53 protein-coding genes, 1 tRNA gene and 2 pseudogenes are annotated in these 57,375 nt (G+C 44.4%); 14 read left to right on the plus strand and 42 right to left on the minus strand.

The genetic code is table 11. The annotated features are described in order from the left end of the window. From VGB26_12510 to VGB26_12520, 3 genes and pseudogenes are all read right to left on the minus strand, one after another. The coding region (locus tag VGB26_12510) for a transposase (protein HEX9758598.1) at positions 1-443 on the minus strand (443 nt) is incomplete at its 3' end. A 227-nt stretch (positions 444-670) separates the two neighbouring features. Then, positions 671-1,075 (minus strand): annotated as a pseudogene (locus VGB26_12515) (transposase). Between the two features lie 525 nt (positions 1,076-1,600). Continuing rightward, positions 1,601-1,688 (minus strand) — tRNA-Leu (locus tag VGB26_12520). A gap of 363 nt (positions 1,689-2,051) precedes the next feature. On the opposite strand from VGB26_12520, the gene VGB26_12525 reads away from it, so the two are divergent. Next, positions 2,052-3,608 (plus strand): hypothetical protein, encoded by a 1,557-nt coding sequence (locus VGB26_12525; protein HEX9758599.1) that lies wholly within the window; start codon positions 2,052-2,054, stop codon positions 3,606-3,608. 19 nt (positions 3,609-3,627) lie between these two features. Here VGB26_12525 and argB read toward each other — a convergent pair whose 3' ends face one another. The 14 genes from argB to VGB26_12595 form a co-directional block, all read right to left on the minus strand. Continuing rightward, positions 3,628-4,488, minus strand: a complete 861-nt coding sequence (gene argB / locus VGB26_12530; GenBank protein HEX9758600.1) for an acetylglutamate kinase — start codon at positions 4,486-4,488, stop codon at positions 3,628-3,630. Between the two features lie 18 nt (positions 4,489-4,506). Continuing rightward, the gene (gene hslU, locus VGB26_12535; GenBank protein ID HEX9758601.1) at positions 4,507-5,874 is read right to left on the minus strand and encodes an ATP-dependent protease ATPase subunit HslU; all 1,368 of its coding nucleotides are present in this window, start codon (positions 5,872-5,874) and stop codon (positions 4,507-4,509) included. Further along, positions 5,874-6,416: an ATP-dependent protease subunit HslV gene (gene hslV / locus VGB26_12540; GenBank protein ID HEX9758602.1), complete on the minus strand. Its 543-nt coding sequence runs from the start codon at positions 6,414-6,416 to the stop codon at positions 5,874-5,876. The genes hslU and hslV overlap by 1 nt, the downstream gene beginning before the upstream one ends. Next, positions 6,413-7,351 carry a tyrosine recombinase XerC gene (xerC, locus tag VGB26_12545; protein ID HEX9758603.1) on the minus strand — a complete coding sequence of 313 codons (939 nt, stop codon included), beginning with the start codon at positions 7,349-7,351 and terminating at the stop codon, positions 6,413-6,415. The genes hslV and xerC overlap by 4 nt, the downstream gene beginning before the upstream one ends. Next, positions 7,324-8,652 (minus strand): methylenetetrahydrofolate--tRNA-(uracil(54)-C(5))-methyltransferase (FADH(2)-oxidizing) TrmFO, encoded by a 1,329-nt coding sequence (gene trmFO / locus VGB26_12550; GenBank protein HEX9758604.1) that lies wholly within the window; start codon positions 8,650-8,652, stop codon positions 7,324-7,326. The genes xerC and trmFO overlap by 28 nt, the downstream gene beginning before the upstream one ends. A gap of 79 nt (positions 8,653-8,731) precedes the next feature. Continuing rightward, positions 8,732-10,996 (minus strand): type I DNA topoisomerase, encoded by a 2,265-nt coding sequence (gene topA, locus VGB26_12555; GenBank protein ID HEX9758605.1) that lies wholly within the window; start codon positions 10,994-10,996, stop codon positions 8,732-8,734. Between the two features lie 73 nt (positions 10,997-11,069). After that, complete coding sequence (gene dprA, locus VGB26_12560) at positions 11,070-12,194, minus strand: DNA-processing protein DprA (GenBank protein HEX9758606.1); 1,125 nt, start codon at positions 12,192-12,194, stop codon at positions 11,070-11,072. 357 nt (positions 12,195-12,551) lie between these two features. Then, positions 12,552-14,084, minus strand: coding sequence for an Rne/Rng family ribonuclease (locus VGB26_12565; GenBank protein HEX9758607.1), 1,533 nt, complete (start codon positions 14,082-14,084; stop codon positions 12,552-12,554). Between the two features lie 128 nt (positions 14,085-14,212). After that, the gene (gene rodA, locus VGB26_12570; GenBank protein HEX9758608.1) at positions 14,213-15,328 is read right to left on the minus strand and encodes a rod shape-determining protein RodA; all 1,116 of its coding nucleotides are present in this window, start codon (positions 15,326-15,328) and stop codon (positions 14,213-14,215) included. Then, complete coding sequence (gene mrdA, locus VGB26_12575; protein ID HEX9758609.1) at positions 15,297-17,138, minus strand: penicillin-binding protein 2; 1,842 nt, start codon at positions 17,136-17,138, stop codon at positions 15,297-15,299. Before mrdA ends, rodA begins: the two co-directional genes overlap by 32 nt. Further along, entirely contained in the window at positions 17,135-17,641 is a 507-nt protein-coding gene (gene mreD, locus VGB26_12580; GenBank protein ID HEX9758610.1) for a rod shape-determining protein MreD, read from the minus strand. The genes mrdA and mreD overlap by 4 nt, the downstream gene beginning before the upstream one ends. Continuing rightward, the gene (gene mreC / locus VGB26_12585; GenBank protein HEX9758611.1) at positions 17,638-18,492 is read right to left on the minus strand and encodes a rod shape-determining protein MreC; all 855 of its coding nucleotides are present in this window, start codon (positions 18,490-18,492) and stop codon (positions 17,638-17,640) included. Before mreC ends, mreD begins: the two co-directional genes overlap by 4 nt. A 165-nt stretch (positions 18,493-18,657) precedes the next feature. After that, the gene (locus VGB26_12590; protein ID HEX9758612.1) at positions 18,658-19,692 is read right to left on the minus strand and encodes a rod shape-determining protein; all 1,035 of its coding nucleotides are present in this window, start codon (positions 19,690-19,692) and stop codon (positions 18,658-18,660) included. 129 nt (positions 19,693-19,821) lie between these two features. Next, a complete protein-coding gene (locus tag VGB26_12595) occupies positions 19,822-20,151 on the minus strand; it encodes a hypothetical protein (GenBank protein ID HEX9758613.1) in 330 nt (109 codons plus the stop codon). A gap of 283 nt (positions 20,152-20,434) precedes the next feature. Here VGB26_12595 and VGB26_12600 point away from each other — a divergent pair, with 283 nt between their 5' ends. Then, the gene (locus VGB26_12600) at positions 20,435-21,247 is read left to right on the plus strand and encodes a SurA N-terminal domain-containing protein (GenBank protein HEX9758614.1); all 813 of its coding nucleotides are present in this window, start codon (positions 20,435-20,437) and stop codon (positions 21,245-21,247) included. 22 nt (positions 21,248-21,269) lie between these two features. On the opposite strand, the gene VGB26_12605 is transcribed toward VGB26_12600, so the two are convergent. Beyond that, on the minus strand, positions 21,270-23,237 hold the full coding sequence (locus VGB26_12605) for an ATP-dependent DNA helicase (protein HEX9758615.1): 1,968 nt from the start codon (positions 23,235-23,237) through the stop codon (positions 21,270-21,272). A 72-nt stretch (positions 23,238-23,309) separates the two neighbouring features. Here VGB26_12605 and VGB26_12610 point away from each other — a divergent pair, with 72 nt between their 5' ends. After that, positions 23,310-23,594: a hypothetical protein gene (locus VGB26_12610; protein ID HEX9758616.1), complete on the plus strand. Its 285-nt coding sequence runs from the start codon at positions 23,310-23,312 to the stop codon at positions 23,592-23,594. Here the strand turns inward: VGB26_12610 and VGB26_12615 are convergent. The 7 genes from VGB26_12615 to VGB26_12645 all read right to left on the minus strand — a co-directional run bounded on the left by VGB26_12615 (position 23,591) and on the right by VGB26_12645 (position 28,615). Further along, positions 23,591-24,334 carry an SPOR domain-containing protein gene (locus tag VGB26_12615; protein HEX9758617.1) on the minus strand — a complete coding sequence of 248 codons (744 nt, stop codon included), beginning with the start codon at positions 24,332-24,334 and terminating at the stop codon, positions 23,591-23,593. The genes VGB26_12610 and VGB26_12615 overlap by 4 nt on opposite strands. Before the next feature lie 92 nt (positions 24,335-24,426). After that, positions 24,427-25,446 carry a tRNA preQ1(34) S-adenosylmethionine ribosyltransferase-isomerase QueA gene (gene queA, locus VGB26_12620; protein HEX9758618.1) on the minus strand — a complete coding sequence of 340 codons (1,020 nt, stop codon included), beginning with the start codon at positions 25,444-25,446 and terminating at the stop codon, positions 24,427-24,429. Then, a complete protein-coding gene (locus tag VGB26_12625) occupies positions 25,443-25,667 on the minus strand; it encodes a DUF2905 domain-containing protein (protein HEX9758619.1) in 225 nt (74 codons plus the stop codon). Before VGB26_12625 ends, queA begins: the two co-directional genes overlap by 4 nt. Before the next feature lie 35 nt (positions 25,668-25,702). Continuing rightward, on the minus strand, positions 25,703-26,728 hold the full coding sequence (locus VGB26_12630) for an aspartate-semialdehyde dehydrogenase (protein HEX9758620.1): 1,026 nt from the start codon (positions 26,726-26,728) through the stop codon (positions 25,703-25,705). Between the two features lie 33 nt (positions 26,729-26,761). Continuing rightward, positions 26,762-27,184: an Ig-like domain-containing protein gene (locus tag VGB26_12635; GenBank protein HEX9758621.1), complete on the minus strand. Its 423-nt coding sequence runs from the start codon at positions 27,182-27,184 to the stop codon at positions 26,762-26,764. Positions 27,185-27,186: 2 nt separating this feature from the next. Continuing rightward, positions 27,187-28,302, minus strand: a complete 1,116-nt coding sequence (gene leuB / locus VGB26_12640; protein HEX9758622.1) for a 3-isopropylmalate dehydrogenase — start codon at positions 28,300-28,302, stop codon at positions 27,187-27,189. A gap of 19 nt (positions 28,303-28,321) precedes the next feature. After that, the gene (locus VGB26_12645) at positions 28,322-28,615 is read right to left on the minus strand and encodes a hypothetical protein (GenBank protein ID HEX9758623.1); all 294 of its coding nucleotides are present in this window, start codon (positions 28,613-28,615) and stop codon (positions 28,322-28,324) included. A gap of 227 nt (positions 28,616-28,842) precedes the next feature. Here VGB26_12645 and VGB26_12650 point away from each other — a divergent pair, with 227 nt between their 5' ends. Both VGB26_12650 and VGB26_12655 read left to right on the plus strand, forming a co-directional pair. Further along, positions 28,843-31,416 (plus strand): M1 family metallopeptidase, encoded by a 2,574-nt coding sequence (locus tag VGB26_12650; protein ID HEX9758624.1) that lies wholly within the window; start codon positions 28,843-28,845, stop codon positions 31,414-31,416. Between the two features lie 389 nt (positions 31,417-31,805). After that, positions 31,806-32,588: a threonine aldolase family protein gene (locus VGB26_12655; GenBank protein HEX9758625.1), complete on the plus strand. Its 783-nt coding sequence runs from the start codon at positions 31,806-31,808 to the stop codon at positions 32,586-32,588. A gap of 417 nt (positions 32,589-33,005) precedes the next feature. Here VGB26_12655 and VGB26_12660 read toward each other — a convergent pair whose 3' ends face one another. From VGB26_12660 to VGB26_12705, 10 genes are all read right to left on the minus strand, one after another. Further along, positions 33,006-33,332: a septum formation initiator family protein gene (locus tag VGB26_12660; GenBank protein ID HEX9758626.1), complete on the minus strand. Its 327-nt coding sequence runs from the start codon at positions 33,330-33,332 to the stop codon at positions 33,006-33,008. A 331-nt stretch (positions 33,333-33,663) separates the two neighbouring features. Further along, complete coding sequence (gene eno / locus VGB26_12665) at positions 33,664-34,947, minus strand: phosphopyruvate hydratase (GenBank protein ID HEX9758627.1); 1,284 nt, start codon at positions 34,945-34,947, stop codon at positions 33,664-33,666. 74 nt (positions 34,948-35,021) lie between these two features. After that, positions 35,022-36,512: an Asp-tRNA(Asn)/Glu-tRNA(Gln) amidotransferase subunit GatB gene (gatB, locus tag VGB26_12670; protein HEX9758628.1), complete on the minus strand. Its 1,491-nt coding sequence runs from the start codon at positions 36,510-36,512 to the stop codon at positions 35,022-35,024. Next, the gene (gene gatA, locus VGB26_12675) at positions 36,509-37,981 is read right to left on the minus strand and encodes an Asp-tRNA(Asn)/Glu-tRNA(Gln) amidotransferase subunit GatA (protein HEX9758629.1); all 1,473 of its coding nucleotides are present in this window, start codon (positions 37,979-37,981) and stop codon (positions 36,509-36,511) included. The genes gatB and gatA overlap by 4 nt, the downstream gene beginning before the upstream one ends. A gap of 2 nt (positions 37,982-37,983) precedes the next feature. Continuing rightward, on the minus strand, positions 37,984-38,334 hold the full coding sequence (gene panD, locus VGB26_12680; protein ID HEX9758630.1) for an aspartate 1-decarboxylase: 351 nt from the start codon (positions 38,332-38,334) through the stop codon (positions 37,984-37,986). 193 nt (positions 38,335-38,527) lie between these two features. Then, positions 38,528-38,818, minus strand: coding sequence for an Asp-tRNA(Asn)/Glu-tRNA(Gln) amidotransferase subunit GatC (gatC, locus tag VGB26_12685; GenBank protein HEX9758631.1), 291 nt, complete (start codon positions 38,816-38,818; stop codon positions 38,528-38,530). Continuing rightward, positions 38,815-41,037: a UvrD-helicase domain-containing protein gene (locus VGB26_12690; protein ID HEX9758632.1), complete on the minus strand. Its 2,223-nt coding sequence runs from the start codon at positions 41,035-41,037 to the stop codon at positions 38,815-38,817. The genes gatC and VGB26_12690 overlap by 4 nt, the downstream gene beginning before the upstream one ends. Positions 41,038-41,056: 19 nt before the next feature. After that, entirely contained in the window at positions 41,057-42,886 is a 1,830-nt protein-coding gene (glmS, locus tag VGB26_12695; protein ID HEX9758633.1) for a glutamine--fructose-6-phosphate transaminase (isomerizing), read from the minus strand. Between the two features lie 106 nt (positions 42,887-42,992). After that, positions 42,993-44,399, minus strand: coding sequence for a bifunctional UDP-N-acetylglucosamine diphosphorylase/glucosamine-1-phosphate N-acetyltransferase GlmU (gene glmU, locus VGB26_12700; GenBank protein HEX9758634.1), 1,407 nt, complete (start codon positions 44,397-44,399; stop codon positions 42,993-42,995). Further along, positions 44,396-45,031: a DUF502 domain-containing protein gene (locus tag VGB26_12705; GenBank protein HEX9758635.1), complete on the minus strand. Its 636-nt coding sequence runs from the start codon at positions 45,029-45,031 to the stop codon at positions 44,396-44,398. Before VGB26_12705 ends, glmU begins: the two co-directional genes overlap by 4 nt. Before the next feature lie 230 nt (positions 45,032-45,261). On the opposite strand from VGB26_12705, the gene VGB26_12710 reads away from it, so the two are divergent. The 4 genes from VGB26_12710 (at position 45,262) to metG (ending at position 50,924) form a co-directional block, all read left to right on the plus strand. Next, on the plus strand, positions 45,262-47,196 hold the full coding sequence (locus tag VGB26_12710; protein HEX9758636.1) for an AAA family ATPase: 1,935 nt from the start codon (positions 45,262-45,264) through the stop codon (positions 47,194-47,196). Positions 47,197-47,285: 89 nt separating this feature from the next. Continuing rightward, positions 47,286-47,945: a dTMP kinase gene (tmk, locus tag VGB26_12715; protein ID HEX9758637.1), complete on the plus strand. Its 660-nt coding sequence runs from the start codon at positions 47,286-47,288 to the stop codon at positions 47,943-47,945. After that, complete coding sequence (locus VGB26_12720) at positions 47,942-48,994, plus strand: DNA polymerase III subunit delta' (protein ID HEX9758638.1); 1,053 nt, start codon at positions 47,942-47,944, stop codon at positions 48,992-48,994. Before tmk ends, VGB26_12720 begins: the two co-directional genes overlap by 4 nt. A 10-nt stretch (positions 48,995-49,004) precedes the next feature. Continuing rightward, entirely contained in the window at positions 49,005-50,924 is a 1,920-nt protein-coding gene (gene metG / locus VGB26_12725; protein HEX9758639.1) for a methionine--tRNA ligase, read from the plus strand. Between the two features lie 6 nt (positions 50,925-50,930). On the opposite strand, the gene VGB26_12730 is transcribed toward metG, so the two are convergent. Further along, the gene (locus VGB26_12730; protein HEX9758640.1) at positions 50,931-51,311 is read right to left on the minus strand and encodes a YbgC/FadM family acyl-CoA thioesterase; all 381 of its coding nucleotides are present in this window, start codon (positions 51,309-51,311) and stop codon (positions 50,931-50,933) included. A 136-nt stretch (positions 51,312-51,447) separates the two neighbouring features. After that, complete coding sequence (locus VGB26_12735) at positions 51,448-51,666, minus strand: DUF1653 domain-containing protein (protein ID HEX9758641.1); 219 nt, start codon at positions 51,664-51,666, stop codon at positions 51,448-51,450. A 235-nt stretch (positions 51,667-51,901) separates the two neighbouring features. Here VGB26_12735 and VGB26_12740 point away from each other — a divergent pair, with 235 nt between their 5' ends. The 4 genes from VGB26_12740 (at position 51,902) to VGB26_12755 (ending at position 53,939) form a co-directional block, all read left to right on the plus strand. Further along, the gene (locus VGB26_12740; GenBank protein HEX9758642.1) at positions 51,902-52,387 is read left to right on the plus strand and encodes a surface-adhesin E family protein; all 486 of its coding nucleotides are present in this window, start codon (positions 51,902-51,904) and stop codon (positions 52,385-52,387) included. 272 nt (positions 52,388-52,659) lie between these two features. Further along, entirely contained in the window at positions 52,660-53,064 is a 405-nt protein-coding gene (locus VGB26_12745; GenBank protein ID HEX9758643.1) for a hypothetical protein, read from the plus strand. A gap of 30 nt (positions 53,065-53,094) precedes the next feature. Then, a complete protein-coding gene (locus VGB26_12750) occupies positions 53,095-53,469 on the plus strand; it encodes a VOC family protein (protein HEX9758644.1) in 375 nt (124 codons plus the stop codon). Positions 53,470-53,495: 26 nt separating this feature from the next. Next, entirely contained in the window at positions 53,496-53,939 is a 444-nt protein-coding gene (locus VGB26_12755) for a VOC family protein (protein ID HEX9758645.1), read from the plus strand. 103 nt (positions 53,940-54,042) lie between these two features. On the opposite strand, the gene VGB26_12760 is transcribed toward VGB26_12755, so the two are convergent. The 4 genes and pseudogenes from VGB26_12760 to VGB26_12775 all read right to left on the minus strand — a co-directional run bounded on the left by VGB26_12760 (position 54,043) and on the right by VGB26_12775 (position 55,877). Then, positions 54,043-54,474: a PIN domain-containing protein gene (locus VGB26_12760; protein ID HEX9758646.1), complete on the minus strand. Its 432-nt coding sequence runs from the start codon at positions 54,472-54,474 to the stop codon at positions 54,043-54,045. A 123-nt stretch (positions 54,475-54,597) separates the two neighbouring features. Further along, positions 54,598-54,912 carry a hypothetical protein gene (locus tag VGB26_12765; protein HEX9758647.1) on the minus strand — a complete coding sequence of 105 codons (315 nt, stop codon included), beginning with the start codon at positions 54,910-54,912 and terminating at the stop codon, positions 54,598-54,600. Between the two features lie 104 nt (positions 54,913-55,016). Beyond that, complete coding sequence (locus VGB26_12770; protein HEX9758648.1) at positions 55,017-55,427, minus strand: hypothetical protein; 411 nt, start codon at positions 55,425-55,427, stop codon at positions 55,017-55,019. Positions 55,428-55,651: 224 nt separating this feature from the next. Continuing rightward, positions 55,652-55,877 (minus strand): annotated as a pseudogene (locus tag VGB26_12775) (CopG family transcriptional regulator). 250 nt (positions 55,878-56,127) lie between these two features. Here VGB26_12775 and VGB26_12780 point away from each other — a divergent pair. Next, positions 56,128-56,661 (plus strand): YIP1 family protein, encoded by a 534-nt coding sequence (locus VGB26_12780; GenBank protein ID HEX9758649.1) that lies wholly within the window; start codon positions 56,128-56,130, stop codon positions 56,659-56,661. A 74-nt stretch (positions 56,662-56,735) separates the two neighbouring features. Here the strand turns inward: VGB26_12780 and VGB26_12785 are convergent. Beyond that, the coding region (locus VGB26_12785; GenBank protein HEX9758650.1) for a TonB-dependent receptor at positions 56,736-57,375 on the minus strand (640 nt) is incomplete at its 5' end.

The raw sequence follows: 57,375 nt of genomic DNA on the forward strand, positions 1-57,375 counted from the left end.
CGCATCTTTGTGCCGTCCAGAGCAACCCTTGAGAGCAGGGCAAATCCCATCTCTTTGGCCAATTTCACCGTCTGCACAAATAAATCTGCCATCTCCTCCCGGTGCCGCGCTCTAAACTCAATGAAGGTCTTAAAGGCAGGCCCGCCGCGGCGGGCAGGCGTCTGCATCCCCGCTAAATATTTAAAGGCCAGGTTCTCTCCACAAGCACGTGAAAGCTTCCGCGAACTGAAAACCCCGACCGTCATGCCGTATAAGATCACCTTCAGCATCATCCGCGGCGAATAGGCCGGCTGCCCCATCTCTCCGTACCGATGCATAAAGACCTTGATGTCCAACTTCTCCACCATATCGTTAATCAGATGGGCAGGATGTCTCTCATCAATGAATTCTTTTACGCTCGGTGGCAATAGAAACATTTGGTCCTGATCATATGGGCGAAACATGGGGCTCCTCCAAATTGAGTCTCTAATCCTCACACTTTATCATATATCCCTAAAAAAATTAATCCAAAAAAGACTATTGCTCAGGCTCCTAGTGTAGTGAGTCCAACGCTTCTTTACAAATCCCGTTCACCCTGAGCCTGTCGAAGGGTGCAATATTTCAATGGGTTCCGTTCATGGTTCGACAAGCTCACCACGAACGGTGTGTAAAGGAATTTATGACTCAGTACACTAGGATGCTTTCCTGCTCCGGCTCTTACCATATTCAGACCGATATACACCAAACACTGAATAAAATGTTCACCGGTCTCAATTGCGGTTGCGTGATAACGGTCCTCCCAATATCCACCGCTTCTTCCTTTCCTTTGGTTGTAGGCCTGCCCAGTTCTCCCTGCAATCAATTGCAGACTTTTAGAAATTACCTTTTCACCGCTATTGATCACCAATAAATGGATGTGGTTTGAGGTCACCATATAATTCAGCACGCGAAGGTGAAAGAGCTTTTTGGCCTCATACAACCAATCCATCCAGCAGTCCCGGTCCTTTGAAAATTTCAGTAGAAAATCCCTATGATGACATCGATGGGTAATATGCCACACTGTGTTAGGAACATAATGTCGATTGGCTCTTGCCATTTTTTTCTTAATACCTAGGTTTTTATCACCAAAAACATCTCTTTAAGCCTTAAAAACCTACCTCAAATTATTACAACCTTGTTTTATTTCAATTATTTAATTTGCTCCGACTCCGGATTAGCCGGACTACTTCCTTGATGGATACGCCTTTAACGATAATTTTCCTCATTCTCCCCTATCGCACACCGAAGAAATTTTTCTCTAACTAAAATTATTTTTCCAGACACTTTTTTTGATGAATCTGCCCCATCTCTCCGGATAAGCCTTTTGATGAGGACCAAATGGGAATTTTAATGTTTTGGGCTCACAAGGTTCAAGAGTCTAGTGAATAAAATAACAAGGGTATTATAAGATGGAAGAAAAATAAAATGAAAAATCAACCAACGGCTTATAGATCCAAGGGTCAATTATCCATTTTTTTCTTTAAAAAAAGGTAGGCCGATCTGAGGTCGGAGTATTTTTGACAATTGGGATATTATTCCCGTTTGTATATTCACCAGGTGGGTTTAGCTCATTGAAAAATATTGGTGCCGGAGGGGGGAATCGAACCCCCATGGAGTCAAACCCCGCGGGATTTTGAGTCCCGTGCGTCTACCAATTTCACCACTCCGGCAACTTATTTTTTTTTACCTATAAAATGGCCATACTTTAAAGCCCTTTGGGTTATCTGTCAAGGGTTTTGGTCGCTTGGCAAAAAAGAGGTTTAGTTCTTTAATAATTCATCAAAATCAATTTTCATATTATGTTTTTCCCATTTAAATTATTTTTCAGTTCCCTTTTTCCTTCTGTTTTTTAAAAAATAGTCAATTTCAGTCAACTCCTAAGTAATCAAAAATAAAGACTAAATTAGAACTTTTGGTGAATAAAATTCCCTTTTACACTTTTGTGGATCAAAATCATTTTTCTTAAAAAATTGATTTATTAATGGGTTAGGTGAGTTATCCACAACAATTACCTTAGGGAATAAAAATTGCATATGTATTATAAAAATGTCCTTTTAATTTTTTTAAAAAGTCTTACCTCTATATCGGACCTGGCAAAAATGAGGCAAAAACCCCACATCCCTCTTTTAGTTTATTTTGCATTTTCTCTATTTTTTGTGGGGACCCAAAATCCCATTGTCCCAAAAATATCCTATTCTGCGGATACAGCAACTCTTAACTTAACCAATGCACTTGGGGTTGGGGGAACTTTATTGGCGAGTCCTCCCGCAAGCTGTACCGGAGTTCCCAATGGTTTCAATGGAGATTGCGGGACCAGAGGATCTGCAGCAGTTAATGCTTGGGTTAATGGAAACTTTGCCAGTGGAACCAACTGGAATGAAATTGAAAATGCTTCTGTCTCGGCTACCATTGACCGAACCACCCTTCTGGCTATTCCACCTCCCAGTTTAAAAGCCCCAACAGATATTGGAACCAGTTGGATTCCAGAATATTGTAATCAACCCTCCTGTGGGCATCTACTTAAAGGAGATGTTATTTTTGTGGATGAAAATGGGGACGGTGTTTTTGATGATACCTGGTATGATGATGATAATGACAATGTCCGGGAAGCGGGTGAGGTGGACCGACTCCGGGCAGACCAATTTGGCTGGGGGGCAACCAGTACAATTTTAGATTTTACCAAAATCGGCGGTCCCACCAAGCTTCAAATTGTCCAAGGAAGCGGAGTCACCCCGCCGGGGCTTTCAAGAGCAAGGGTCCGTGTCGCTCTGGGACCTGATTGGGATTGTGTTATGGTTACCAACCAGAATTGTGTTCTGGATGGTATTGTTGAAGCCCAGGGAAGTGACCCTACCACCACAATTGATGATAACGAGTTTTATGGGACTTGTGACCCCGATCAATGGTTTAATTTAGGGGATGATCTGATCACCATCCAGAGAAAGTTGGACAACTGTCTTTGGGAGACGGGTTCCTTTCCGACAACCGCTCCACTCAACGCAGAGGTTACCGGCGTAGGGAATGCCATCCGAACCAACTGGATAGACCAAAGGATAGTAAAATATACAGCAAGCACCACACCCGACCGGCAAGCGTTCACCCAAAGCTGGTTAGCCCATTACGGGTTTGATCACTCCGATCCAATCGAAGAAGCTTTATACCTCAATGGAATGGTACTGGACCAAACCGATGTTGATCCCAACCCTTTAAACAATTTGACCGGAACCATGGATACCTATGATTCGACCTTCCGCTTGTTCCACACAAGCATCGGCAGGAAAAATTCAGCGGGACTCACCAATCCAACGGTTGATCCTTTTTGGAATGTTGATTCAACGGAGGGTTACGGTGTGGACATGAACACCCACGCGGATTCAGGGGTAGGTAAAGCAAACGGTTTTAAATTCCTTTATGTTCAAAATGTGGAAGGGTCTTCCGTCACATCCTGCTTGGGGTGCGGCCCGGGACATGATGTCAGCATTCCTGGGGAGGTCAATTTCGACCAAATCTTTCCTCTTATCCCTGCCATTCAAATCGGGAGCCATCCTCCTGCTTTTTCCGAGCAGTTTAATATTATTCCCGCGCCCTAAACAGAACACACACTATTTTTTAATCCACTACCTCGGTCCCCACCCCTTTATCGGTAAAAATTTCCAAAAGAAGGGCATGGGTCAAGCGCCCATCAATGATATGGGCTTTTTTCACCCCACCCTCAAGAGCAGTCAGGCAAGCCTCCACCTTGGGAAGCATTCCCTCCGAGATTACTCCTTTTTTAATAAATTGTCCGACCTCTTTTCTGGATAATGTGGAACGCAATTTTTTGCGCTCGTCCTGAATTCCTTTTACATCGGTCAGTACCAAAAATTTCTCGGCTTGGATGGCAGAAGCAATCGCCCCGGCAACCAAATCCGCATTAATATTATAACTTTCCCCCTTTTCACCAAAAGCAATTGGAGCAATCACTGGGATAAAACCGCTTTTGTGAAGGTCTTCTAACACTTTTGGATCCACGGCCTTAATCTGTCCCACCATTCCCATGGCGGGGTCCTTTGCCGATGCCTTTGCCAAGGGCTGAGCGGTAAATAATTTCCCATCTTTACCCGTTAACCCTACCGCTTTCCCCCCATGCCGGTTAACCAGAGAAACAATCTCTTTATTAATCACCCCCCCAAGAACCATCTCTACGATTTCCATGGTTTCTGAATCAGTGACCCGTACACCTTTTATAAAGCGAGGCTCTTTTCCTAACCGTTTCATCATTTGGTTAATTTGCGGCCCGCCTCCATGAACGATGACCGGATGAATTCCAACATATTTCATTAAAACCACATCTTCGGCGAACCGCTCTTTTAAGGTCACCTCTGTCATGGCCTTACCACCATATTTGATCACAAAGGTCTTCCCTGAAAAGGACCTTATATAGGGAAGGGCCTCAATTAAAACTTTTGCCTTTTCAATTAAATGTTCCAATGTTAAAGTGCATCCTGTTTAGAGTATGTATTTCCTTAAATCCTGGTCTTGGACGATATCGTTTAATTTTTCCTGAACGTATTTTGCATCCACCCTCCATTGTTTCTCTTCCAAATAGGGCGCTTCGAAGGAGAGCTCGTCCAGAATTTTTTCCATGATTGTAAATAGTCTTCGGGCACCAATATCTTCCATCCGCTCATTCACCAAGACCGCAATTTTGGCAATTTCTTCAATGGCATCTTCAGTAATTTCCAAGTGAATCCCTTCGGTTTCCATTAATCCAATATACTGTTTGATTAAGGCATTTTTCGGCTCCGTCAGTATTCGGATAAACTCCCCTTTTCCCAAAGATTTCAATTCTACTCTCAAAGGGAAACGTCCCTGAAGTTCTGGAATTAAATCTGAGGGTTTAGACACATGAAAGGCCCCTGCCGCAATAAAAAGGATATGGTCCGTTTTTACCAACCCATATTTGGTATTCACAGTTGACCCTTCCACGATGGGAAGGAGATCCCGTTGAACCCCCTCGCGGGAAATATCCGGTCCGGCCATTTTTTCCTTTCCCGCAATTTTATCGATTTCGTCAAGAAATATGATCCCATTCTGTTCTACCCGCCGTACGGCCTCTTTCACAACTTCATCCATATCAATTAATTTTTGGGCTTCCTCCTGAGTTAAAATTTTAATGGCTTCAGGAACTTTCACCCGTTGTTTTTTCTTTTTCCCTTGAAACAATCCGCCGAACATCTCCCGGAGGTTCATTTCGAGGTCTTCCATTCCGATATTGGAAATCACCCCAATGGGAAGGCTTTTCTCTTTGGTCTCCAGTTCGACTGCCCGGTCATTGAGTTTTCCTTCCCGCAATTGTTTGCGAAGCTTTTCTCGACTGTTTTCATTGGATTCGGATGGAGGAGGAGAAACAGATTCAGCACGTGATTCATCATAAATTCCAGGGGGATGACGCTGCGGGGGAGGGGGGAGGAGTAAATCCAAAACCTTTTCCTCCGCCAATTGTTTGGCTCGATCTGAAACCCGCTCCGCTTGTTCACCTTTCACCATATTTACTGCCAATTCGGTGACTTCTCGGATCATCGATTCCACATCCCGACCAACATAACCCACCTCGGTAAATTTTGATGCTTCCACCTTTAAAAATGGGGACTGAGCCAGTTTTGCAAGCCTTCGGGAAATTTCCGTTTTCCCCACTCCTGTGGGTCCAATCATAATAATATTTCTGGGCATCACCTCATCCCGAAGCTCTTCATTCAACTGTCTTCGGCGCCACCGGGTCCGCAAGGCAATGGCAACCATCCGTTTGGCCTGGGCTTGCCCGATGATATATTTATCAAGTTCAGCAACTATTTCCCGTGGGGTTAAAGTATTCATTACAATTCCTCTATGACAATTTCCCGATTGGTATAAATGCAAATATCACCGGCGATTCCCAGTGCTTCCTTCACAATTTCCCGGACGTCCAGGGAAGAATGTTGGATGAGGGCTTTGGCTGCCGCCAAAGCATAGGGGCCCCCCGATCCAATACTGACCAAACCTCCTTCAGGTTCCACCACGTCCCCCGTTCCGGACAAAATAAAAGCATGCTCCAAATTGGCAACGGCCAATAAAGCTTCAAGTCTTCTGAGAACCCGATCGGTCCTCCAATCCTTCGCCAATTCAACCGCGGCACGGGTCAGATTTCCCCGAAACTCCTCTAGCTTGGATTCGAACCGCTCAAACAGTGTAAAAGCGTCGGCGGTTCCTCCGGCAAAACCCGCCAAAACCTGGCCATTATACATCCTTCGCACTTTTCGCGCATTGTGCTTCATCACCGTGGTTCCCAAAGTTACTTGCCCATCTCCACCAATGGCTACTCGGCCGTTGCGGGTCACAATCAGAACAGTTGTTCCTCGAATGGTAAGGCCTTCTTTCATGATGATTTCGTCCCTCGGATCCGAGCTCGGCCCCTGGGATGGGTTTTATTATAAATCTCCATCAGTCGATCCATACTCACATGGGTATAACGCTGCGTGGTTCCAAGAGATTGATGCCCCAGCAATTCTTGAATCGACCGAAGATCCACACCGGCATCCAAGAGATGAGTGGCAAAAGAGTGGCGAAGCGTGTGAGGGGTTGCCCCACGGAATTCCTCGCCACTTCGAAAATAAATGGACATTCTATACCAAACCCCGCGGGCTGTCATCCTTTTTCCCCATTGGTTCAAAAATAAAGGCACTTTTTCCTTTTCGCCTGAAGGGTGTTTTTTCTTTTTTGGATGATGCAAATAATCTTCAATGGCTTTCAGTGCTTTGGAGCCGATAGGAACAATCCGTTCCTTGGACCCTTTTCCTCTGACCCTCACTAACCCTTCTTCCGGATCCAAATCCTGAATATTTAACCCGACCAATTCGCTGATTCGAATTCCCGTAGAATAAAAAGTCTCAAGAATGGCCCGATCCCGCATGGAGAGAACGTTTTGATTGGGGGGGGATTCCACCAAGGTTTTTGCTTGATTCATGGATAAAACCTTAGGGACCCTACTTTCTTGGCGTGGACTGGATACCACACGAGATGGATTGTGGGAGATTTTCCCTCTTCGAAAGAGAAACCCAAAAAAGGACCGGATGGAGGAGAGTTTTCTGGCAATTGAAGATCTCTTGATCCCTTGGGCGTAAAGAAAAGCTAAATATCCCCGAATAACCCATTGGTCCAGAGACCCAAGGAGAGGCCCTTTCTCACCGGAAGGAAATTGCTCCAAAACAAATCCCCGAAACTGGGATAGGTCCCCTTTATAGTTTCGAATGGTATGATCGGAGACGCGCCGCTCAAACCTCAAATAGTTCATAAAATCTTGTATTGCTCCGTCCATTCTGCTAGGTCCTCCAAGCTCCTTTCTACCATTTTTTTCCGACGCATTTCCCGATTGGGAATGGATTTTTTTAAGGGAGGAAAAAGACCAAAATGAGCGTTGGCGGGTTGAAAAGTCTCTGGAGCACTTTTGGTTACATACTGGATCAAGCTCCCCAAAGCAGTGGTTTCGGGTGGAACAACCAATCCCTGGTTTTGAATTTTTCGTCCCGCATTAATCCCTGCTAAAAGCCCCATCCCCGTCGATTCGATATAACCCTCCACCCCGATGATCTGTCCTGCAAAGAAAAGGTTTTCTGAACCCCGAAGCTGAAGGGTTTCTTTTAAAAACAAAGGTGAATTTAAAAAGGTATTTCGATGAAGGCTACCGAATCGAAAAAACTCCGCTTTTTCCAAACCTGGAATCAAGCGAAAAACTCTTTTCTGCTCTCCCCATTTTAACTTGGTCTGAAACCCCACCAGATTATAACACGTTCCTTGGTGGTTCTCCCGCCTCAGTTGAACCACAGCAAAAGGCCTTTTTCCAGAACGGGGATCCAACAAACCAACGGGTTTCATAGGTCCAAAAAGAAGGGTTTTTGACCCTCTTTCTGCTAGAACCTCAATAGGCATGCACCCTTCAAAATAAGGGATTTTTTCAAATTCTTTCTCGGGAACCTTCTCCGCTTCCATTAAAGCTTTATAAAAGCAATCATATTCTTCCTGAGTCATAGGACAATTGACGTAATCCGCGCTTCCCTTTCCATACCGGGAGGCCTGAAAAGTCACCTGACCATCAATGCTTTCCCCATCAACAATAGGAGAAATGGCATCGTAGAAATATAATCGATGAGACCCTATGGTTTTTTGAATCCACCGGGCTAAACCCTCACCGGTCAAAGGCCCGGTAGCAAGAACCGCCATTTTATCCTCCGGGGGGGTGCTCACCTCTTCCCGAAAAACTTTAATTCGGGGGTGTGAAAGAATTTTTTGGTTAATCCATTGAGAAAAAGCGGTACGGTCAACGGCAAGGGCTGAACCTGCGGGAATACGGGTTTCATCCGCTGCCCTCATAATCAGTGATCCCATCCTCCGGAGCTCTTCTTTGAGTAAACCGACCGCATGAAAGGGATCCGCGGAACGAAAGGAATTACTGCAAACCAATTCTGCCAAATCACCGGTTTTGTGTGCAGGTGTAGTCTGGACCGGCCGCATTTCATAAAGGTGCACAGAAATCCCACGTTCGGCTGCTTGAAAAGCGGCCTCGCACCCTGCCAGTCCTCCTCCAATGATGACCAACACTTGAGGTTCCATCACCGTCATAATTACCCTATTTACCCACAAAAAGGCAAGGGGCTAACCTATTTCCGGAGCCGTTATCGGTGTTTAAGAGAAAAGAACATTATTCTTGGAAGTGACAATCCTTATTGGGACAGGCGAGAGTTACATCCCCTCCTCTTTTTTTCTTCTCAATCAGAAAAGAACCACCGCATTGAGGACAGGGTTTGGGAATGGGTTTATACCAGCTGGCAAAATTACATTTTGGGTACTGGCTGCATCCAAAAAACATTCTTCCTTTTTTTGATCGCTTTTCAACCAGCTCACCCTTGCACCCCTCTTGAGGACAAGGGACTCCCAAACTCACCGATTTTGTAAAGCTACATTTTGGGTAGGTTGAGCAGGCTAAAAACCGGCCAAACCGTCCAATTTTTACTACCAGAGGACTTTGACATGTCTCACAAAACTCTCCGGTTTCCGGTTTCTCGACAACACGAATTTCACCGGAAGTTTCTTCCACAAATTCTTTGGTATTTTTGCAATCCGGGTACCCCGGACACGCTAAAAACCTCCCATTTCTTCCCCACTTGATCACCATTTTCCGATTGCATTTATCACAAACAACCTCTGTGGGAATTTCCTCGCGTTTCACATCCCGCATTTCTACTTCCGCTTTCAGGAGGCTTTTTCCAAAGGGGGCATAAAAATCTCGGACGGCACCCACCCAATCCTTCTCCCCTTCTTCAATCTCATCCAGTTCCTCCTCCATTTTCGCTGTAAATTCTACATTCAGGACCTCCGGAAAATGTTCAACCAAAAGTCCGTTTACCACAGTTCCTAATTCAGTGGGTTTCAGTCTCCCTTCCAACTTTTCAACATATTTCCTATCCTGGATGGTTGAAATGATGGCTGCATAGGTACTGGGACGGCCAATTCCTTTCTCTTCCAATTCACGGATCAGCATGGCTTCGGAAAAACGGGCAGGGGGTTGAGTAAAATGTTGTTTGGGAACCAATTCCAACAACTGAAGCGTTTCCCCTTCGGTTAAAGAAGGAAGGTTCAGCTCCTCTTCATCCTCTCCGTCTTCCCGTCTTTTATCCTCAGACATATCCCCTTCTTCCCGTCCCTCCATATAGGCCGAGGTAAAACCAGGAAAACGGGTCACAGAACCGGTAGCCCGGAAAATGGATGGGCCTGCGGAAATATCAACCCGGGTCATTTCCAATATGGCCGGAGCCATTTGACTGGCAACGAATCGGCTCCAAATTAACTTATATAGATTATATTGATCTTTGGCCAAAAAACCCTTAACGGTTTCAGGATCACGGGTTACGGTGGTTGGCCGAATGGCTTCGTGGGCTTCCTGGGCGGACTTCCTACTCTTATAAATGTTAGGATGTGGGGGCAAAAATTCGGAACCAAACCGTTCTTGAATAAAACTCCTTAAAGAGGATAACGCTTCATCCGAAACACGGGTAGAATCGGTCCTCATATAGGTAATCAAACCCACCGGGCCTTCGGCCCCCATTTCCACTCCCTCATAAAGCTGTTGAGCCATCATCATGGTTTTTTTGGGGGAAAAGCGAAGTTTCCGTGAGGCTTCCTGTTGAAGACTACTGGTAATAAACGGGGGAACGGGGTTACGCTTTTTTTCCTTCTTTTCAATTTTTTTAACAACAAAGGGTTGGCCGCGAAGTTGGGTAATATGTTGTTCTGCGGTTTCACCATTAGAGATTTCAATAGGATTACCATTGATCCTAAAAAGCTTGGCTTCAAAACGAGGGGGCGAGAGACCCTCCAGCTTCGCTGTAATTGACCAGTATTCTTCAGAAACAAAAGCCTGAATCGCACATTCTCGCTCACACACCAAACGAACAGCCACGGATTGAACCCGGCCAGCGCTTAAACCCCGGCGGACTTTTTCCCATAAAATGGGACTGATTTTATAACCCACGATGCGGTCCAACACCCGCCGGGCTTGTTGGGCATTGACTTTATTGAGGTTTACCTTCACAGGTGATTCTAAAGCTTTTTTAATTCCCCGTTCGGTAATTTCATTAAACAGAATTCGAAATACCTTTTCCTCCTGCCCATTAAGTTCTTCTGCAATATGCCAGGCAATGGCTTCTCCCTCGCGATCTGGATCGGGGGCCAGAAAAATCTTGTCTGCTTTACCCGCGGCTTCTTTGATTTCATTTAAAAACTTTCCTTTTCCACGGATGATGACATATTCAGGAAGGAAATCCCTTTCTAAATCCACCCCTAATTTTTTGACGGGAAGATCCTTCACATGTCCCATGGACGCTTTGATCACAAACTTCTTACCTAAATATTTATTGAGGGTTTTTGCTTTCGTTGGTGATTCAACAATAATTAAAGATTTACCCATTGCCCCCCCATTTTAATAAAAACCTTTGCCATATGAAAACGACTATGATTGATTCTACCACAAAATATTTTTTTTAAATGGATCGGGTATAAAACTGCCCGGCCATTTGTTGAATGGCACCTTTTAATTCCATACTCAGAAGAAGGCTGGAAACCTTTTGAGATGGAAAATGACTTTTTGAAGACAACTCATCTATATGTACAGGATCTACTCCCACCAAATCAAATAAAATACTCTCATCCACCGGTAAATCCTCCTGTTTAAAGTGGGATTTGATTGACTTTAGGGTGGATTTTCCAAAATGTTGTTTGGCCACTTTCCGGAACTGAGGAACAATTTCTTCCAAAATATCATCCATTCCCTGTACCAGCTTTGCACCACTTTTGATAAGATGATTGGTCCCTTCACTGGTTTTTACCCCAAGGTTCCCCGGAATGGCAAAAACCTCTCGTCCTTGCTCCAAGGACAATCGGGCGGTAATTAATGACCCGCTTTCAGCGGTCGCCTCAATCACCAGGGTCCCTAAAGAAACGCCACTGATAATACGATTTCGCTGCGGGAAGTTTTTAGCATCCGGTTCGGTTTCCAGGGAATATTCGGATAAAACCCCTCCTTGGTCCATGATTTTGGTCATCAGGTCCCGGTGTTCCGGAGGATAAACCCGGTTAACTCCACATCCTAAGACCGCCAAGGTCTCTCCCCCGGCGTGGAGAGCGGCCCGGTGTGCAAAACCGTCGATCCCTCTTGCCATCCCGCTGACCACTAAAAAACCTTCTTCTGTTAAGCACCGGCTAAAACGGTCGGTTGTGGAACGTCCATAGGCAGTGGCCCTTCGAGAACCCACAATGGCAATGGCCGGTTTTTCGGAATGAAGTTTTCCCCGTACATATAATAGGGAAGGGGGATCATGAATTTCCCGAAGTAACGACGGATATTCTGAATCTGTAAGACTTACCAACCCTATTCCTAACCGGTTGACTTCATCAACCTCCCGCTTAACGGTGTCCGTTACCCCACAGGAAAGAATGGCTCCAGCCAGCGATTCTCCAATCCCCTCCAAATCCATTAAATTTCTTATATCTGCACCCAATACTCCTTTAGGGGACCCAAAAACTTCTATTAATCTTTTGATTAATACCGGGCCAAGTCCTTGAACTGATTTTAGGGAAAGCCACATTTCCGTTTCATTTTGATTCATAATGGATTTGAATTTAACCCAACAAAAAATATCTTGGAGCGTCTTAAATTAAAATGACATTATACAACAGTACTCCGGCCAGTCAAGGAATCCTCAAAAATCTTTTTCTGGATGGGATCTTTTTGAATATAAAAAGAATAAAGAAAAGAGGGACTGATGAAATCGTACCACCGGGATTACCCAAAGAGAACGGAGGGAGAAGTAAGAGGTTTATCAAATTTTTTTTTACCGGGTATCGTTTTAAATTAAACCTTTTTAAAAAAGAGGTGAACTTTTTTAAAAAGGTTACCCGTCATGGAACCACGAGAAGGAAGGAGCCCTGGCTCTCTCTGGGATCCTTTCATTTGTTCCTTCCAACTAATGGGTACTCAGGTCATACTGTTCCAAATGAAGGTTGGAGTCGGCCTTAATAAAAATTTTTCGATTAAATTCCCTTTCCAAGTCTTCAATTCCCTCTCGTTCTTCCTCGTACAATAGATTGGCCACTGTTGGATGGACCCCAAGAATAATTTTCTTATCATGTTGAGACGGCCCAATTCTCCGTATTTCTCTAAAAATTTCATAACAAACAGTCATCGGAGATTTGGTATATCCTTTCCCGTCACAGTAAGGGCAAGGCCCACACAGAATCCTCAGCAGGTTCTCCCGAATCCGTTCACGAGACATCTGGATTAGGCCCAAATCCGAAATCCTTAAAATATTGGTGCGGGCTTTGTCTCGAGAGACCGCCTCTTGGAAGGCATGAAATACCTTATCCCGATTCCGTTCTTTTTCCATATCAATGAAATCGATAATTATAATCCCTCCTATGTTTCGAAGACGAAGCTGATAGGCAATTTCTTTTACCGAGTCTAAATTCGTTTTTAGGATGGTCTCTTCCAGATCCCTTTTTCCCACATACCGCCCAGTATTCACATCAATCACGGTCAAGGCCTCGGTATGATCAATTATTATGTACCCACCTGACTTTAACCAAACCTTTCTTCCCAACCCCCGAGATATCTCAATTTCAACTTCAAAGGCATCAAAAATTTGTTCTTCTTTTTCATAAAGCTCAACCCGCTCACTTAAACTGGGAATATACATATTCACAAAATCTTTTATTCTCTCGTACTCCACTTTTGAGTCAATTACCAGCCGGTCCACATCTCGGGTAAAAAGGTCTCGAACCGTCCGGAAAACCAAATCTAAATCGGTGTGGAGAAGTACCGGGGCACCTAACCTTTCTCTTTTTTTGTTTATATTGTGCCATAAAACATCCAGAAACTCTTTATCGGAAACAAATTCTTCCTCACTGACGCCATCACTCACCGTCCGAATGATATAACCGGTTCCCCCTTTCCGCATTTTCATAATCATGTCCCTTAAACGGGAGCGCTCTTCCTCTTTATTAATGCGCCTGGAAATTCCGACATGATTGACGGTTGGCATAAAAACCAGGTATCGCCCGGGTAAGGATACATACATCGTAACCCGTGGTCCTTTGGTTCCCATGGGTTCTTTGGTCACCTGAACCAATATTTCCTGTCCTTCTTTCAGGAGTTCCTCAATGGGTTTCCCTCCGGATTTTTTGACTTTGGTCACAATCCCATTAAATTCAACATTGTCATCTTCTCTGTATTCCTCACCTTCCCCTTCTGTGACCCGTAAGGTTTCTTCTTTTTGAAAAACCACATCCGCCACATATAAAAAAGCGGATTTTTCAGTGCCAATATCCACAAACGCCGCCTGCATGCCGGGCAGCACTTTCATAATCTTCCCTTTATATACATTTCCTACAATGCCGCGTTCTTTTTTTCGATCAATATAAAGTTCTGTAACCACACGGTTTTCCAAAAAGGCAACGCGGGTTTCCTCTTGCATTGCATTAATAATAATTTCTTTAGCCATTTTCTATACTCCTCTGAACAAAGCGGATTTTGGACCAACATTTTTTTAAAAAATGTGAACAAAATTTCTCTATCCTTTTTTGGTCAAAATACCGGCTTGTTCCTATTGAGATTGACACATTGAGATTTTTAATAAAAAAGTTGAAAACGTCTAATTTTTACACTTTGTAAAATTCCGAGGGCAGCCAACATGGTCACCATAGACGTCCCACCGTAGCTCATTAAGGGGAGGGGAACACCCACAACGGGCATCACTCCCAAGGTCATACCGATGTTGATCATAAAATAAAAGGACAACATCCCGACGACTCCATAAGACAGTAAAACTCCCAAACTATCTTTTGCTTTAGCTGCGATTTCTATTCCCATCACAATTAAAACAAAATAAAGACTAAACAATAAAAAAACACCAATAAAACCCCATTCCTCTGCAAAAACAGAAAAAATAAAATCCGTATGGCCTTCCGGAAGAAATTTAAGTTGGCTCTGGGTGCCTGATAAATAGCCCTTTCCCAAAATACCACCGGACCCAATGGCAATCTTAGATTGAATAATATGATACCCCGCCCCCATGGGGTCCGCCGAGGGATCAATAAACGTTAGGAGGCGTTCTCTTTGGTATTCTTTTAGGAAAGACCAAAAGAAGTGCCATAAAAAAGGAAGTGACATAAAAAACAAAATGGAACCAAAAACCAAGTTTTTAGACCGAAATCCCACTAAGCCCACCAATAATAAAAAAATAAAGGTTACCGTTAAGGCCGTCCCAAGATCAGGCTGCCTTAAAATGAGGACTGTCGGAATAGCCAAAAGAACACCCGGAAAAAATAATTGTGAAAATCTCAACCCTCCGGTTTGTTTGTTTTCAGAAAAATATTTGGCCATCACCAAAAGCATGGTTAATTTTGCAAACTCGGAGGGTTGAAAAGAAAAAGGACCCAGGGAAAGCCAACGTTGAGCCCCTTGACCTACCCGGCCAACAAATAAGACCATTATCAATAATAAAAGCGTAATCCCATAAAACCCAAAGGCATACCGAACCAGCATATGGTAGTCTAAAAATGAAACACTGAAATAAATCCCTAATCCTAAAATGACCCAATAGATTTGCTTCACAAAAACGGTGCTGCGGGAAACATCGGAGTGCCGGGTTACACTATATAAGGTCAGCAGACCAATTCCCAGAATTCCGAGAATCACCCCTAAAAGTCGCCAATCAAAGTTGGTGATTAACCGTCGATCGATCATAAGCTAAATAAGTCTCAATAATTTCTTTTGCAATGGGCGCAGCAACCGAGCCCCCATGGCCCGAATTTTCAACCAAAACCACCACCGCTATCTTAGGGTCAGAAGCCGGGGCAAAAGCCCCAAACCAGGCATGGTCCAAAAACTCCTTTGGTATCGGTTCCGTTGGTGCTCTTGGGCGTGTTCCGATGACTTGTGCTGTCCCAGTTTTCCCGGCAATTTCAACAATAGAGGATCTGGAGGAACGGGCCGTCCCTTCAGGATCGGACACCACCCCTTTTAGGGCCTCCCTCAAAACAGCAAAGGTTCTGGGATTTAAATCAACACGCCGTGAAGGCATAGGCAAAGGCTCTTCCACCTGGCGGGTCTGCTTTTCCAATACACCTTTAAAAATTTTGGGTTGAAAAAGGGTCCCACCGTTTGCCACCACACTGATCATATTCACCAACTGTAAGGGAGTTACGGACACATAACCCTGACCGATGGCAACGGATAACGTTTCTCCGGGATACCAGGGTTCCCCGCGAACTCTTTTTTTCCACTCAATCGTGGGAATTAACCCTTTTTTCTCCGATTCCAATTCAATGCCCGTGGGTTCCCCCAACCCAAAAAGTCGCGAATATTTTGCAATCATATCGACCCCAAGCTGATATCCCACATTATAAAAAAACACATCGCAGGATTGGACAATGGCTTGATGTAAATTCATGGGTCCATGGCCCCCCCTTTTCCAGTCCCTGAACACCCTTCCCCCAAATGGCATATACCCTTTGCAATCCACCTGAAAACCGGAATCAAACTGTTTGCTTTCCAACATGGCACTGGAAACCACGATTTTAAAGACCGAACCTGGGGGATATTGGCCTTGAATCACCCGGTTATTAAGAGGCCGTTGTGGATCGGTTGAAATGATCTCCCAAACCTCTGGTCGGATTCCCGCTGAAAGAAGGTTGGGATCAAAAGGGGGATGACTCACCATTGAAAGAATTTCCCCATTTCTTGGGTCCATCGCCACAATCGCACCAGATCTTCCCCCAAGAATTTTCTCCGCTTTTTGCTGCAATTCTAAATCCACCGTAAGGTATATATCTTGCCCGGAATGAGGAGCACTCACACGAACCACTTGTTGCTCGTGTCCAAGGGCATTAACTTCGATCACCTTTTTCCCTCTTTTTCCCCGAATGAGGGAATCAAAGGTTTTCTCAACACCGTATTGTCCAACCACCGTACCTGGCAATAAACCTTTAAAGGTTTCCTCTCCCAACTGGTTACTGGAAACCTCACTAACATAACCCAGCAGATGGGCCGCCAGGGTTCCATAAAGGTAATGGCGCCTGGGCTCAACATGGATCTCCACTCCGGGAAGACCCAACTGATGCCCTTCAATAATGGACACTTCTCTTAAACTAAGTCCTTTCCTCAGGGTCACTGGCATATAGGGTAAATGCCCGGAAGGTTCTAAAGCTTTTTCATTGAATTCCTCTATACTAAGCCCAATGAGTTGATTTAACCGTTTTCCAATGGCATGGGTGTCTTCTACGTCCTCCAAAACTAAATTCAAATTAAAGCTAGCCACATTGTTCGCCAGGAGGTTTCCATTGCGGTCAAAAATAAGGCCACGAGGAGGTTTCAGAACCACCACACGCATACGATTGTTTTCTGATAATTCAGAAAAATGTTCTCCTTGAATAACCTGCAGGTACCAACTCCGCAACAGCAAGGCTAATAAAAGAATCGTGATGAGAAAAAGGTAGGGAGGCCCTTTTCGCTGAAATTCTCGTACCTCATCTTGAACAGACTGAGGGCCTTTCATATTCCTTTTTCCCGCAGAGAATAGGCTTGAATTTGAGGGATGGCAAAAATTAAATTGATCATCAATCCACCTAAAACACAGTCATAAAGAGCCTGTGGAAGAATAATCTGAAAAAAAACTTCACGAAAGATCACAGATTCTCCACCTATAAGGAGAAACCAGTATATCAAAATCCCCTGGATTATGGAAAAAAAGAACAACATCCCAAAATGAAACAAGGCTTTCGTTTCTAAAAGCGCACGGCCTAAAAAACCTGCGGTAAATCCTAATAAACCTTTAATAAAAATATTCATTCCAAATTTCCCTGGAGAAAACGAATCAAAAATGATCCCACATAAAACCCCCATCAAACCGCCTTTCCATTCACCATGTAAAAAACCAATCAAATAAACGAACCAAAGGGAAAGATCGGGTTTAATGCCATAGATGGAAACCCATTCCAGAAGGATCGACTGGACAGGAATCAACAATAATAAAACCCCACCATAAAAAACAAATCTCAAAAGAGTTTATCCTTAATGAGTTCTTTTGGATCAGGGGAGGGAAGAGAGGTAATGATTAAAACCTCTTCTAGCTTGGAAAAATCCACAGCGGGTCTGATTTGAAGTTTCTTAAAAAGGTCTGTTTCCTCTTTCACAACATTCACTACGGTTCCAATCAAAAGACCTTTTGGGAAAAAACCCGCCAACCCAGATGTCATAATTCGGGCTCCAACCCCCACCTCTGCGGTCAACGGTAAATATTTCATGAAAATTTTGTCCCGATCATTTCCTTGGACCATTCCTTCATCGCGGGTCCGTTCCACAAGGGCAGCAATGGCACTGTTTCGGTCCACCATTAATAAAACCTGGGCCATTTTGGGTTTTACCTTGATCACTCTTCCCACTACACCCAGGGGGGTCATCACCCCCATATCCTCATGAACCCCATCCGCCGAACCTTTGTTAATGATCAGGGTTTGATACCAATTGCCTGGATCCCTTCCAATCACACGCGCTGCGGACAAGCCCAAGGGACTTTCCTGGATAAAACCCAGGAGTTCGTTTACTCGCTGGTTAGTGAATTGAATATCTTGGAGTCGTCCCGTCTCTGCTTTTAAGCGCTCAATTTCCATTCGAAGACGTTGGTTTTCCTCTTTAACCCCAGTTAAATCAACATAGCCTTCCCAAAACGATCCCACCCCATGGATCAAGGATGAAAACACAATTTCAATTCCAGATATGACCGCCACCAAAGGTTTTTCCACAAAAGATAAAGAAACATCTCGCAGCTTGGTGGAAAGTAATAATATAGATAGGAGAAAAAACAGAAAAAGAAGAAGGAAACGCCTATTCCCTAAAAGGAAACGAAACATCCGGAAATTATCTCATTGAACCCCAGACTCAAAAGAACGGGGTCTAAAAAGGTTGTCCCATGGAAAAATTTTCAAAACCGGTTTCAAAGAAAGCAAGCTGAGGGAAAATTTGGAAAACCTGAAGGAAAAGGTCTTAGACCCATCTCTCTCTGCCTAGAAGTTGAATTATTGAGCCATAATGGAAACTTTTCGGAGCAATTCTAATTCGTCTAAGGCTTTACCTGTTCCCATCACAACCGTGGTCAGTGGATCATCTACCGTAATAATCGGAAGGTTGGTTTCTTCACGAATCCGAATATCCATTCCCCGAAGCAGGGACCCTCCCCCTGTCAATACGATTCCTCGATCAATGATATCTCCGGCCAGTTCAGGAGGGGTATTTTCAAGGGCCACTTTAATTGCATTCACAATGGAACTAATAGGTTCAGCCAAGGCCTCACGGATCTCTGCATCATCAATTACCAGGGTCTTTGGAATACCGGAAATTAGATCCCTTCCCTTAATCATAAAGGTTTTCTTTTCCTCCATGGGATAAGCAGATCCAATTTCAAGCTTAATTTGTTCCGCCATATGATCTCCAATCAACAAATTATACTTTCTCTTAATGTAGTTCATAATGGCGTCATCCATTTTATCCCCAGCCAGTTTAACCGATTCACTATAAACAATTCCAGCAAGAGAGATCACGGCCACATCGGTGGTTCCTCCCCCAATATCCACCACCATATTCCCCGAGGGTTCCTCAATTGGCAACCCAGCCCCGATCGCGGCCGCCACGGGTTCTTCAATCAGATATACCTCCCTTGCTCCTGCTAACTCAGCGGAATCTCGAACCGCCCGTTGTTCCACCTGAGTAATTCGGGATGGAACACAAATAATAATCCGTGGACGAACAAAGGTACTCCTGTTGTGCGTTTTTTTAATAAAATGGCTCAACATCTTCTCAGCTATTTCAAAATCCGCAATTACCCCATCTTTCATCGGACGAATCGCCACGATATTTCCCGGGGTACGCCCCAACATTTTTTTGGCCTCTGCCCCTACGGAAAGAACCTTTCCTGATTTTTTCTCAATGGCAACCACAGAGGGCTCATTAATGACAATTCCTCTTCCCTTCACATAGACCAGGGTATTGGCAGTTCCCAAATCAATAGCAAGGTCCTTGGAAAAGAACCCCAAGCAATCATCTACTATTCCCACCGTTTTTCCCCCTTTAGCGGGTCACCCCATCTCGAGCAGTTTGGTCCACGACCTGGGTTTTTGCCAATTCATCCCCCACTCGCCAACCTTTTTCGTTACCCAAAACCAGGAAACCCTCCACCCCTAAAATTAGGCAAAAAAAAACCATCCCACATAAGGAACACAAAAAAGAACAAATCCAAACACAATGGGAAGGTTCCTTAAAATAGACAAACGAAAAGGATTGATTTCCGATAATTCACGGGAAAGAACGGTTATCCCCAATAGATATTTCCCCAAACTTTGTCCCCCCGCAAATCCATCGGCAATCAATAAGTACAACACCCCGGCATAAAAACCCACCGGCTGTAAAATTTGAGACAGAGCCATAGCAATTAATAAATCAATGGATTTTGCAATGGCCCGATTCAGGTTATTTGCTTTTGGAAAGGCGTTATCTACTTCTTCATCTGCTTCCATGACTCCCAGCTTTCATCCCTTCATAAAAAATGCTAATATTCTCAATTAGTTTAATTATAGCAGATCCCTTCCCCTTTTCAAGATTTAATGTTGCCTTTTTATTTGTTCTCGGCTATATTTCAAAGTTACTATTGGGTATGAAGAGAGAATCCTTCCAAAGAAGGATTTTTAAGATGAATAAAAGAAAAAGGTTTTTGGTCACCAATAGAGGAAATTCCCCCAGAATGGAATGAACCCAGAAATGGTGAAGGGGTTCTCTCCAATACATTTAAAGGTTTAAACCGTGTTAAAAATATTAAGAAAAGGAGCAATCGAAAACCCTTGGTTATTTAGGATCATTATGCTGGTGATTGCAATAACCTTTATCGGAACCATGGGATGGATGGGACTCACTGCTCCTACCTCAAATGTGATTGCTGAGGTCAATGGGGATAAAATATCCATGGATGAATTCCGACTAAGTGAGAAAAATGCCCGGGATTATTACCGTAATTTGTTTCAAGATAACTATTCCGAAGATTTGATGAGGCAATTCAACCTGAAAAAAAGAGTATTGGATGAACTCATTGAAAAACGCCTCTGGTTAGATTTTGCCCGTCAAATGGATCTGGATGTTAGTAATGAAGAAGTCCGGGAGAACATTGTACACCTACCTGCTTTTCAAAAAAAGGGGCGTTTTGACAGGGACACGTATAACCGTTATCTCGCCTTTATCCGTGCTAAACCCGAGACCTTTGAAAAAGAACAAAGGGAACTCCTTTTGATCCAAAAAGCCAAGGAATTGGTCAGGGAGTCTGTTATGGTGACTGGTCAAGAAATCCAACCAGAATTAGAGGAAACCGGAACCCAACCGGATGCCCTGGAGCAAAAGAGAAAGGAACTCATCCAGAGGAAACAGGACCGGGCTGTGTTCGCTTTTACTGAATCCCTTAAAGCAAAAGCCAATATTTTTAAATCGGACTTTATTCAAGAACAAATTGCTCCCGTTCCCGTCTCCCTTCCCCCACCTGCCACGCCCCAAATCAAAACAGATAATCCAAGCCCTGCCATAGAAACCCAAGAGGAACAGGCAACCGAAACAGGACAAGAACAATAGTTAAAAGGTAGATTTTTAAATTTCACATATTTTTACCCAAAAACCTTTCAATTTCTTCCCGATCTCGGGTAAAGGGTGCTTCCGGAAGGCTCTTTAAAAATTTGGCGCCATAAGGTTGTTCCAGGATTCGCTTGTCCAACATCGCAATAATTCCCCTGTCCGTTTTAGTTCGAATCAGCCGTCCAATTCCCTGTTTGAGCTGAACAATTGCTTTAGGAAGCTGATACCCGTAAAAAGGATCCTTTCCCTGCTTTCTGAAATATTCTATTTTTCCTGCAGTCAAAGGGTCTTCAGGAGAGGCAAAAGGAAGCTTGACAATAATCACACAGGAAAGAGACTTCCCTTGCACATCCACCCCTTGCCAAAAACTGGTCGTCGCAAAAATAACAGAAGGAACCTCATCCTGAAACTCCTGAAGCAATTGGTGTTTTGGTTTATCTCCCTGTTTCAGCAAGGGAAGATCGGTCTGCATGCGACAGGTCCTAAAAATTTCATTCAAGTGGCGGTAACTGGTTACCAGCACAAAAGCCCTTCCCTGGGATCGCTTTAAAATGCTCAAAATTTCCCCGGAAGCCCAATCCAAAAAGCCTTCATTTTGAGGATGAATCATTTGGGGAGGGAAATAATAAAGCAACTGGTTTTTAAATTGAAAGGGAGAATCTAAAAAAACTTCATCCGGATGTTTTAAACCCAATCCTTTTTTTAGATATTCAAAAGAATTTTCAATGGAAAGCGTGGCGGAAGTTAAAACCATAGGCATTTCCTGCTCAAAAAGGTTCTTCTGGAGTGTTTTTGAAATATCCACTGGGGTGGTTTGAAGAAATACCCCCCGTCCCTTGACTTCTACCCAGGTGACACAATCAGACGTATTTCCATGAAAAAAAGAGTTCAGATTGCTTTGAAACGCCCGTGTCCTCTCTATCAGACACCAAACCCCCTCCGATCGCTCCCCTAAGGAGGTTAAATCTTCCTGCACCTGTCCCAAAATGTCATGTAAGCCATTACCCCCCTCCTGAAAAACATCAGAATATGTTTCCGGGTTTAACCGCCACCGCCCATCTTCATGGAAATCATTCCCGTCCTTTTTTCCCTCCCAAGTTTTGAGGGGCGTTCTAAATAATCCAAAAAAAGACTCCCGCCTTTCTCCAAGGTGTTTGAGGCCATGCCCTATTTGATGTGGGTCAACCCTAATCACTTTTAGCTCCCGGTAACAATCCCGTTCCAACTCTTCGAGCCCATAATTGCTCAGGTGATGCCCAAAAAAAGGGCTGGCCACTTCTTCCAATAAATGGGCTTCATCAAAAATCACGGCATCAAAAGGTGGCAAAACCTCTCCATTTTTATTTCCTCGCAGGGCGAGATCAGCAAAAAAGAGATGATGGTTCACCACCAACAGATCAGCCTTCATGGCTTCTTGACGCAAACGGGTAATAAAACATTCGTGAAAACTTTCACAACCGCTTCCCAGACACTGCTCCCCTGTCACCGATAGTTCTCTCCACATAGGCGAGTGGTCCGGGAGATTGGGTAATTCCGCACGATCCCCAAACTCGGTTTTTTGCACCCAGTCTTCGATTTCCCCAAATGGGGGGTCATTCTTTTGGAACCCCAAAAAAGAAGGGTCCAGATGGTGATAGCGATAAAGACACAGGTAATTATTCCGGCCTTTTAAAAAGGAAACATTAAATGAAAAGGGTAAAATCCTTTTTAAAAAAGGGATTTCCTTATTGGCAATCTGCTCTTGGAGCGTTTTGGTTCCTGTGGATACCAACACCCGTTTGTGACTCAGAAGTGCCGGAATAAGATAAGCCAGTGTTTTTCCCACCCCGGTTCCGGCTTCAACCAAAAGAACCCCCTTCTGTTGGAGTGCCCGTTCCACTTTCCGGGCCATTGAAAGTTGTTGAGGTCTAAATTCAAAAGAGGGGAGGGAGCGGGAAAGAAGGCCCTTTTTCCCTATAACCTGCTCTACATCCAGTTGAGGTGGGACCACAAAGTGTTTCCTTTCTTTGACAGGGAACCCAGAGAGGGATAAACTTAAAAAGGTATATTGGAAGGGATAAAAATGGGAGAAGGGCGGTTCAAAGGAAAAGGTATCAACGCTACCGCGAAAGATGTGGCGGACGGATTCCTTTTTCTAAATCCCATTGTTTTAAAAAAACTCGAACCGGAAGGATTTAAAGCCCTACATCATGAGCTTAAAAAAATCGAAACCGGAGTTCGAGGGGAAAATTTTCCCTCCCATGATACCGAGGCCATTCGTAGACGAAATATGAAATTACAGCGACTCCACAATTCCCTTGTTATTCTCAAACACTGCGCCAGAGAAAAAAAAGTTGTTTTGGTTTAATTGGAATACAGCGTGACAAAGGGGGGAAAACCCCCTCCACCCTGGAGATGTTTCGCTTTTTGGCTGGCTTCTTCCTTCCCCGGAAACTCCCCAACCCTTACCCGATACCAATCGGGGCCTCTTTCCCCATCTTTGATCTGAAGGTAGGCAGGAAAACCTTTTTCCTTTAATTGTTGAATCAGGGCGTCAGCATGAATTTTATCCCGAAACGCGGCCACCTGAATGGTATAAATTTTAACGGACTCTTTTTGAGGTTGGATCTCTATAGATTTTTTTGGCTTCGGGTCTGGTTTTTGAGCCTTTGGATTGAGACCATTGATGTGAATTTTTGATGGGTCCCCTAGCCCCACCAAATTTTCTCCGAGGGATTTGTAAAAGGTGAATTCACCCTGACTTTTTTCCTCTGGAGAATCCCTTGTAACTTTTTGCGTCGGGACGTCCTGATCAAAAGAGGTTCCCAGGACCGATTCTGTTTTTTCCTTGACACCCTTCCGGGCAGAAGGCCCAACCGGAGTTTCTTCCTGAACGGAAGAGGTTTTCGCCTTTGGGGAGTCCGAAATTACCATTCGGCCCGCTAATTCTGGTCCAACGCCCCCCCCCTTATCGGCTTTCTCAAAATCCAAATAAGCCAACAATAGAATTGATAGAAAAAGAACCACCAGACCTCCTAACACAACGGGGTGAATATTCCCCTTTTTGCGGTCTCTCCTTTTGTTTCTCATTTCGCGTAGTTCCCTCATTTAATTTTACACCCCCTTTTTGATAACCCATTTTTTAAAAAAAGTGAATGCATAAAATCTTTTAGCCGGTCTTCCAATCACCTCACATTAAATTACAAAACCATCATGGCGTCTCCATAGCTATAGAAACGATATCCCTTTTCCATGGCTTCCTGATACATTTTTTTTAACAAAGGAAGACCCACCAATGCAGAGGTCAAAAGATACGGAGTGCTCTTGGGTAGATGAAAATTGGTCACAAACCCCCCTAACCACCGGAACCGGTAACCTGGAAAAATAAATAGATGGGTTTTCCCCATCAGGTGATGTTGGGGAACCGGATCGGGAAGACTTTCGATCACACGTGCGGAAGAAGTCCCAACCCCCACTATTCTGCCCCCCGTCTCCCGTGTTTTAATAATCTCCTGAACCACCTCTTGCCCTACAAAATAGGATTCCCCCTCCATTTGATGCTCTTCAATGAGATCGGTCCGAACCGGCTGAAAGGTCCCCGGACCAATATGCAAGGTGACATGAGCAATGCGAACTCCTTTTAACCGAATTTCATCCAGTAACGGACGGGAAAAATGAAGGCCCGCGGTGGGAGCCGCCACGGATCCCTCATGGCGCGCATAAACCGTTTGGTAACAATCCTTGTCCTCAGGACTTGGGGGCCGGCGGATATAAGGAGGCAACGGCATAGCCCCTTTCTTTCGAATGAGATCTGGAACATCTTTATTCCCCAAAAACCGGATTTCCCTTTTTCCCTCTCCGCTTTTTCCGATCACAAAACCCACAAACCCCAACCCAAAATCAATTTCCTCTCCAACGGAAATCTTTCCCCGGGTTAAAGCGGCCCAACACCCCGGTTCAGTCTCCTCAAGCAGGAGACATTCAATCTCCTTTCCATTGGAACTTTTTCTTCCAAAAAGACGTGCCTGATTAACCTTTGTATCGTTGAGGATAAGGAGGTCATTGGGTTGAAGAAATTCTACAATATCCAAAAAAATGCCATGGGTAATCTCCCCTGTCTCCCTTCGAAAAACCAAAAGCCTAGAGCGATCACGGTGAGGAAGAGGGGTTTGCGCAATGGTACTCTCCTTTAAGGAGTAATCAAAGTCCGATAACTTCATTTTCGACTCATGATCCAAAGGATTAAACTCAGCAAGAGGCTGAACAGAATCCCCGTGGTGATAGGAAAATAAAAAGTAAAATTCTTTTTTTCAATTACAATATCCCCGGGAAGTTTTCCAATCCATGGAACCTTACCGAAAAACAAAAATCCAAGCCCCAATAACAGGAAAAAGGCCCCTAAAAAAATCAGGATCTTTCCAATTTGATTCAATTCTTGCACGTTAAATCGTTCAGGGGGAAAATTAGAAAAGAATCTTAACAGGGAGAGGGTGGATGAATCAAGTGCTCAGCAATTTGTATAGCATTCAAGGCCGCTCCTTTTCTCAAATTGTCAGAAACCACCCATAGGTTGATTCCATTGGGAACAGAAGGGTCCTCTCGAACGCGCCCCACAAACACCTCGTCTTTTCCACTGGCCTGAACCGGGAACGGATAAACATTTTTCTTGATATCATCCCAGACTATAATTCCGGGAAAAGAAGACAACAGGGCTCGGACCTCATTGGCGGAAAGGGGATGATCCAACTCTAAGTTGATCGACTCTGAATGGCCCCGAAATACGGGGACCCTGACTGTGGTCGCCGATATGCCAATGGAAGAATCGCTTAAAATTTTATGGGTCTCATTTACCATTTTCAATTCCTCTTTCGTGTATCCTCCTTCAATAAACTCATCAATATGGGGAAGACAATTAAAGGCAATTTGATAGGGATACACGGTTGAGGTCATCTCCGAAAACCCCAACAGGGCACGGGTTTGGTTCAAAAGTTCATCCATCGCCTCCTTGCCGGTTCCGGAGACCGATTGAAAAGTGGTGACCACAATTCGTTTAATACGGGCCGCATCATGAATCGGTTTTAGTGCCATCACCATCTGGATGGTAGAACAATTTGGATTGGCAATGATTCCCTGATGCCCTTTTAGAGCATCGGGGTTGACCTCAGGAACCACCAGGGGAACATTGGGGTCCATTCGAAATGCGCTACTGTTATCAATAACCACTGCCCCGGCTTTTACCGCCACCGGGGCATACTGCTGGCTTAACTTTGCCCCGGCGGAAAACAGGGCAATATCAATTCCGTTGAATGAATCGGAACTCACGGTTTGGACAGTGGCTTTTTTATTTTGGAATATAAGGGAATTTCCTTCAGATCGCTCCGAGGCAAATACAAGAAGCTGTTCAACGGGAAAGGATCTCTCCTCCAATATTTCCACCATTTCGTTCCCCACCGCCCCGGTAGCACCCAAAATACCTACCACATATTTATCTTTTTTCTTCATTCCCTTTAAATAACCTCTTTATTGAATAACACCCTACCTGGACCCGGTCGTGAAAACAGAGCGGAAGGGAACATCGTCTAATTCATCCCCATTTGCATCTATGATCGCAAAAAGGCTAATTTGATAAACCGCGTTGGGTTTTAAACGATTGGAAGGTTTAAACTGAAGTGTTTTAGGGTTGGGCCAGGAAAACACACCCGATATATGGACCGGATTTCCATCGGCATCAGTGGCTCCCCTCTGATCCAAAAGAAAATCCTCCGAAATTTCGGGATCCATCTCCCGATTAAACTGAATGCTAATCACCAAATTGTCGAGTTCCTTTACTTCTTCGGCATACCCAGGAACTGTTTTCAAAATTTTGATTTCGGAAGCGCTCACGGGAGAAACCCCCAACACACCCCCAAAAACAGACACCATTACAACTACACACCCCATTAAAAACCCTTTTCTCATTTTTACCCTCCCTTAATCGCTCCGCAGATTAGGTCCCCCATCTCGCGAGTCCCGACCATTTTAAAGCCCGGGGTAAAAATATCCTGAGTTCGAAATCCTTCCTCTAACACACGGGAAACTGCCCCTTCCATGAGGGCTGCGGCATCCTCGTTTTGAAAAGAATAGCGAAACATCATGGCCCCGGATAAAATAGTGGCAATGGGATTAGCTTTATCCTGTCCGGCAAGATCAGGGGCACTTCCATGAATCGGCTCATACATTCCCCGCCTCATGCCCCCCTTTCCCCTACCTCGCAGCTCCCCCAGACTCGCAGAAGGTAACATTCCGATGGACCCGGTTAACATCGCAGCCTCATCACTTAAAATATCTCCAAAGAGGTTCGTGGTGACAACCACATCAAACTGTTTGGGATTCCGAACCAATTGCATGGCGCAATTATCAACATACATGTGGTTCAATTCCACGTCAGGATAATCGTGATGAACCTCAATGACCACTTTCCGCCATAACTCGCTGGATTCTAATACATTGGCCTTATCAACAGATGTAAGCCGTTTTTTTCGAATCCTCGCCAATTCAAAAGCCACTTGAGCAATCCGGACAATCTCCTTAGTGGTGTAAACCTCCGTGTTTATCCCTTTTTCACCACCCCTAAACGGTATTATCCCTCTGGGTTTTCCAAAATAAATCCCGCCGGTCAACTCACGAACCACCAAGAGATCAATTCCTTCCACTACCTCCGGCTTTAAGGCAGATGCTTCTGATAATATCGGGAAAAGTTGAGCAGGTCTTAAATTCGCAAATAAACCCAGTTTTTCGCGAAGGCTTAAAAGCGCCCTTTCGGGCCGGATGGAATAATCCAACCCTTCCCACTTAGGTCCTCCCACCGCTCCTAAAAGAACCGCATCCGCGGATTGAGCCAGCTTTAGGGTTTCACCGGGAAGAGGATTCCCACCCTGATCAATGGCCGCTCCTCCCACAAGAGCCTCCTCAAAATCAAAAACCAGACCATAAAGGCCAGCCACATAATCCAGGGCTTTGATGGCCTGAGGAACGATTTCAGGCCCGATACCATCCCCTGGTAAAACAGCAATTTTAAAAACTTTCTTTGAAGACATGATTCAGATATTCCATCCCTTAGGTTTTAACATCTTTAGCAACAAGGGTTTCTCCTTCAAGACCATAGGTAACCACCACACGGGTATTGACCTTGATCTGATCCAATATTTTCTTAGACGCTCCAAACGTTATTTCTATTCGGGTTTCTGCATCAATAATAGAAAAAGTTTTTGCCTCCAAATCCACTTTTTGAACCATACCTACGTGTTTATCGGGCCCCATGGCTTTGCAGGCCCACACAAGTGTTGTAGAGCCGCTCCAAAGCAAGCCAAAAAAAACGCCTGCAAATACAAGGGATTTTATCTTGTTCATGGTTTCCTCCTTGCTCCGTTAAATATTTATAAATTACTCCTTAAACCTGTGATTTGTCAATGGAAGAGGCCCATACAAAGCATCCTTAAGGAAAAACAAAACGCCTTTTCCCCTTAGGGTTCCTCCCCCTTGAAGTTTTTCTTTACATTCAGGTTCTAAGAAGGCTATTTTGAAGATTCTCTAAAAGTTGGGATTTTATATTTTCATCCGCCAGAAGGACACTTCAAATGACTAAAGGAAAAAAAATGGCCCGGTTGTCAAATTCAGTTTCCCCAAAAGAATATCAAATCAAGGTATCCATTCACCCTGAACAAGGAATTTTTTCGGGAAGGGTTCAAATATTATTGCATTTCAATGAGCCGGTTCGCTTCATCACCCTTCATGCTCAGGACCTGGAAATTGGACAGGCCCGCATTGAATTCGAAAAAAAAGACCGTTTCATTAATCCTCAATTGGACCCAACCAACACCACGGTGCGCTTTGATCTTCCAAACGAATTCACAGAAAAGTCCGGTGTATTGGAAATCCCGTTTTCTGGAAAAATAAACCAGCAAATGAAAGGATTATATCAGGCAAAAGCGAAAATAGAGGGGACCGAAGAAAAATATGCCTTTACCCATTTTGAGCCTACCGATGCAAGGCGGTTTTTTCCCTGCTTTGATGAACCGGGGTATAAGGCGACATTTCAGGTCACAGCAACCGCACCCGCCCATTTGGCCATTCTCTCCAATATGCCGGCTGGGAAAGAAACCATTGAAAAAGAAATGAAAACCGTTGAATTTGAAACCACTCCCGTGATGTCCACCTATCTTCTCGCCCTCGGTGTTGGACGATTGGTCTCTAAAACTCAAACCATTGCCGGGACACAGGTCTCCATATGGGCCTTGGAAAAAGATATTCACCTCAGCGATTTCGCAATGGAAGTCACTGAGGGTGTTCTTCCTTTACTCAATGAGTATTTTGATATGCCCTATCCCTATCCCAAACTCGATTTGATCTCCGTTCCTGATTTTGCCATGGGGGCTATGGAAAACTGGGGAGCCATTTTTTTCCGGGATTCCTGTCTATTGGTTGATAAAGCATCCTCTTCAACCAAGGCCAAGCGGAGAGTGGCCAATGTGATCACACACGAAATTGTTCATCAATGGTTCGGGAATCTCGTCACCATGGCGTGGTGGGATGATCTTTGGCTCAATGAAGCCTTTGCCACTTGGCTGGCTTGCAAAATCGTGGATCAATGGTCTCCCCAGTGGCGGTCCTGGGAGGAATTTCAGCAGGAAAAAGCCGTTCCACTGGAATTGGATGCCCTCGATAACTCCCGTGCCATCATATCGGAAGTAGGATCTTCAGCAGAGATTGAGGCCATGTTTGATCCCCTCACCTATGAAAAAGGGGCAGCGGTTTTGAGAATGTTTGAACATTATCTAAAGGAAGAACCTTTTAGAGCAGGCATTCGAAGTTATATGAAACGATTCCAATTTCAAAATACAGTAGCGGATGACCTTTGGAAAGAATTAGAAGCGGCATCAAACCAACCTGTCAGGACATTGGCAAAAGATTGGCTCACCCAGCCCGGTTATCCCATTGTAGCCGTTAAACCAGTTTCTCAGAAGGAAAGAACCTTTCAGTTTCATCAAAAAAAGTTCTCGGCCCACGGAGACGCGAAGATCCAAAAGGGTTTTTGGAGCATTCCTTTGGTGGTTCATTATAAGGATTCAACCGGTATCCACAAACACCGTTTCCTAATGCAGGAGGAAAATATCCAGCAGACTCTTCCGGGAAATGGCCCCGTGGCATGGGTCTACCCCAATGGAGAAGAAGCCGGTTTTCTCCGAATCCAACTTGAGAAAAATCTTTGGAAAAATCTTCTATCTTCCGCTCAAACCTCCTTGAACGCCGCGGAACGGGTGGGGTTAATTAATCACACTTGGGCCGTGGTTTCTTCAAACGTTTCCCCTATTGATGATTTCATGGAGACCCTATCCGCATTCAAAGGGGATTCCACCCGCGTGGTAGTGGAAATGCTCTCCTCTTATTTGGAGGAACTAACCGAACGGTTTTTGGAGAAGGAAACCCGGCCCCTGATGGGGCGGTATGTAAAAAACCTAATCAATCCTGTTTGGGAAAAACTTGGATGGGAGGGAAAGAAAGACGAGGACGATGAAGTACGGCTTGCAAGAAATTCCGTCATTTGGACCCTTGGCTATGTGGTCGGCCCCCAAGAGTTAATAAAACAGATCGAGGACAAACTGAAAAAATTTCACTCTAATCCCTCTACTCTGGACCCTATACTGGTTGATACCGTTGTTCGTTTAGGAGCAAGAAATGGGGATGAAGCCCTTTTTAAGGAATATCAAACCCGTTTTAAACAGGCCCAGACACCGGAAGAACGGGACCGTTACCTCATCGCCCTTTCGGATTTTCAAGCTCCCGAGCTTGCAAACCGCCTAATGGAAATGACTTTAAGCGATGCGGTTCGAGGCCAGGATTTGTGGAGGCCCTATCGCTATCTATTTCCAAACCCGGTTCATCAAGAAGCCACATGGACCTTTATTAAAACCCACTGGCAAAACATAAAAGAAAAAACCGGGCCCATTGGGGCACACCGGATCATTCAATGCACGAAAGCCCTGTGGAGGGAGGATTGGCATAAAGAAGTGGCCTCTTTTTTTAAACAACCCGAAAACCAAATCGAATCTGCGGTAAAAGTTTTGGATCAAACTCTGGAATTTATTGAACTTGGGATAAAATTCAAGGCTGCTCAACAGGAACGACTTATTAAGTGGCTGAAAAACTTTTAACCAACACGCAGAAATACCTAATTTAAAAGACTCCTTGAAGGGAGAAGCCATTTCTCCCCCTTTGCTATAGGAAAAACCCCTTTTTAATTTCCCCTCTTTGCAAAAGAGGGGTGAGGGGAGATTTTAAAACTGAATAATTTACCTCTTTCCCCTTTGTAATGTATATAGGGACAGGGGGAGATTCTATAAATTCAAAAAAAATCCCCCTTATTCCCCCTTTTTCTAAGGGGGAGAATGAAAGAGGTTTACCTCTGCTAAAGGGAAAAACACTCTTTAACTTCCCCTCTTTGCAAAAGAGGGGCTAGGGGAGATTTTACATTTCTCACTTTCTTCCTTTTTTTGGGGACCAAGAAAAGTATAGACACGGATAGGAAAAGGGTAATCAAACAATGCCAATAATCGACCTCAGATCCGACACCGTCACCAAACCCTCCCCAGCTATGCGGAAAGCCATGGCTGACGCAGAGGTCGGTGATGATGTGTTTGGGGAAGATCCCACCGTCATCAAACTACAGGAAAAAGCCGCTGAGCTAACCGGAAGGGAAACCGCACTCTTCGTCCCCTCTGGAATTATGGCCAACCAATTGGCCATTCGATCCCTAACAGAACCCGGTGATGAGGTCATCATTGAAGCCCAGGCCCATATTTTTCATTACGAAGCCGGAGCGGGCGGAGCTTTAAGCGGGGTTCAGTTTTACGGTCTCCCGGGAAAGCGGGGGATTTTAGACTCCGAGCAGATCAAAGACGCCATTCGAACCAATGAGTACTACCTTCCCCCCACTCGCCTCATCTGCCTTGAGAATACCCACAACCGGGGAAGTGGAACCGTTTACCCTCATGAAAAAATCAAAGCTATTTCAAAGTTGGCCAGGGAAAGAGGGGTGTCCCTTCATTTAGATGGCGCCAGAATTTTCAACGCATCGGCTGCATCTGGAATACCAGTTTCCGAATACGCTAAATATTTCGATACAGTCTCATTTTGTGTTTCTAAAGGACTTGGAGCACCGGTAGGGTCATTGCTCTGTACCTCAAAAGAAAAGCTTCCGAAATTACGCCGGTTGCGCCGCATGTTCGGCGGAGGAATGCGTCAGGCCGGCATTCTAGCCGCTGGAGGCTTTTACGCATTGGAAAACAATATCAAACGTTTAGCGGAGGATCATCAAAACGCATAAAAACTTGCCAACACATTAGTTGAGATTCCGGGCATCTCCTTTAACCCAGATCACGTCGAAACCAACATTGTAATCTTTGATATTGAAAAAACGAAATTTACCCCTGAACGGGCTGTTGAGGAGTTAAAAAAGGAAGGTCTTTTGGTGGTTCCGTTTGGGAAAAACCTTCTTCGCGCGGTAACTCATTTAGAAATAAATGGAAAGGATATCGAAAAGGCGATTGAAATAATAAAAAAAATTTTCCAAAGTGGAAAATCCTGATTCAGGAAAGTGATACTTTTTTTATCAACACATCACTCAAAGTGATTTGATCCCGGATTTAAATTAATATCCTCAGCAGGATCTACCGAATTAGCCTTTATAGTAAAAGGGAAGGTCAATAAAAGTCAACAAATGGATCAGGTTGGTTTTTAATTTTCAGGGGGTTTTTTCGAATTGATAAATCAACTCGCCTTTTTGGATCATTCCAAGGCGTTCTCGGGCCAGGCCTTCAATATGTTCAGGGTCGTTTCGTAACGCTTCCGCCTCTTTTAGAAGATCGGCGTTTTGTTCCTTAAAATTTTGAATTTCCTCTGTCAGTTGGGATTTTTTATTCTGCATTCTTAAAAAACCCATTAGTCCTCTTTCTCCAAAGAAAAAGGAGAGTAGAACGGATAGCCCGAAGAATAAACCAATGGCAAGAATCAGCCGTCTTTGATTTTTTTTCCTTCGCCTAACATCCGATCTTTTTCGGTTTTGGGCCATGTTTAAAAAATATACCTAGAAAAATCCTGGATTCCCGCTTTCGCGAGAATGACGGCTTTTATGTATTCACGGCATATCAGGGACATCAAATTTGGTTTACCATTTTAATCACATGACCGCCGGTGTCATTCAGGAGGTTACCTCGCCAATGGGAACGTGCCGGAATCCTGGGTTTTCGACTTCTGGATTCCCGTCACCGCTTTAATCATACGGGAACATCCTTTGCGGGAATGACGGACTTATTTTATTACAGGAATTTCAAGGATGTTACATTAGAAACCCTTCAAACTAATTCCATCTAAGGGGGAAAAATTGATGGGAAATATTGATTTTAAATGGTTTTAAACTCATCCGGTACTTGAAACAATGCCGCTTCACCTAAATCTTCTTCAATTCTTAAAAGCTGATTGTATTTCACAATACGATCAGTCCTGGAAAGAGAACCGGTTTTGATCTGGCCAGCGTTGGTGGCTACGACAAGATCGGAAATGGTGGTGTCTTCCGTCTCTCCCGATCGATGGGAGACCACTGCGCAATATCCGTTATTTTTGGCCAATTCGATGGCCTCCAGGGTCTCTGTCAATGTGCCAATTTGATTAAGTTTTACCAATAGAGAATTTGCAATTCCCTTTTCAATTCCTTTCCTTAAAATTTCAACATTGGTGACAAAAATATCATCTCCCACCAGTTGAATTCGGTCTCCTAAACGTTCGGTAAGCCTCTCCCACCCCTTCCAATCCTTCTCTGAAAGCCCATCTTCGATGGAAACGATCGGGTATCGATCCACAAGACCCTGGTAGAATTTAATCATTTCATCGGAGCTTTTAACCCTGCTTTTACCCGATTTAAAATGATACTTCCCCCCTTTAAAAAATTCACTGGCTGCGGCATCCAAAGCCAGTGAAATATTTTTTCCGGGTTTATACCCCGCTTCTTTAATCGCCAAAAGAATGAGGTCTAAGGCCTCCTCATTAGACCCCAGTGCGGGGGCAAACCCACCTTCATCTCCCACCGCGGTGGTATACCCTTTTTTGGTGAGGACCTTTTTCAGATGATGAAAAACCTCCACTCCCATACGCAACGATTCCGCAAAGGATGTTGCCCCCACCGGCATAATCATAAATTCCTGAATATCCAAGGCATTGTCGGCATGGGCCCCTCCGTTTAGAATATTCATCATCGGCAAAGGCAACAGTCTGGCGTTGACCCCACCCAAATACCGGTAAAAAGGAAGACCCACTTCCTCCGCCGCCGCCTTAGCAACAGCAAGAGAAACCGCTAAAATAGCATTTGCGCCCAACCGGGATTTATTGGGGGTTCCATCCAGTTCAATCATGACCTCATCAATAAAAACCTGTTCTTGAGCATCCAGCCCGTTAATTTGGGGGCCGATTTCATCATTCACATGGCCCACCGCTTTGGCCACCCCTTTTCCAAGGTAACGGGATTTCGTTCCATCCCGCAACTCGACGGCTTCACGTTCACCTGTGGATGCACCCGATGGTACTGCGGCACGGCCCATCGCTCCGGATTCCAAAATCACATCCGCCTCTACGGTGGGGTTTCCCCGGGAATCTAAAATTTCCCTTGCAAAAACATCTAAAATGTCACTCACGAAAAGACTCCTTTAGGTTCTAGCCTTCAGTTTTCGGCTGTCAGCTTTCAGGATTTAGATTTTAGTTTTTTGCCTTAAGCCTCCAACCTCTCGCTTTTTAACTTTTTTTTGAGAAGTTCATTAACTTTCCCTGGATTGGCCTTTCCCTTGGACAGTTTCATGACCTGCCCCACAAAAAACCCGAAAAGTTTCTCTTTTCCACTTTTGAATTCTTTTACCTCTTTTTCATGGGAAGCGATAATCTGATCGATCATCCTTTCCAAAGCCCCTTCATCACTGACCTGTGCAACACCCTTTTCTTTAACAATTGATTCCGCACTAGCCCCCTTCTTTTGGATCATCTCCTCAAAAACGGATTTTCCAATGGTATTGCTGATGACGCTCTGGTCAATCAGCTTCAATAATTCTACCAAGCGACTGGGGGGCATGGTTTTTTCAAAAAACAATGATTCATCCTGTTCAGATATATCGGAAGCCCCTTTGAGGGTTCTAAGAACCTCGGTCATGATCCAATTACTGACCATTTTGGGTTTATTTATAAGCGTGACACAGGCTTCAAAATAATCGGCCAGGGCACGGGAGGAAGTCAGCACGCCCGCATCATATGGAGGCAAATTAAACGTTTTGACGAACCGGGCCCGTTTCGCTTCGGGTAATTCCGGGAGCCCTTTTTTAATTTCTTCAATCCACTTGGATTCTATCTGAAGGGGCACCAAATCGGGTTCGGGAAAATAACGGTAGTCATGGGCTTCTTCCTTTGAGCGAAGGGGTGAAGTTCTGCCGTGTTGAGAATCCCACAACCGGGTTTCTAAGACAATGGCCCCTCCATCCGCCAATACTTCTTCTTGGCGTTTAATTTCATATTCTATGGCTTTCTGAACAAACCGGAATGAATTGAGGTTCTTGATTTCCACGCGGGTTCCAAAGGTTTCACTTCCTGAAGGACGGATGGAAACATTGGCATCACACCGAAAACTCCCTTCCTCCATATTCCCATCACAAATCTCAAGATAGATCAGAATATCCCGCAACGCTTTTAGATAGGCCACCGCTTCTTCGGAAGAACGGATTTCGGGCTGGCTGACAATCTCCAATAAGGGAACACCGGCCCGGTTGAGATCTACATGGCTGGCACTATCGATTCCTTCATGAAGGTTTTTCCCCGCATCTTCTTCCATATGAATCCGGGTCAGGCCAACCCGTTTGACCTGGCCGTCCACCCAGATATCCAAATGCCCATTCTCAACAATGGGAAGGTGAAACTGAGAAATTTGATACCCCTTAGGAAGGTCCGGGTAAAAATAATTCTTCCGCGCAAAACGGCTGTAGGGGGAAATATCTCCGTGGGTGGAAAGGCCCAGTTTAATGGCAAATTCCACCACCCGGCGGTTTAAAACCGGGAGGACTCCGGGGAGGCCAATACAAATTGGGCAGGTTTGGCTATTGGGTTCCTTCCCAAATGATGTGCTGCAGCCACAAAAAATCTTTGAATGGCTCAGCATTTGGGCATGAACCTCCAAACCGATTACCGGTTCATATTTCTTCTCGGCTGCCAACTTGGTCATGTGAGTGGCGGCCTCTTATCTAAACACCCCATTTCCCTCTCTAGTGCAAAAGCGGTTTTCAAAAGGCCAGCTTCATCAAAGGGTTTCCCCAACAACTGGAGGCCAATGGGCAATTGATGGGAAGTAAAACCGCAGGGTAGAGAAATACCTGGTATCCCCGCAAGGTTCACGGAAATCGTGAAAATATCAGAAAGGTACATTTGAAGTGGATCTTCCACCTTCTCTCCCACTTTAAAAGCCGCCGTCGGGGCCGTCGGGGTTACAATGGCATCCACCTCTTGGAAGGCTTGGTCAAAATCACGCTTGATTAAACTTCTCACCTTTTGGGCTTTCGCATAATAGGCATCATAATACCCCGAACTTAAAGCATAGGTTCCCAGCATAATCCTTCTTTTTACTTCCGCCCCAAAACCCTCAGCCCGGCTTTTTACATACATCTCAAATAGGTCTTTGGCTTCCTGTGTTCTATACCCAAACTTCACGCCGTCATAACGGGCAAGATTCGAACTGGCCTCTGCGGTGGCCAAAATATAATAAGTGGCGACGGCATAATCGGTATGGGGCAGTGATATTTCCCGGGTTTTCGCCCCCAATTTTTCCAAGTGCGAAATGGCCTTTTGAACCGCACTACTGACCTCCTCATCACCCCCTTGTTTAAAATATTCCTTAGGAATCCCAAAGGTCATTCCTTGCACCCCCCCTTCAAGACCTTGGGTATAATCAGGAACAGGAATGTCTGCAGAGGTTGAATCCAAAGGATCAAAACCAGCAATGACATTCATCATTAATGCGCTATCCATCACATTTTTGGTTAAGGGCCCAATCTGATCCAATGAGGATGCAAAGGCAATTAAACCAAACCTGGAAACCCGCCCATAGGTTGGTTTCAACCCCACCACACCGCAACAAGCCGCAGGCTGCCTTATGGAACCTCCAGTATCAGAACCCAAAGCCGCAATACAGGTATCCGCAGCCACTGCGGCCGACGATCCCCCACTGGAACCCCCAGGAATTCTATCTAAATCCCATGGATTTCGGGTGGTATCAAAAGCGGAGTTTTCTGTGGAGGAACCCATGGCGAACTCGTCTAGGTTGGTTTTTCCAACGAACACCGCTCCTGCTTCCTGCAAACGGTTCACAACGGTGGCGCTATACGGTGGGATAAAATTTTCTAAAATTTTGGATGAGCAGGTGGTTCGCACCCCCAATGTGCATAGGTTGTCTTTAAGAGCAACCGGAATTCCCATAAGAGGCGATTGAGAATTTCCCCCGGCAAGTTGCATATCCGCTGCTTTTGCTTGACGGAATGCTTCCTCCCTCATTAAGGTGACGTAGGAATGGACCCTCCCTTCCACCTGATCAATCCGGTCAAAAATGGAATCAAGAATCTCCACCGCTTTGACTTCTTGTTTTTGAAGACGGAGGGATAATTCATGAAGAGACAGTTTATGATAATCTGGGGTTGACATGGTTAACTCACCGCTCGGTTCTTCTCATCCACCTTAACAATGGTGGGTTTAAACCGTTTGATTTCCTCTTCGTTATAATATTCATAACAAAAAACCACAATTTTATCCCCGACAACCCCCTTTCGAGCCGTGGGTCCATTGAGAATGACCTGTCCCGAGTCTTTCGGCCCTGGGATGACATAGGTTTCAAAACGCTCCCCATTATTCAAATTGGAAACCATGACCTGTTCATAGGGAAGGATCCCTGCCTTTTGCATCAACCCTTCATCGATGGTAATGCTCCCATCATAATTTAGATCGGCTTCTGTCACCGTGGCCCGATGTATCTTGGACCGCAACATTTGTCTTAGCATAAGATAACCCGCTTTTCCTTATTGAAAATCTTTAACGCTCCTCACAGGTTGTTGAAAAAGCATATATTTTCATACCAAGGGGTCATTCCTTCCCAAGCAGAAATCAAGACCCTGTTGGATTTACACAAACTGGATTCCCGATTAAACATCCGGGAATAACAGCAAACGAGTTTTTCAACATTCTGTTAATTGGCTAATCCTCTATAATCTTGGGAACACGATAAAAGCCATCCGTTTTTTCAGGGGCATTGGACAAAGCCGATTCAGCACTGAGAGAGGGCCTCACTTCGTCTTCTCTAAATACATTATGAAGGGGAACCACATGGGTTGTCGGTTCTACGTTGGATGTATCGAGTTCATTTAATTTTTCAATATAAGTCAGGATACTGCTGAGTTGCTGGCCAAACAGTTCCTTTTCCTTTTCCGAAAAAACCAGGCGGGCCAGTTTCGCAACGTGTTCCACTTCTTTTTTTTGAATTTTCATCCCGAAACCCTTTCCAGTCGCGCAACATTAATGGCTAATCGTTTTACCCCAACCCTGGGAAAATCAACGCTCACCCGCTGATCCCCTACGGGGCCATCACTTCTTCGGATAATTCCCTCTCCCCATACCGGGTGACGGACCCTCACTCCCACCTTAAAAAGGGTCGATGGACCATCAGAGGTTGAAAAAGTATTGGATGGGTCAAAAATTCCCTGGGCAGTTTGATTAAGCCTTTTTGGGTTTCCAAAACCCCCCGTTTCTTTCACGATAGGAGAAAAACCACCGGAACCACTAAACTCCGTTCGGAACAGAAACTCCTCCGGAATATCCTCCATAAACCGTGAGGGGGTATTCCATTGGGTCGTCCCATGTAATCTTCTCTGGGTAGCATGGGTAAGAACCAATTTCTCTCCTGCCCGGGTCATACCAACATAGCATAACCGGCGTTCCTCCTCCAACTCCTGGGAATCTCCCAAGGACCTTTTATGAGGAAAAAGGCCCTCTTCCATACCTGCCATGAAAACCACGGGAAACTCCAACCCCTTGGCATTGTGCAGAGTCATTAAAGAAACCGCATTTTTTGAATTTCCTTTCCCTGGTGGTTCGCTAACAAGGCTCACCTGATCCAAAAACAGTTTCAGATCACCCGGCTGATTTTTTTCCTCAAACTCCCCCAAAGCCGAAAGAAGTTCTTTCACATTTTCAATCCGGGCTTCCGCCCCGGTTTCAAATTCCTTCCGAAGATAATCCATAAAACCAATCCGGTCTATGAGGTGCCCTAAAACGTTTACCAAAGACCCTTTGTCCAACTCTTTCCGGAATCCCTCCAATAGATTGAAAAATTCAACACATCTTTTCTGAGAACCCGTTTGAATGCCTTCATCCCCAAGGGTTTTGATCGCCTCCCACAGCCCTATTTTCTTTTCCGAGGCGATGGTTTCCATTTGATCCAAGGTGACCGCTCCAATCCCTCTGGGGGGAAGATTAATCACCCGTTTTAAGCTCACCTGGTCATTGGGGTTGAGCAAAAGTCTGAAATAGGCCAATAGGTCCTTTATCTCGCGGCGTTCATAAAACCTTACCCCACCAATGATCACATAGGGAATGCCTTCACGCCTCAATCCGTCCTCAAGAGATCTGGATTGGGCATGGGTTCGATAAAGGATACACATATCTCCAAATGGGTTCCCTCTTTGAAAAGCCTTTCGAATAAAATCGGATATATACCGTGCCTCCTTCTCCTCATCCGAGTTGGAACACAGAATAACCTTTTCCCCATTTCCATTCTCAGTCCAAAGGGTTTTTATTTTCCGTTTTTGGTTTTTGCTGACCACCCCTGAAGCCGCTCCCAGGATGGTTTGTGTGGAACGGTAATTTTGTTCCAGCTTCACCACCTTTGCATTGGGAAAATCTCTTTCAAATTGAAGAATGTGTTTATGGTCGGCTCCTCGAAAAGCATAGATGCTTTGATCATCATCCCCCACCACGCACAGGTTTGATTCCTTTCCAACCCAAAGTCGTGTGAGTTGATACTGGGCAGGATTGGTATCTTGGTATTCATCCACCATCACATAGTGAAACCGTGCCTGATACCCTTCCCGAATATCTGTTTTCTGCTGAAAAAGGTCCACCGAATTCATAATCAAATCGTCAAAATCTAGGGCATTATTTTGGTGAAGCCGTTTTTGATATAGGTCATATACCTTCTGAACCTTTTCCTCCAAACCAAAATTCTGGGCTTCTCTGTTAAATTCAACAGCGGTTTTTAACTGGTTTTTAAGAGAGCTGATTCGATGGGAAATCACCTTTGGGGGATACAGGTCTTCATTTATTTGCAAGATTTTAACACATTCTTTCACCAGGGTGTGTTGATCCCCTTGATCATAGATGACAAAATCCCGGGATAACCCCAACCGATCTCCATGGGCCCTGAGCATTCGAACACAAGCCGAATGGAAGGTGCTGATCCAAACCTTTTTGGCCAGGGACCCCACCAACGATTCGATCCTGGCTTTCATTTCATCAGCCGCTTTATTGGTAAAGGTCACTGCAAGGATATTATGCGGGTCCACACCCAAGTTCTGAATTAGATGGACAATTCGATAAGTAATGACCCGTGTTTTTCCGCTTCCCGCTCCCGCAAACACCAATAAAGGGCCACCGGTATGAAACACCGCTTCCTGTTGGTTTGGATTTAAATCAAGCAAAAATTTTTCCATTTCCAGATCCCGCTCCTGATTATTCCACCGTCACACTTTTAGCCAAATTTCTGGGTTGATCCACATCACTGCCTCTCAACACGGCAATGTGATAGGCCAATAGCTGAAGGGGAATGACCATTACCAGTGGAGACAAAAAGGGATGCACCTTTGGAACCACCAATACCTCATCCGCTTTCTGGCTTACCTCATTATCACCCTCTTCTACAATGGCGATCACAATCCCCCCTCTCGCCTTGACCTCCATCACGCTATTTAAAACTTTTTCATATACCGAATCCTGGGGGGAAATAAACACCACCGGCATGTTTTCATCGATCAGGGCAATAGGCCCGTGCTTCATTTCACCGGCAGGATAGCCCTCCGCGTGAATATAGGAAATCTCCTTCAGTTTGAGCGCCCCTTCCAGTGCAACGGGATAGTTGACACCCCGTCCCAAATATAAAAAGTCCCGAAACTGGAAAAAACGCCGGGCGATATCTTGGACCTTCTCCTCTTTCTGAAGAACCTCTTCCACCCATTGGGGGGCGTGGACCAACGCCTTGATCAACATTTTTTCTTCATCCCGACCCAAAGTTCCCCTAACCCTTCCCAAATAGAGGGCCAAAAGATAAAGTGCCATCAACTGGGAGGTAAAGGCCTTGGTGGAGGCCACTCCAATTTCCGGGCCGGCATGGGTATAAATAACACCCTGTGACTCCCGGGCAATGGTACTTCCCACCACGTTACAGATGGAAATCACATGGGCTCCTTTTTTACTGGCTTCCCGCATTGCTGCCAATGTATCGGCTGTCTCACCCGATTGCGAGATGGCCACCAAAACGTCACCCGAACCGACCAATGGATCACGGTAGCGAAATTCGGAACCGATATCCACTTCAACAGGAAGTTTCCCTAGTTTTTCAATTAGGAATTTTCCCACTAAAGCGGCATGCCATGAGGTTCCACAGGCCACTAGGGTGACCCGTTTGAGTTTTTTTAATTTCTCAATTGAAAACCCCATCTCTTCCAACTCTACAAACTCTTTTTCAAGGTTTACCCTTCCCCGTATGGTGTCCATCATGGCCCGGGGTTGTTCGTGGATTTCTTTGAGCATAAAATGGCGATATCCTCCTTTTTCCGCCATAACCGGGTTCCAGGTTACCTCATCGATTCCCCTTTCAATGATCTTTCCATCTAGGGTTTTTAAAACCACCCCGGAGGGGGAAAGAGAAGCAAATTCCCCATCGTGTAGGTACAAAACCTTTCGGGTGTGATTGAGAATGGCAGGAATATCAGAGGCGGCAAAAAACTCCCCTTTTCCGATACCCACCACCAAAGGACATCCATTTCGTGCCGCAATCAGGTGATTAGGGTGGGACTCCGAAAGGACCAATAAGGCATAAGCACCCCGAATCTGTCCCAACGCTATCTGAACAGCAGCCTCCAGGGAATCTACCTTCTGAAGGGCACGATCAATGAGGTGAACGATCACCTCCGTATCGGTATCGGAGGAAAACTGTTTTCCTTCCGCAAGGAGCTCACGTTTCAGCACTAAAAAATTTTCAATGATTCCATTATGAACCACCACCAATCCCCCCACCCGATGGGGGTGGGCATTCTCCTCTGAGGGTTTCCCATGGGTCGCCCAGCGGGTGTGGCCAATTCCAATGGATCCTTCAAAAGATTGATCCTGAATGGCCTTCTCCAAATTCACCAGTTTTCCTACACAGCGCCTGACCTCAACTTTTCCCTCCTGTAAAAAGGCAATTCCGGCGGAATCATAACCTCGATATTCCAATCGCTTCAACCCTTCAACCAAAAGGGGAACCGCATTTCGATGCCCTACATACCCTATAATGCCGCACATAATACCCTATTCCCTCATTCTAAATATGGATTCTTTTAAATTCCTTCTTCACGATTTCCTTCCAATCACAGCACCTTTTCCCAAGGGGGGTGAACAGCGAGGGTTTTTAAGATTTCCTTTTCTGGGTCGGTTTCTTTGCCCGCAAATTTCTTTTTTTCACCCAGCCGGTTTTATTCTCCTGTTGAACACGATTGATGGCCAAAGCCCCCGGTGGAACATCCCGTGTGATGGTAGATCCCGCAGCGATCATGGCCTTTCGCCCGACCTTCACCGGGGCAACCAACTGGGTATCACTCCCGACAAAAACGCCGTCCCCAATCACGGTTTTTGATTTTTTGTTCCCGTCATAATTGCAGGTGATGGTTCCCGCCCCGATATTCACCCCTTTTCCGATTTCGGCATCCCCAATATAGCTCAGGTGATTGGCTTTGGAACCTTTTCCTAATTCACTTTTTTTTATTTCTACAAAATTTCCAATCCGGACCTCTTTTTTGAGGACTGTCCCGGCCCGTAAATGAGTAAAGGGACCCACGGAAACCGTGTCCTCCAGTATTGATTCCTTCACCACACAACCATTTCGAACCAAAACACCATTTCCCAAACAGCTATCAATAATATGGACCCACGGTCCAATGACACATCCTTCCCCAATTTGCGTCCTCCCCTCAAGAAAAGTGGAGGGATAAAGCACACTATCCTGCCCAACCAAAACCTCCTCATCCACATAGGTGGTGGCGGGATCTATAACGGTTACACCCCGATCCATTAGGTTTTCCAAAATTTGGCGTCGCATCATGGTCTCTGCAACGGAAAAGTCTTTCCGACTATTAACCCCGAGGATTTCGGCCGCTTCAGGAACCACCCAAGCGGTAACCTTTTTTTTATTTCTCACGGCTTCTTCTACAATGTCCGTTAAATAGTATTCTTTCTGGGCATTGTCTTTTTTTAAATTTTTTAACGCCTTAAAAAGAAAACCCGGATCGACCAGATAAATTCCCCCATTGACTTCTTGAATTTTTTGCACCTGAGAGGTGGCATCTTTTTGCTCTACCACCCGTAACACATCACCCGGAGAGTTCCGTAAAATTCTTCCATATCCTGTGGGATTTTTCAAAACTGCCGTTAATAACGACAAGGTCGAACCGGTCTCCCGATGGTGTAACAAAAACTGTTGAAGAGTGGCTTGGGTTAAAAGAGGGGTATCCCCGTTAAGGATCAAGAGATCCCCCTGGAAACGTTTTAATATTGTTTGTGCTTGCAGGGCCGCATGTCCAGTTCCCAGCTGTTTTTCCTGTCGGACAATCTTAATCCCTCTGTTTTTTACCAGGGCTTGAACTTCCTTGCCTTGATGACCCACAACGGCAATGGTGACATCGGGTTTTAAGGAGAGGGACCGATCCACCAAATAAAGGATAACCGGCTTTCCGCACAAGGGGTGTAGAACCTTCGCTTTTTTAGATCGCATCCTTTTGCCCAACCCTGCCGCAAGGATCAACACACCCAAACGATTCATCCAACGTTTCCCTTTATCACACCTTCCCCCGCCTGGGGGGAAGAAGGGGAATAAAAACCCCCGGAAATAATCATCTTCATTCCTTCCTCAACCGTCATGGAAAGCGGGATAATATCCTCTTCCGGAACCATCAACATATAGCCCGAGGTCGGATTTGGCGTTGTCGGAACATAAACATTCACCACCTTTTGATGCGTCACCCGCTGTACTTCCCCCTGAGTGACACCAGTCAGAAAGGCCAGGGAATACTGGCCTTTTCTTGGGAATTCAATTAAAACAACCCGATTAAACCGTTTATTCCCTTGACGGGAAACGGTATCAATAATCGATTTAATCGTGGAATATATATTTCTAACAATGGGAACCTGTCTTAAAAAAAATTCCCAAATTTGAAAAAGTTTTTTCCCGATAAAATTGGTGGTCAGAACCCCCGTGAAAAAAATCAGCAAAACAAGGGTAACAATCCCTAGACCGGGAATATAAAAGTCGATATACTTTTTAAGTAAATCTCCAAGAAACCCCTCAGTGGTAATAAATAAGGTTTTTAATACCAGGTAGGTACCCCAGATAGGGGTCACCACCAAAAGCCCTGCAAAAAAATACCCTTTAATGTGTTTACTCGTAAGAGTCACCCTTCTGAAGTTTTAAATGTTCGGGGCATCCGTCCCCCATCCTACTTTGATAAATGAAAGGATGCGGAATGGGATATACTCCGTTGAAAAAACTAGAATAATTTTAACCGTTTTCAAAAAGGTATGCAAGCGGAATTGATAAGAATACATTTGCAATTTCCAAATAGTTGAATTAAGATGAGCCACGCTTAAAAAATGCCACCCCGAATAAATTCAAAAAGGTAAAAAAGGTGACCATATTCGAGGTTGTCCTTCAAGAAATACGAAATTTTAAGCAGCTTACCCGCCTTAGTTTCAAACCCAGCCTTAACATCATTCAGGGGGACAACGGCTCCGGAAAGACCACCCTTTTAGAAAGCGTGGTGGCCGGGATATTTGGATCCGCATGGGCTCCTTCAAAATCCCTCCTTTCAAACGACCCCTCGGTCACTTCCCAGGCAGGCATTGTCATTAAGACAAGCCAGGGGGAAATTTTTCGAATCACCAGGGATTTCACCAACAAAAGACAAGCCCTTTCAAAACTGGATCAATCCAGGAAATTCGTTATCACCGAAAAGGAAGATACCCGGATTCTAGGATTTGTCCAGCAGGAACTCCACGGCCTTCAAGGGGATGATATTGAGAAAACCTCAATGTTGAAACGGGATGGTCTACCCTCATTTCATTCCCCCAATTCAAAAAAAAATGCAGTGTCTTCCTCAAAGCAAGATACGTCATTTACCGCTCCGCTCCCGGGGCCCGACCCTTCCGTCTCCCCCACTGAACCTTCCCTTTCCCAGGAGGCAAGGGATAAGCGCTTAACAGAATTGATGACCATGCAGGAAAAAGCAGAAAAGGTTCTCCAAATTGAAGAAAAACTCAATAACCAAAGGGATAAAGCCAGTGATCTAAAAAGACGAATCAGACTTTGGGGTGAAAAAATTGAAGAGCTCAAAACCATTTCCGCCAAAGAGGCCTCCCTTGTCCTTTTTTCCGAGGCTCCACCCAATCTGGACGAAATGGCCCAAGCCTATGAACAATCAGAAAAAGACCAACAGCCTTTTCTTCAGGAAATCGATGAGGAAAAAACAACTCTCCTCAACAACCTTCTAACCCTTCCAGAAATCAATCTACTTCAAAACAAATTTTTATGGATAGGGTCCGGCATTATTATTTTGAATATGGGAGTTGGCCTGGCCATTAGCCTTCAAGGGTTTTTAAGACACCTTTTTTTTCTTGGGTTTGCCACGGGAATTGGCTTCATCCTTTGGTCAATTTGGAAGGATAGGGACCATTCTTCAAAAAGGTCAAAACTTCACGATCAGATTGACCAATTATACCGCAAGCAAGAAGCTCAGGAAGAAATTTTTCAAAAAACCTACGGGCCTTTTTTGGATTTCCTTAAAAAAACAGGGTGTAAAAACGGTGCGGAACTTCGGGAAAAAATACGCGGGTACCGAAATTTATCCCGCGCGAAAGAAGACCTGGAAAAACAAATTCGAGAGCTTCTCCAAGAAAATACCCCCCAAGCCCTGGATGAAGATTTTAAAAAATACTCCAAGGAAATAGAACACTTGGAAACCCAACTCAAAAACCTGGGGGATGCCCCATCAGACCTCTATAGTATTCAAGATGAAATCCGAAAATTAAAACAGGGCCCAACCCTTGATCAAACCCAAATGATGCAACCCCCTGGGCCTGAAATTGAAAAAGACCTGGCCTTATCATCAACACCCACTGAAACAGGGAACTCCACCCACAGGTTGTCCTTTCACCTCACCCCTTCCATATATGAAAAGGTCGCCCCATTAGACCCAGGATCGATGCATGCCACAGCAACTACCCTTTTAAAAAGACTTGCCCCTGTTCCGCTAGGGGAGTTATTCCTTTCTCCCGATGGGGTGGTTTCCATTAAAGGTCCCGATGGTTCTTTCCTCCCATGGGAGAATCTCAGCTCCGGAACCTTGGATTTAACCTGGGTTGTTCTTTTTTTGAGCGGTCAGGGTCTTTTAAAAGACAAGCATCCTTTTCCCCTTCTATTAGACGATCCTTTTATCGGAATTGACCCAAAGCGGCAAGCTGCACTTTTAGATGTTTTGAGGGCCTTGGGTCGTCACCGACAGGTCATTCTCTGTACAACCCGAACCCTCCCAATTAAGGAAGGCGATCACCAAATCCATCTTTAAGGAATTGCATCAAACACAATTCCTTTTCGATTTTAAAACCTTAAAGAGTTATGGACTCCCGGATATCACTTGTATTAACATGATTCTTCATGAGCGGTTTATTCGTTACATTTGAAGGAATTGAGGGATCGGGAAAATCAACTCAGATCCAAAAACTCGGTTATGCCCTAAACCGCGAAGGGCTATCTACGGTGGTTACCCGGGAACCCGGAGGAACACCTATCGGGGAGAAAATCCGGGAGATCATTCTGGATAAAAATTATCAAAAGATGGCATCAAAAACTGAGCTTTTTCTGTATCTTTCTAGTCGGGCGCAACATATTGCGGAGCTTATTCAACCCTCTTTAGAGAAAGGAGAAATTGTTATTTCTGACCGATTTTCAGACGCCACCTTGGCTTACCAGGGAAATGGAAGAGGAAGAGACACAGAACAGCTAAACCAGTTAAATTCATTCATTTTAAATGGCCTAGAACCCGACCTCACCTTTCTTCTAGATATTGATGTTTCAAAAGGACTTTCAAGGATTAAAAAAAGGGGACCCCTCAACCGTTTAGACCAGGAGAATTTGGAATTTCACCAAAGGGTTCGCGAAGGATACCTCCAAATTGCGAAGGAAAACCCCAAAAGAATTCAGGTTCTTTCAGGAGGGAATGACTCTGAAACCATTCACAAGGAAATCATGCAGATTTTGATCCCTTATTTAACGGATTACCGACAATCGGGGAAGGGTCTCAAAAAAAAGACATGACCGGGGGAAAAATCTTTAAAAAAGTTATCGGCCATCAACAAGCCAAGGAAATCCTCCACCGTTCAATTCTTCAGGAAAAAATCGCCCAGGCCTATCTTTTCGGGGGAGAAAAGGCACTTGGAAAACAACTCCTGGCCTTGGAATTTGCAAAAGGAGTAAATTGTACTCATAGAAAAAAAGGGGATGGAAAAACACCGGCTAATTTTGGATTTTCAGATCCCTGCCAGGAATGCCGTTCCTGTCGCTTAATTGACTCCTCCGCTCACCCGGACATCCATTTGATTCAACCCGAAGGAAATACTTTAAAAGTAAACCAAATAAGAAATCTGCAACAAAAAATTTTTTTAAAACCCCAAATGGGGGAAAGAAAATTTTTCATCCTCAATGACGCTGAAAAAATGAATCGAGAGGCCGCAAATTGCTTTTTAAAAACGCTTGAAGAACCCCCAAAGAATTGCACCCTGATTTTAATTAGTTCAAGTCCCCATCTTCTCCTTACCACTCTCGCTTCCCGTTGTGTGAAAGTCGTTTTCGCCCCATTCACTTTTGATTTCCTGGTAGACGTTTTGGTGACCCAAATTGGAATTTCCCCGGATCAAGCATTGGATATTGCCTATTTTTCTATGGGAAGAATTGGAAAAGCGCTCACCATCCAACCTGATTCCTTTTTCGAAGAAAAAAGGGAAACCCTCCAATTTTTAACCTCTTTTTCTGAAGGGGGAATATCGTTAATTTTGAAAACCGCCGAAATTTGGTCCCGAGACAACGATGTCATGGAAGAAAAAATGTTATGGTTGCTTCTCTGGTTAAGGGAAATTCTATTGATTCAAATGGGATCCCCTCTCCAGCTGGTCAAAGAAGCAAGGGAAATCACAATAATGAAAGACCTTTCCAAAATTTTTTCCATCGACCAAATTCATTGTCTTCACCAAGAGCTAATCCAAGCCAAAGAGGGTATCCTGAGGAACCACAACCGCCAACTTTGTATGGAAAAAATTTTACTCCTCCTCAGAGAGATCATTGCGGAGAACCATATGGTGGCCACCTAGGAAAAATATAATGCCGAAAGAAAAAACATTTTACATTACCACCCCCATTTATTATGTCAATGATGTCCCTCATATCGGTCACGCTTATACCACGGTGGCGGCCGATACCTTGGCACGTTATAAACGTCTCACCGGGTTTCGCGTTCGATTTTTAACGGGAACAGATGAACATGGACAAAAAATACAAAAGGCTGCCCAACTTAGGGGTCTGACCCCAAAGGACTTAGCGGATCAGGTAGTGTTTCGCTTTAAAGAGCTTTGGGAAAAATTAAATATTTCTTATGATGAATTTATACGGACCACCGAAGATAGACATTATCGGGCTGTTCAAGCCCTTTTCGATATGGTCTCGGAAAAAGGAGATATCTATAAGGGAGAGTATGAAGATTGGTATTGTATCCAATGCGAGACCTTTTGGACCGAATTGGTTTTGGTGAACGGGAAATGCCCGGACTGCCATCGCCCGGTTGAAAAACTAAAAGAGGAAAGTTACTTTTTTCGAATGTCTAAATATCAGGACCGACTCCTTCGCTACCTGGAAGAGCACCCGGATTTCATTCAACCCAGAAACCGCCAAAAAGAAATCATTCGATTTGTCCAGGGAGGGTTAAAGGACCTTTCCATCAGTCGGACGAGTTTCGATTGGGGAATCCCTCTTCCCAAAGACCCAAAACATGTGATCTACGTATGGTTCGATGCCTTGACGAACTATCTCACCGCTGCGGGATTTCCTAATGATACGAAAAAGATGCAAGAACTCTGGCCTGCAGACCTTCATGTTATCGGAAAGGATATTCTTCGGTTTCACGGAGTCTATTGGCCTACCTTTCTCATGTCGGTGGGTCTTCCCTTGCCCAAGAAGATTTTTTCCCATGGCTGGTGGACCGTTGAAGGGGAAAAAATGTCAAAAAGCAAGGGAAACGTTATCGACCCCCATGCCATTGTGAATGACGTTGGGGTGGATGCATTCCGTTACTTTCTCCTTCGTGAAGTTCCCTTCGGAGGAGATGGTGATTTTTCAAAAGAAGCATTAACACATCGTTTCAATGGTGACCTTGCAAACGATTTAGGAAATCTTTTAAGCAGAACCATTCAAATGATTGAACAATATTCTAATGGAATAATACCCGCTCCAAAAGGGGATGGGGGTCCCCTTCAAGAAGTGGTTTCCAACCTGTTTAATCCCTTTGAAAAATATATGAACCACCTTGAATTTCACAAAGCCCTTGAAGAAATTTTCAAATTAGTAGACCGGGCCAACCGATATATTGAGGAAACAGCCCCATGGAAATTGGCAAAATCCCCCTCTGACAAAACCCAACTGGAAACCGTTTTATATAACACTGCTGAAGCCCTTCGGGTCACCAGTCTTTTTCTCTATCCCTTTATGCCCAATACCGCCATTCAAATAGCCCAACAACTTGGAATCCGAGTTCAATGGGAAGATCCTTTATTGGAATCCCCAAGTGGACAAATTCAATGGGGAACACTTCAACCCGGTACTCCGGTTCAAAAAAAGGAGCACCTTTTTCCCAGGCTGAATAATAAAGATTCGATCCTAAAAAATCGACCCGTTCAGCAAAAAGAAGACCACTTAACCGAGGGAGAAAGCATTTCCATTCAAGATTTTTCGAAAATCTATCTTTGTGTAGGCCAGATCATTTCCGCAGAGGCCATTCCAAAATCTAATAAACTTCTGAAATTAAAAGTGGATATCGGGTCAGACCAGCGACAAATTGTCGCAGGAATTGGAAAGAAGTACTCCCCTGAAACCCTCATTGGGAAAAAAGTTGCGGTGGTGGTAAACCTTAAACCCGCCAAGCTGATGGGGGTAGAATCTCAAGGAATGGTCCTTGCAGCAGGTGACCAGGAGGTTCAATCTCTCCTCACACTTCTGGAGGATGCCCCTCCCGGAACTAAAATAAAATAAATTTAATTACTTTAAAACCTGAACCATTTCATCGGGCAACCGCCTTGGTTTCCCTTCTGGCCCCAGGCAGGCCATTTTGATTTGACCATCCAACAACAAAGCGTCATTTTTTTTAAGAAATATTTGATGGGTCAGGATAAAACTTGCTTTTCGCATTTCTCCGACAATGGTTTCAATTTTTATTACATCATTGTAGCGGGCAGGTAAATGATAGTGCAAATTCACATGAGTCACCACAAACAAAAAACCCTTTTCCATTAAAACCCCAACATCACAGCCTAAATTTCGAAAAAATTCCGTCCGTGCTCTTTCAAGGTATCTCAAATAATTAGCATAATAAACAACGCCACCGCTATCGGTATCTTCATAATAAAGTCGGATTTCCATAAACCTCCATTCAGTTTTTTTTAAGATAAGGCCTTCCCCCCGCCCTTCCTTTCCTCAAGGCGGCACCAGGGTAAAACATATATTTCCAAGGCTAAAAAACCGACTCCAACCCCAAAAATAAACGGGGAAACCTAAATTAGAAGGGTTTAAAAAGTTTAAATCTCGGCTCTTTTAAACCCTTAACCCCAACCTCCTCCTGAAACATATTTTTAGGGCGAACAAATAATCCGTATTCCCCATAAAGGGCACGATAAACCACCATTTCTTCATCGGTTTCTGAATGAATGGCCACTCCAATGACCTCATACAAATTGCCTTTATAATGGCGATAAATCCCAGGTTTTATTGGTTCCATTGGGCTCCTTAGCCTATTAATAAATTTTATTGGTCTATTTTTAAACAACCGGTCAGAGGAGGAATATTTTGAAAACCCTTTATCCTTTCCAAAACATTTCCTTTTCGTACATTCCCATTAAAAGGTTTCAACTTTTTTTAGGCCATGGGTTTAAAAATGACCCCTGAACCCCTCTGTTGTTTTGAATCCGGTTCTTTCGTATAATCCGATTTTGACAAGAAGTCAACACCACAAAATGTCGGCGGCCAAAATTTTTTTGATTTTAAAAATGAAATTTCAAAAATACAACCCACTGGTGCCTTGGATGACAATGGGTTTGATCTTTGTATTAGGTTTTCAGACTGAAGGAAATGCAAAAGATTGGCCTTTATTAGGTGAGAGTAATCATTATCAATTTTTTTATGATGAGGAGGGTATGAGCACCACCCCAAAAGGTATTATAACCGTCTGGATCCGGTTGATACCCCAAAATGAGAAAAGCAAAAAAAAATATTTCGAGGACAGGAGGGCTTCCGGGTTATCCATGGACGGATACGAGACCTTTGAATATGACCAAAAGTTGATTAAAGTAAACTGCCCGGACCTAACTTTTAGGATTGCTCAAAGAATTGATTTTGGGAAAGGAGGTAGGGTTTTAGGATTTCATAATCTCTCTTCTGAATGGCAACCTATACCTCCCCGTTCCGCCGCAGAAGCTTTGGTGACCACATTATGCCCTTAACTATTTGCTTAAAACTCTCTAACCTTCAACCTTAATAAACCACCACTATTGTCCTCCTTTTCATAACCGGCAGCCCAATCCACCCTACCGTTTACCTTTCAAATTTTCATAAAAATAAAAAGCTTTTTTAAAACACCCACCCGGGGGTCTTTTTTCCAAAAAGGCAATCTTGCTTTTTTCATAAGAACTCGCTATCGTGTTCTACGTTTTTATTCTTTACCCTATCTTTGAAATCTTTCATTTTCTGAACCTGCAAACCCTGGAGAAAAGGAATGGATATTAGACGCGCCACTTATATTGTTATCTCAACAGAGGATCGCTCTGGTCAGTTAGCCCGTTTTTCCAAAAAAATCTCTGAACTCGAGATTAACCTGGAAGCGGTTTGGAGCTTTGGAACCGGAAGAGGAAACGCCGAAATAATTGCCATTCCATGGGATCCCAACCTTTTTAAAAAAGTGGCCCGAGAAGCAGGGTGGGTTTTCAAAGAGGGAAACTGCTTCCATTTATCCGGTGAAGACCGTCCTGGTGCACTGGCGGAAACACTGGACCGGATCGCACAAGAAGGAATTAACCTTCACGCTGTTGATGCCATGGGAATTGAAGGAAAATTTTCGGCTTACGTCTGGTGTGATGATGAAGATCTTGAAAAACTACGAAAAATTTTAAAAGGATGGTAATTTAAAAACTTAATTAAAAGAGGGGAAAAAATGGCAAAAATCATATCCGATTCATGGGTCATGACAGGGGTTCGAAATGTAAAAACCTCTGTCCGTTTTTACACCCAATTGGGGTTAAAACCCACCATCAACCGACCCTATTATGCAGAGTTTAACGTTCCTGGGGGAACAGTTTTAGGTTTTCACGCTTTAGAGAAAAAAAAGTCCAAAAAGGATAAAAACAAAACCCGGATGTCAGATGGCGGGTGGGGAATCATGTTGCGTGTAAAAAATCTAAAAAAAGCAACAGCGGATTTAAAACGAAAAAAAATACGTTGTAGCCGAATTGAGAGCGCCCCTGGAGGAGCTGATTTTTCTACATTACAGGATCCCGATGGAAACCGGTTGGTTCTACTTCAAATGTAATACAGAAAGGGAAAGGGGTTTGTAAAGTGAAGAACCACACAATATTTCATCTTGCATTTCCAGTCAATCATCCCGAAAGAACCAAGGAATTTTATGTTAAGGGTTTAGGATGCACGCTGGGGCGAGAGTCAAAGACCGCCATCATTCTCGAACTCAACGGGAATCAAATTGTGGCCCACCTCACCCAGGAGCCATTACTTTCTCAAAAAGGGATCTATCCCCGTCATTTCGGTTTGATTTTCAAATCCGAAAAGGATTGGAAGGCCATGGCAGAACGGGCAAAAGAAAAGGGTCTTAAATTCCGAATGGAACCCCGCCACCGGTTTCCCGGTACCCGTATCGAACACGGGACCTTCGTCCTGGAAGACCCCTCCCACAATTTATTGGAATTTAAATACTACAAATACGAATCCGCCATTTTCGGGGAGCATGAATTCTCAAAAGTCGGAGACAAGGGAGAGGCGGATTAAAGGGACACAAATTCCAATCGTGGTTGGCCATAATCTTTGAGAGAAAAAGAAAGAATAACGCTTGTCGACAAAGCTGGCAATTTACGAATTAGCCGATTTCTTATCAGAATCCCTGTAAATACTCCTTTGGATCGTATACCTGCACTCCAACCTTTTTTGCAATTTTTCTCATTTTATCATCCCACGTAATCAGTGGATACTGATTCTCATAAGCTACAACTATAAAAATGTGATCGGCACCCTTTGAATACGGAATGTTGATGTTCCCGTATTTTTTGATAAACTGATCATCGATGTGGATAAGTTCCAAGGGTAGTTGCATCTTACCTGCAAAGAAAGGAGGAAGATACGTTCGATCAACCGAAGAAATTCTTTTGAGATTACACCATACCTCGAACCACCCATGAGCTGGCATGCTTATAAGTTGATCGTACCTGACGATCTGATCAATAAAAGCAATGGAATCATTTCTGTGGATTGAGCCACGTTGAAACGAGTTAATCAGAACATTGGAATCGACGATAATCTTTGCCATAATGATATATATCTAACGATCTGTATCATCCACCATTGAAGATAGGAAGAGCAACACAACGCAAAGCTTTTTAAAGAACTGTGGCGATACGGTTTTTAAATGATTTATTAAAGCCCCAACATTTTAAAAAAAATTTGGGTCTCCAATTTTTTCTCCAAACTGAACCGTATTATGATCAATATAAAACCCATGTTTTTCTAAAGTGTCTAAAGCATTAATTAGGGCTTCGGCGGGATCATGAGATTTTGACGTAAAGGTTTTCCAAGAACGATTCCACCAATGCAGTTTCCTAAGCTTGACTTTCGTAATAACGAGATATCCGACCTTATCAATTAACATTAAGCATACAGATACCTTTCCAGGAATTTTCCACTCAAATGTATTTTTATTCGAAGCACGACTTTCAATTCTTGGAATTTGTGTAAGATTTTCAGTCATATTAGCTCTCTAAAACCCTACCGCTACTTAGAAGATTGCAAAGGAAAGAATTACCAACGCCAGTCCGATTACAACAAATTTTTTCGAACAGTTTTTTCAATCATTCAGTAGTTCCAGGACCCATCTTCGTTCCATCTGGACATTTTGGGGTTCACCAAACCAATATTCTGGAAAAAAATCCCAGTCAGACTTCGATCATCCTGTACAAAGGCTCCTTTATCACGACATTTTCTATCGGGTTCATAGCCTAACCTATGAGCCTCACCTGCGGTAATGAGTCGAAGGCCTGCCGTCGCTTTTATGCATGGAGGTGCGAGGTAGGTTTTCGACCCATCGTTTGCGTAAACTACAGCATGATCAGGCATAACTCTCGAAGATTTGATGCCCAGCCCAATGATTAACAGAATTCCCACTACCGCGGCCACAATTTTCAGGGTAAGGAATATCTTTCCCACAGACATTTCGTTGATTGAACAGTATTTAGACTGATCCAAATTTTTTTTGAACCGCGTCAAATCTCGTCTTGATTCATGTTGATCTTCAGGTCTCCTTTTTTAAGATGCCTACTCCTTTTCAACGAACAAACGTAGACGCGATTCTTCTTTATCAGGAAACGGGGAAACGGGTCAAATCTCGTCTAAAACGGGGAAACGGGTCAAATCTCGTCTTGATTCATGTTTATGTTGAAGATTCCCTCAGCAAGCTGGGAGGGATCTTCAGTAGTTGAACTCAGGTATCTTCAAGATGCTTTTTCAAGACGCTCAGCGACCCAGACTTTGATGATGGATTGTCGCGGCACGCCGAGACGTTTTGCTTCTTTAATCTAACAAATGGATCACCCATAAAGGAAAATCCACATTTACTCTCTTTTGTTCCTGCTTGGGCCTTCTCGCCTTTGACACGTCAAGATATTTGGAAATATCCTTTCCTTCACCAAACTTCTTGTCAAAGTCACGCGCTTTCATATATATCAATCTATTGGTTTCATATTAAATTCATAAAGGAAATTATTCTGAGGTTGGAAAACAACAGAAAGAAAATAGGGAACGATGATTAATTATAATTGTCTTTAACCTAAAAAAGCAATCCCCTCTTGAAAGAGACCTTTTGATTTGTTTTTTCAGATCAACATGTTAATAGTTTTGCATTTTGGTTAAATTTTGGTTTTAATGGTCTATATCAATTCAAACCCCAATCGAATGGAGGAGAAGATAAATGAACGATTTAATGGACCGGATGATTCGTGCTGCGATGCTCGATGTGCATCTTTATGAGGAGGTGGAAGCGGACAAAGGGGCGATGGGACAGGCGACGCTGGTCGTGGTTCTATCCGGTATCGCCGCTGGAATCGGAACCATGGGGGAAGGGGGCCTCGGCGGGATCATTTTGGGAACGGTTGCCGCCCTTATCGGGTGGTATATCTGGGCATTTCTGACCTACTTCATCGGAACAAAAGTACTTCCGGAACCCCAGACCCATGCAGATCACGGCGAATTATTGCGGACCATCGGGTTTTCAAGTTCTCCGGGACTCCTCCGGGCGTTGGGAATCCTTCCCGGAATGACAGGGGTCGTCTTTTTCGGCGCCTCGGTTTGGATGCTGGTGGCCATGGTGATTGCGGTCCGGCAAGCGTTGGATTATCAAAGCACGTGGCGGGCCGTGGGGGTTTGCGTCATCGGCTGGATCATCCAGTCCATCATTCTGGTAATACTGTTCACCCTATTGGGCGGCAGTCCTAAATCGGTATAGTCTGGACCATACAGGATAAGGTTCTTATACCGTTATTTTGACTCTCCCGGATCTAAATCACCTTAAAATTTTCCTTAAAAGGTCGCCTTCACTCCAATTCTCGGAACAATTCCCGGTGACGGAAATCCAACCGCCTCCTCGTAATCCGCATCGAAAAGATTATCCACCGCCAAAAAGTATTCCCAGTTCGGTTCAGGCTTCCAGGTCATCGCCAGATCCACCCGGACATAATCATCCAACCGGCGGTCTCCCGTTGGAATCGAGGAATCCAAAACCTTTCCGACATATAACGTATCTAAATGTAAAACAAGTTCCAAAAAAGGTTGCCATTGAATTGCTACGCCTCCTCTCCATTTCGGCCGGTTCCTGAGTTCTTCGTCCGTGTCTTTGATATCCGTTTCTAAAAAGGTGACATGGGAAATCACATCCAGTTGCGGAACAGGCCTTACGGAAAATTCGGTTTCAATACCTTTTGATATAATTTCAGACCGGTTAACCAGTTGGGGGGGCGGGCCTTCCTGCAGATCGATCGCCCCTTTGAACCGGTTATAAAAATAATTCACTTTGAAGTTTGCCCGGTTTTTCCACAAGGCCTGCTCGATCCCCAAATCGAAACTTTTACTTTTTTCCGGATTTAAGTCCGGATTCCCGACAATCGGGTTTCCCAACGCAAAAAAACTCGGAAGTTTGAACCCTTCCCCCGCACTGATCCTG

The sequence above is a fragment of the Nitrospiria bacterium genome (assembly GCA_036397255.1).
Taxonomy (GTDB): Bacteria; Nitrospirota; Nitrospiria; order DASWJH01; family DASWJH01; genus DASWJH01.

What these genes read in the sequence shown, in the direction of transcription:
- VGB26_12525 (HEX9758599.1), top strand. Translation starts at nt 2,052, where the DNA reads ATGTATTATAAAAATGTCCTTTTAATTTTTTTAAAAAGTCTTACCTCT.
- hslU (HEX9758601.1), bottom strand. Translation starts at nt 5,874, where the DNA reads ATGAATACTTTAACCCCACGGGAAATAGTTGCTGAACTTGATAAATAT.
- hslV (HEX9758602.1), bottom strand. Translation starts at nt 6,416, where the DNA reads ATGAAAGAAGGCCTTACCATTCGAGGAACAACTGTTCTGATTGTGACC.
- xerC (HEX9758603.1), bottom strand. Translation starts at nt 7,351, where the DNA reads ATGGACGGAGCAATACAAGATTTTATGAACTATTTGAGGTTTGAGCGG.
- trmFO (HEX9758604.1), bottom strand. Translation starts at nt 8,652, where the DNA reads ATGACGGTGATGGAACCTCAAGTGTTGGTCATCATTGGAGGAGGACTG.
- topA (HEX9758605.1), bottom strand. Translation starts at nt 10,996, where the DNA reads ATGGGTAAATCTTTAATTATTGTTGAATCACCAACGAAAGCAAAAACC.
- dprA (HEX9758606.1), bottom strand. Translation starts at nt 12,194, where the DNA reads ATGAATCAAAATGAAACGGAAATGTGGCTTTCCCTAAAATCAGTTCAA.
- VGB26_12565 (HEX9758607.1), bottom strand. Translation starts at nt 14,084, where the DNA reads ATGGCTAAAGAAATTATTATTAATGCAATGCAAGAGGAAACCCGCGTT.
- rodA (HEX9758608.1), bottom strand. Translation starts at nt 15,328, where the DNA reads ATGATCGATCGACGGTTAATCACCAACTTTGATTGGCGACTTTTAGGG.
- mrdA (HEX9758609.1), bottom strand. Translation starts at nt 17,138, where the DNA reads ATGAAAGGCCCTCAGTCTGTTCAAGATGAGGTACGAGAATTTCAGCGA.
- mreC (HEX9758611.1), bottom strand. Translation starts at nt 18,492, where the DNA reads ATGTTTCGTTTCCTTTTAGGGAATAGGCGTTTCCTTCTTCTTTTTCTG.
- VGB26_12595 (HEX9758613.1), bottom strand. Translation starts at nt 20,151, where the DNA reads ATGGAAGCAGATGAAGAAGTAGATAACGCCTTTCCAAAAGCAAATAAC.
- VGB26_12610 (HEX9758616.1), top strand. Translation starts at nt 23,310, where the DNA reads ATGGGAGAAGGGCGGTTCAAAGGAAAAGGTATCAACGCTACCGCGAAA.
- VGB26_12615 (HEX9758617.1), bottom strand. Translation starts at nt 24,334, where the DNA reads ATGAGGGAACTACGCGAAATGAGAAACAAAAGGAGAGACCGCAAAAAG.
- queA (HEX9758618.1), bottom strand. Translation starts at nt 25,446, where the DNA reads ATGAAGTTATCGGACTTTGATTACTCCTTAAAGGAGAGTACCATTGCG.
- VGB26_12630 (HEX9758620.1), bottom strand. Translation starts at nt 26,728, where the DNA reads ATGAAGAAAAAAGATAAATATGTGGTAGGTATTTTGGGTGCTACCGGG.
- VGB26_12635 (HEX9758621.1), bottom strand. Translation starts at nt 27,184, where the DNA reads ATGAGAAAAGGGTTTTTAATGGGGTGTGTAGTTGTAATGGTGTCTGTT.
- leuB (HEX9758622.1), bottom strand. Translation starts at nt 28,302, where the DNA reads ATGTCTTCAAAGAAAGTTTTTAAAATTGCTGTTTTACCAGGGGATGGT.
- VGB26_12645 (HEX9758623.1), bottom strand. Translation starts at nt 28,615, where the DNA reads ATGAACAAGATAAAATCCCTTGTATTTGCAGGCGTTTTTTTTGGCTTG.
- VGB26_12650 (HEX9758624.1), top strand. Translation starts at nt 28,843, where the DNA reads ATGACTAAAGGAAAAAAAATGGCCCGGTTGTCAAATTCAGTTTCCCCA.
- VGB26_12655 (HEX9758625.1), top strand. Translation starts at nt 31,806, where the DNA reads ATGCCAATAATCGACCTCAGATCCGACACCGTCACCAAACCCTCCCCA.
- VGB26_12660 (HEX9758626.1), bottom strand. Translation starts at nt 33,332, where the DNA reads ATGGCCCAAAACCGAAAAAGATCGGATGTTAGGCGAAGGAAAAAAAAT.
- gatB (HEX9758628.1), bottom strand. Translation starts at nt 36,512, where the DNA reads ATGACCAAGTTGGCAGCCGAGAAGAAATATGAACCGGTAATCGGTTTG.
- gatA (HEX9758629.1), bottom strand. Translation starts at nt 37,981, where the DNA reads ATGTCAACCCCAGATTATCATAAACTGTCTCTTCATGAATTATCCCTC.
- panD (HEX9758630.1), bottom strand. Translation starts at nt 38,334, where the DNA reads ATGCTAAGACAAATGTTGCGGTCCAAGATACATCGGGCCACGGTGACA.
- gatC (HEX9758631.1), bottom strand. Translation starts at nt 38,818, where the DNA reads ATGAAAATTCAAAAAAAAGAAGTGGAACACGTTGCGAAACTGGCCCGC.
- VGB26_12690 (HEX9758632.1), bottom strand. Translation starts at nt 41,037, where the DNA reads ATGGAAAAATTTTTGCTTGATTTAAATCCAAACCAACAGGAAGCGGTG.
- glmS (HEX9758633.1), bottom strand. Translation starts at nt 42,886, where the DNA reads ATGTGCGGCATTATAGGGTATGTAGGGCATCGAAATGCGGTTCCCCTT.
- glmU (HEX9758634.1), bottom strand. Translation starts at nt 44,399, where the DNA reads ATGAATCGTTTGGGTGTGTTGATCCTTGCGGCAGGGTTGGGCAAAAGG.
- tmk (HEX9758637.1), top strand. Translation starts at nt 47,286, where the DNA reads ATGAGCGGTTTATTCGTTACATTTGAAGGAATTGAGGGATCGGGAAAA.
- VGB26_12720 (HEX9758638.1), top strand. Translation starts at nt 47,942, where the DNA reads ATGACCGGGGGAAAAATCTTTAAAAAAGTTATCGGCCATCAACAAGCC.
- metG (HEX9758639.1), top strand. Translation starts at nt 49,005, where the DNA reads ATGCCGAAAGAAAAAACATTTTACATTACCACCCCCATTTATTATGTC.
- VGB26_12730 (HEX9758640.1), bottom strand. Translation starts at nt 51,311, where the DNA reads ATGGAAATCCGACTTTATTATGAAGATACCGATAGCGGTGGCGTTGTT.
- VGB26_12735 (HEX9758641.1), bottom strand. Translation starts at nt 51,666, where the DNA reads ATGGAACCAATAAAACCTGGGATTTATCGCCATTATAAAGGCAATTTG.
- VGB26_12740 (HEX9758642.1), top strand. Translation starts at nt 51,902, where the DNA reads ATGTCGGCGGCCAAAATTTTTTTGATTTTAAAAATGAAATTTCAAAAA.
- VGB26_12745 (HEX9758643.1), top strand. Translation starts at nt 52,660, where the DNA reads ATGGATATTAGACGCGCCACTTATATTGTTATCTCAACAGAGGATCGC.
- VGB26_12750 (HEX9758644.1), top strand. Translation starts at nt 53,095, where the DNA reads ATGGCAAAAATCATATCCGATTCATGGGTCATGACAGGGGTTCGAAAT.
- VGB26_12760 (HEX9758646.1), bottom strand. Translation starts at nt 54,474, where the DNA reads ATGGCAAAGATTATCGTCGATTCCAATGTTCTGATTAACTCGTTTCAA.
- VGB26_12765 (HEX9758647.1), bottom strand. Translation starts at nt 54,912, where the DNA reads ATGACTGAAAATCTTACACAAATTCCAAGAATTGAAAGTCGTGCTTCG.
- VGB26_12780 (HEX9758649.1), top strand. Translation starts at nt 56,128, where the DNA reads ATGAACGATTTAATGGACCGGATGATTCGTGCTGCGATGCTCGATGTG.